This is a genomic window from Mesorhizobium sp. M7A.F.Ca.MR.245.00.0.0 (assembly GCF_003997415.1).
Lineage (GTDB): Bacteria > Pseudomonadota > Alphaproteobacteria > Rhizobiales > Rhizobiaceae > Mesorhizobium.
Genome location: NZ_RZTE01000039.1, coordinates 1 through 55294, shown reverse-complemented (window position 1 = coordinate 55294; position 55294 = coordinate 1). Strand labels below are relative to the sequence as shown.

Sequence of the window (55294 nt, the reverse complement as noted above, 5' to 3'; positions counted from 1 at the left end):
TCGCGGTGAAGACCGCCAAGGGCGACTTCATCGGCCGCGATGCCGTGCTGCGCAAAAAGGAAGCCGGCCTGTCACGCCGGCTCGTCCAGTTCCGGCTTAAGGATCCAGAGCCCCTGCTCTTCCATAACGAGGCGATCCTGCGCGACGGCAAGATCGTCGGTCCGATCACATCAGGCAATTACGGCCATCACCTCGGCGGCGCGGTAGGGCTGGGTTATGTGCCATGCCGGGGCGAGAGCGAGGCCGATGTGCTGGCTTCATCCTACGAGATCGAAATCGCCGGCGAACGCTTCGCGGCGGAAGCATCGTTGAAGCCGATGTACGATCCGAAGGCTGAAAAAGTGCGGGCCTGAGTTACAAACACCTATAGGAATGAGTGGATAGCTGCGCAACGCGTCTTCGCAAGGGATGCAGCTTCGATACGTAACGCGAGCAATTATACGTCAAGCGTCTAGGTGTCCGTATCCCCAATGCCGTCTCTTGTTGGGAGACCTTGAAAGTAGTGATGCTGGCCAAGGCCCGAGAGATATCAGCCCTAACCGCGGTGGAGCGGCTCAAGGCCTTGTAGGCAGACGTCCTCAGTACCGGTCCCTACGATCGACCACAGCCGTGGGTGGGTGGCAAGTCTTCAATAGGACCAATTTAAATGTGTCAGATCGGCGGTGGTAAAATGGGCGTGCGGATTTAAAGCCCGTTGCGTCCACCGCGCGTGGATCGCCCGGGCGGAACGTAAGTCATCGCCGCGAAAGGGCGACGGCGGGGTCCTTCACGAAAGTAGTTTCAGACTGTTCAGCATGCAGGGCGCCGGGGCACTGCGCGAGCACTTCTACTAAGCACGGGACAAGGTCGGTTCGCTCATTTCTTGCCTTCGTCGCTGTGAGCAGAGAGCGCAGCTGTGTCCATATCGATTGATCTTCCAGAGCTTGTTGGGCGGATTGAGGGGGCAGAGCTGCCCCCGTACTGGCAAATTTTTCCCGATTTCAAACCACTCACGGCCTTGGGGCTCGATATCACGCCTTGAATTCCTGAAAACAGGGCGCGCCGGGTGACGACGCCCGCCGGCTCGCTGCCGTCATAGACTGCGATCAGATCGCCGCCATCCGCAGCGGTGCTGATCACAGCGGAGAGCTTGTCAGTGGTTTGCACGCGGGGGAGCGCTTGGAATTTCTTTTCAGAAAGCGTCGCTATGCTGTCCCGCGGCTGCATGATCTTCCTGGCAGTGACGAGATTGAGCAGCGAAATGCCTGAGACGAAATCAGCGACATAGCGGTCCTTGGGCGCGGTTACGATGTCTTCCGGCGTTCCCACTTGAACGAACTTACCATCCTTCATGATCGCAATACGATCGCCCAGGCGAATGGCTTCGTCGAGGTCGTGTGTGATAAACACCGTTGTTTTCTGGACGACCTTCGCGAGGTCTAGGAACTGCTGTTGGAGTTGGCGGCGGATCAACGGGTCGAGCGCTGAGAACGGCTCGTCCAGTAACAGGATCTGCGGGTCTGCCGCCATGGCACGGGCAAGCCCCACCCGCTGCTTCATCCCGCCCGAGAGCTCGTCCGGGTAACGCTCGCCCCAACCGCTCAAGTCAACGAGCTTGAGGTTTTCTTCCGCCACGCGGCGGCACTCCTTGCGTGATTTGCCTCGGAGTTCGAGACTGAGGGAAACATTGTCGTAGACGGTGCGGTGCGGCAGCAGCGCCATGTGCTGGAAGACCATGCCGACCGTCTCTGAGCGAAGGGTCCGGAGTTCAGACGGCGAAAGTTTGTTGATGGCATTTCCGCCGATCCGAACCTCGCCTGCGGTTGGTTCGATCAGCCGATTGAGATGGCGGACAAGCGTCGATTTCCCTGAGCCGGACAGCCCCATGATGCAAAAGATCTCGCCGGGCTCGACCGAGAAGGACACATCGGCCACACCCAGAACGCAATCGAATTCTTCAAGGACTTGCCTCTTGCTGAACCCGCGATCGCGGGCCGCCGCGAGGGCTTCCCCTTTGCGCGTCCCGAAAATTTTCCACAAGCCGGAACAGACGATGGCGGGTATAGTCATGTGCGGAACTCTCGATAGTGTGTTGTGCCTATCTTCAGACCGTAATCGGCCGGCGGATGCCGCCGGCCGATTTAAACCTCAGAGCCTCACTTGGCGGCCTTGGCTTCAGCGATCCACTTTTCCCAATCAGCGTGGTGAGCGGCGATCCAGTCGGTTGCGTGTTTCATGATCTGCTCGTTGCTCTTTTCACCATTGGCAACCTTTTGATTTTCCGCGTTGACGTCCGCAATCGGGATCTGCACGAGCTCAAAGAATTTCTTGGCTTTCGGGTTGGCTTTCAGCCAAGTCGTATTGGCGATGATCTTCTGGTCGTTCACGGCGAAGCCAAGATTCCCGAGGCCTTCAACAACTGTGTTGCCGGTCTCCGCGTCAGGAAGAGAGGTGTTCTTGACGTTGAGCCAGACAACCTCCTTGCCTGGGCGGAGAATGGCAGATACCCACAGCGGCGTCCAAGTGTAGTACAGTGTCGGCTTGCCAGCCTTGATGCGTTCGATCGCGTCAGGAATGATGGCGAAATAGCCGCCTTGCTTTTCCTCGACGGTATCACGCAGGCCATAGGCGTCGAGCTGATGCTCGATCACGCGTTCGCAGCCCCACCCCGGTTCGCAACCGTAGAGGTCTGCCTTTCCATTCCCGTCGATGTCGAAAAGCTTGGCCTTCTCGGGATCCTTGAGGTCCTCAAGATACTTGATGCCAGTGGCGTCGGCCGTTTTCTTATCGATCAGATAGCCCTGCAGGCTGTTCTTGATTAGGGTGCCGACGCTCATCAGCTTTTCATCGCCGCCTGATGCTTTCCAGAAAGTGTCGTGAAGCGGAACCCAGTGCACCGCATAAAAGGTGAGATCGCCGTTAGCTACAGCGGTATGCGCCAGCTGAACTTGAACCTGGGTCAGGTCAGCTATGTTATAGCCGAGCTCCTTGAGACCCTCATCCACGACAAATGTCTGGAACAGCTCTTCTGTCGCTCCGCTCCAGGCCGGCATGACCTGATCTGCCATTGCCGGCACCGCATAGCCAGCCATCACGGCCATGGCCAGCGCCACACATTTTATCTTCATCGTTTCCTCCCTGTGTGAGCAAATTGCTCAGCTTCTGTGACTAGTTGTTAAGGTGACGGCCCTGAAAAGTCCCACCGGACCTTGATGCCAGAGCTCGCCCGGCCTTCGCTTCTGTGTCGACAGCGAATGCGTGAAGCGATCCAGCACGATGGCCAGCGCGACGATGCCCAGGCCCCCGACTGTCGCCAAACCCACATCAAGACGGCCTATGCCGCGCAGCACCGTCTGGCCCAGTCCACCAACAGCGATCATCGAACCGATGACCACCATCGATAGCGACATCATCAGCGTCTGGTTGATGCCGGCCATGACGGTGGGTAGCGCAAGCGGCAGCTGAGCCTTCCACAGAAGCTGACGCTCCGTAGCGCCGAAGGCGCGCATGGCTTCGATCACCTCTTCCGGTACCTGCCGTATGCCGAGGTTCGTAAGGCGGATCAGCGGCGCAACCGCAAAAATTACCGTAACGATCACGCCCGGCACGTTGCCGATACCGAAGAGCATCACAATGGGAACCAGGTAGACGAACGCTGGAATGGTCTGCATCCCGTCAAGGATCGGACGCATCACCACAAATACTCGCTCGCTCCGCGCCGCCCAGATACCGAGCGGAATGCCAAGCATCACCGCTACGACGAGCGAAGTCAGCACAATTGAAAGCGTCGTCATGGCGTCCTGCCAGACGCCGATGAGACCCATAAAGATGAGAGCGCCGACGATAACCCCGGCGACCTTCCGTCCGCCGAACTGCCAAGCCGCCAGGCCCGCAACGATGATCATCACGACCGGAGGAACCGAATGGAGCGCTATGCCGAACCACTGCAGTAGAAGGTCGAAGGGCGCCTTGACCGATTGAAAGAACGGCCTGTAGTGATCAACAACCCAGCGCAGCCCGATAGTCATCCAATCAGCGAGAGGGATTACCCCGCACTCAAAAGGATCTAGTATTCCGCACTTACCCATGTTGCTGTTCTCCAGAAGCTTTCTCGCTCGAAAACTTGCTACGCCACCAGGGTCCAGGGGAATATCGCGGCGTCGCGCTAAAGTTAGTTGTGTGCAATAGGTGCTCCGGATTCCGCAAGGCCCTACGGCAGGTAGAGCTACTCTTCTATTCCTGAGCAGGTCGCACCGTTACCGACAGATGCGCAGTTCTCCCTGCTTCATGGTGCCATCGTCCAGACTTCACCGTCCTGTTCACCCGACGACGTCCATCTGGACACCACGCTCCGGACCAGGCCTGCCCTCCAGTCGGCGTGCTCGACTGGAGCCTTCAGGCGGCGAGCCAGACGTTCTGCAGATCCATTTGAAACGTCGGGTGAATTACGTAGTTCTGGACCTTTTTGTTCATGTGACCGAAGAGGCTTTGCCAGAACGGCTGGATGATCACTCCGGAGTCCTGCAACACGTCCTCGATGTTCTTCATAAACTCTTTGCGCTCGGCAGCGTCACTCACGGAGAAGGCCTTCTTGAGCTTGGCGTCAAACTCGGGGTTTGAATAAGCGGTCTCATTCCAGGCTTCGCCAGTGCGATAGGCCAATGCAAGAACCTGAACGCCGAGGGGGCGCATGTACCAGACGGTCAGCGAATATGGGTACTTTGACCAGTCATTCCAGAATGTCGAACCCGGAAGCACAGTACGTTTGACCTTGAAACCGGCCTCGCGCAGCTGGGCCGCGATGGCGTCCCCGGTGTTTTTCTGCCAATCCTCGTCGATCGAGATCAACTCATGCTCGAAGTCTGTATGTCCGGATTGAGCAATGAGTTTCCTCGCGCCCTCTACGTTCCGGCTCTTTTTGGGCAGAGCATAATATTCCGGATGAATTGGGCTGACGTGATGGTTTTCGCCGACCGTTCCCCGCCCTGCATAGCCGAGTTGAAGGACAGCGTTGTTATCGACCGCCATCTGCAGCGCGTTTCGGACCTTCTTGTCGTCATATGGTTTGTGGGCGGTGTTGGTGCGGCACACGAGCGTCGTTGCCGTTGCGACTTCCGATTTTACCAGGTCCATCTTGTCCAGAATGTCGATGAAGTCAGCCGGAGTCTCCAGATTGAGATCGACCTCCCCGGACTCGAAAGCAGCCACCGTCGCCTGGAAGTCGGTCCCATAATCGACGAACTGCACGCCATCGAGCAACGCCTCGCCGCCCCACCACTTGCCATCCTGCCGGCGTTTGACTTCAGCCTTGCTGCCGACCAAGTAGGATACCAGTTCAAATGGACCCGTCCCAATCGGCTTCGTGACTGGGTCGGCGCCGCCGGCATCGAAACTGGGGTGGACGATCAGCCCGGGATAGTCGGTGAAATTCGCGATTATGGCGATGTCGGGGTCGCTTAGCTCGAGTTTGACGGTATAATCATCGACCTTGACGATCGCTCCATCTCTCGCCTTGCCGTTCTTGGCATCGATAAGCCCCCCGACACGAGCGGCCATCGAGTTGCCCGAGACGCCCTTCTCGCACCACCGGGTTATGTTGAAGATTACGTCATCGGCGTCGAATGTATCGCCGTTGTTCCAGGTGACGCTCTTCCGGACGTGGAAGACATACTCCGTCGCGTCCTCATTGATCTCCCAGCTTTCCAGCAGAACAGGTTCGAACGTGAACTCATGTGTGTAACGGACGAGCGGCTCCAGCCAGCAACGAGAGATGTTGGCAAGTTCCACCCAGTCATAGGTACGCGGGTCTTTCTGCGCCTTGACGGGCATTGAGACGCGCAGAATTCCGCCCTTCTTCTGTTCAGCGGCGCGCACCGATTGGGGAAATGCCACGCCGATCAGGCTATAGGCCATCGCACCCGAGGCGCCGAATGTACTTGCAAGCGCAAGGAACTCACGCCGGTCCATCGTGCCTGCTTTGACCTCGCTCGCCATCTTATCGATGGAAGCTGGAACGCGATCCCCATTGCTTCTGAAAAACGCCATGTTTCTTCTCCCTAATTTTATTGTTCCCGGTCCATTTATTCATGGGCGCCTGGCTGGACTTAGGCGAGGCTCGGGGAAATATCCTCCTGGCGTTTCGCCACAAACGCATCGAGTTCCTCGCGGACGGCAGGGTCCATCGGCGGCTGCTCGTAGCTCGCGATGATTGCTGTCGCCTTCTCCCTGCAGCGCTGTGCCATGTCCTTGGAACCTTTGACCTTCCACTGCTCGTAGCTTAGGTAGTCGAGGATCTCCGGCGCGATGAACGCGTCCTTGAAGCGCTTGAGCGTGAAGGAATCTCCGAGATAGTGGCCGCCGGGTCCGATGCGGCGGACGGCTTCGAGCGCATCCTCGAAATATTCGAATGATATGCCCCGCGCGTATTTCTCGATGAGCAGGTTCTGTTCAGCATCGGCGATGAACTTCGCCATGCAGCACACCAGACCGGCTTCATCCCAGCCGCCGGCATGCATCATAAGGTTGGAGCAGGCGCTGGCGCCGGACATGTAGGCGATGGCTGATTCATAACCGGACTGGGCATCGAAGGTTTTGGCGGAGGATTGAGACGCAGTGGTTCGCCACGGCACGTTATAGCGCCTTGCCAGTTGTCCGATGACGGCGTTGATCAGAGTAACTTCCGGCATGCCGGACATGGGGGCGCCGCTGCGCATCGACACCGAGACGGAATATTGACCGTAGATCATCTTGGCGCCTGGCGCGGCAAGCTGAGTATAGGCCAGCGCGGCGAGCGCCTCCGCATTCAACTGGGCGATCGTGGCGGGGATGTCGGCGGGAGTGTTGGCGGCGCCGAGCACGAATGGAGACAGCAGCACGACCTGGTTCGCGTCGGCGAAGGCGCGAAGCCCTTCCAGCATGGTCGAATCCCAGACAAGCGGCGAGTTGCCCGACACGTGACCGATCATCACCGCGTTCTGATCCATGAATGCCTTGCCATGCACGATCTGGCCCATCGCGATCGAGTCGTCGGCACGTTGCTTTCCGGTCGTCAGACCGAAGAAAGGCATGTTGGTTTCCACCAGGCTCGAATGATTGATGTGCAGATGGCGCCATGGCACGGCGATGTCGGTCGGCTCGCAGGTGAACCCGCCCGCGATATGGAAACCGGGCAGCATCTGGGTCAGCCGGTTCATGTTCCGGAGATCCTCGATCGTGGATGCGCGCCGCACGCCCTGAAGATCGCGGATGTTTGGCGCACCCTGCATGACGCCGAAAGTCATTGTATCTGGCGCGATCTCGAAACGCTGTGACGGATCGCGAGACGTCATTTCAAAACGGGAAGGGGCCTTGGAGATGAGATCCATGACCATGTCGGCCTCGAGGCGAACGCGGTGTTCACGGACATCCGCCCCCGCCTCTTTCCACTGCCTGATCGCTGTCTCATCTCTGAATTCGATCCCGATCTCGCGTAGGATCGCCAGCGAAGCCTGATGAATGCGCTCAAGCTGTTCGGCGTTGACGGCCTCCACAGGTCGAATTCCGTACTTGATAGTCGAGACACGCGGCCTTCTTTCAGCCTCCCGTGCCGCAACCACCGAAGACCGGCCTCCGCGGCGTCGGTTTGCGGGAACGTCAGTGTCCATTCAGAGCCTCGCCCGCGATAGCGGAACGACCGGCGTCCCGCATTAAAACACTCGTGGCCCCGCCGTCTAAGAAGGCGTGCCGGATTTGTATCTTGCTGATGATAGGCGCGGGCAATAGCCTTGAGAATGCGCAAAAGGTTTCGCTAGTCTTAAACCCACTTTATGTCCAAGTCCCTCGGGCGAAAGCTTTTTGCGATCCCATCACACCACTAGAGCAGTTCGCGTTTTATCTGATTCGGGATTCCCAAGGATGAGCAAATCAGATTTGATGTTCTGACCGTTGGAGGTCGGGACTGACGAAGGCTTATTCGATGGATCTTCGGGAGCGAGCACTGGCCCGACTTGAAGAGGGCGAGACGAGCCGTGAGGTAGCTGCGGCTCTGAGGGTGGCGGTGTCGAGCGTGATCAAGTGGGCGGCGCGCAAGCGTCGCCTTGGCAGTGCGGCACCTGGCAAGATGGGCGGTCACCGGCCCTATCTGATCGATGGGAGCATCGTGCTTTCGTCCTGGGCTAGGTCGAGCGAGATGCCAACGTGACGCTTCATCAGTTGACGGCGGCACTGGCTGAACGTGGTCTCATCATCCACCCTGCGAGCGTCGGTCACTTCCTGCATCGCGAGGGCAAGAGTTTTAAAAAACCCATTCTGCCGGCCGAGCAGTTCAAGCCCAAGCTGATGCGCCGGCGAGCGCAATGGATGCGCTACCAGACCCGCATTGACCCTACGCGCTTGGTCTTCCTGGATGAACCATGGGTCAAGACAAACATGGCGCCATTGCGCGGCTGGGGTGTGCGCGGCAAGCGGCTGATGGCCCACGCACCATATGGCCATTGGAAGACCATGACCTTCATCGCCGCGCTACGCCATGATCGGGTTGGAGGCGCCTTGGGTCATTGACGGCCCTATCAATGCGCAGGCCCTCCGTGCCTATGTCGCAACCGAGCTCATCAAAGCCCTGAAGCCGGGGGACATCGTCATTCTCGACAATCTCGGTTCCCACAAAGGCCAAGCCGTCCGCGATATCGTCAGAGCTGCTGGGGCGCGGCTCTTCTTCCTGCCGCCCTACAGTCCAGATCTCAATCCAATCGAGAAGCTGTTTGCTAAGCTCAAGCACTGCATCCGACCGTGCCGCCAAACGATCACAACGCCATCGCCCACACCCCAGGTCAGCCCAAACGAATGCAACAACTACATGGAAAGCGCAGGCTATAAGTCAACCTAAATGCGAACTGCTCTAGGACTGCAGAACCTGTGGACGTCGTTCCGCTATTCCTCTCGTGCCGTTCGGACTAATGCTGCCCGGGCCGGCCGCGTACGGTCGTTAGGCTCCCCCTTTCCAGGCGCGTATGGGATGGACTTTCGCGATCCCTCGCTGCGGGCATCGTGTCAGCGCAAAAATTGAATGCTCCTACGAGCGGCTTTAAGCTTGTCATGAAGATGGTCTATGTCGGGCAGCAATCTTTCGCCTGTCAAAGCACTAGCGTCTGGAATAAAGAGCGGCTGATTGCAGTAGAGTTCTTCGAACAGGCCTGAGAATTGAACCATCTGACCAGGAAGTGGCATTCAAATCGCGATTGCGGCGTGGTTGCTTGCGCATTCCGTGCCCTCATTGGCAAATAGCCGTTTGGACGGACAATTGAAGGTGCGCCCATGCATCGGCACGATCGACCTCGGAGCGTTTCTATCACGACTCGCGGCTGTTTGAAGATGTCCTTGGGTAAATTATGAACAAGGGGAAAGGTTCTCGACATGACGTTGCCCGATCAGTTCAAGCGCACTGTAGTCATTGCGGTGGATTTACATGACTGCATCGAAGCGGATGGGGCATGGTCGATCTACAATCGAGAAGAGCTGCTGCGGAGTGCCAAGACAGCTCTCCGATGCATGCCGTGCAGCGGGGCTGCCTATTGTCTATACACAGAATTGGTATGATCCAAGAGGAGTAGACGCGCTACGTCACGAGGCTTTGAACGGCGGACGCCCATCACATAGCGTCGGGCAGGCTGCCGAGATTCATCGTGGACCTGAAACCGGAAGCTAGCCTTGTACGAAAGCAGCGTCCCAGCGCGTTCTACAACACGAATTTGGAGATTTTGCTGCGCCGATTGAATGCGGACCATCTTATAATGTTCGGAGCTTAAGCGAGGTTTGTTTGGAAACGACAGTGTGAGACGCGATTTCGCGCGACTACCGCATCAGGATTTTCAAGGATGCCTGCGGCACCGCGACTGAACTGATGCATATGACGCCATGCTTGACTTGGCCAACTGGCTTTACGCAGGCTCGGTGATCACCGCGGACAACCTAAAGAGGGCTCTGGAGGGTATGCCAACAAGGATTGGCGCTTCGATAGGCCCACTGCATTTGCTTACACACTGGAAAACGTTAAATCCTCTCTACAGCTCCCTTTGAGAGAGACGGCCTCTCAATTGGAAGCCTTTTAAGCAGGCCTATCGCGAAGCCAACCGCCGGCGCGTCAGCCGATCCGGGCAGTAAAAGTTGGGTGGACAGAACTGGGCGGTCAGTTCACGCCGCTGCTGCATAGGGAGGAACCCGGTTCGCGGCACTGCTACAGTTGCCTTTCAGGTTCTGTCATGTGCGGATCTTAACGCGTCACGTTGAGTTCGCTGGCCGCGTTCTCGTACTTCATGCGCGGCCACCGGTCCACGGCGAGAAGCGATTACCTCGGGTGAAGATTGTGAGGCTTGATATCAATCAGGTCTATACCCGACGCCATCCTTTCAGTCTACGAGACGCCCGGAATATGGTTTATTCGAAAAGAGTTATTCTGGGCTTGCGTGCCGCGACAATCTTGGTCGGCGATAGGTATCGAGTAGCCACATCGACAACGGGTTTGACCGGAGTAGATCAACTTGGAACACAAAATAGAGGCGTCGACGTCTAACATTATGCCTGCTCAATTCGCGAGAAGCTTGTATTACGACATGGCGCGTATCAGGCAGTTTGAGAACCGGGTCGTCACCCTAGTCGATGACAACGAGATCGCCGGCGTATGTCACGAGTACAGCGGGCAAGAGGCGGTTGCGGTTGGTATTTGCGGCGCACTCACGACTTCAGACATCGTCACAAGTACCCATCGAGGGCATGGCCACACACTGGCGAAGGGCGGCGACGTTGGCAGAATGTTTGCTGAGCTGCTCGCGCGAACGGGCGGATACAATAAGGGTCGCGGCGGATCCATGCACATTGCTGACGTCGGGATTGGAATATTTGGGGCGAATGGTATCGTCGGCGCTGGAGCCCCTATAGCCTGTGGTGCGGCTCACAAATTCAAAGCTGCTCGCGAAAACCGCGTTGCTGTTTCATTCTTCGGCGACGGAGCAATCAACCAAGGGGTCCTCCACGAGGCGATGAACCTCGCGGCGATTTGGGATCTTCCTGTCATTTTCGTCTGCGAGAACAATCAGTACGCGATCTCGACGCCTCTCAAAGAAGTCACGATCCTAGACCCTTACGTTCGCGCCCAATCCTACGGAATGCCTGGTGTGTGCGTCGATGGCATGGACGTCGAGGCCGTTTATCACGCTGCTCTCACTGCTACGGAACGCGCTCGGACCGGCAAAGGCCCAACGTTCATTGAGTGTCAAACCTATCGCTACTTTGGGCATTATACAGGCGAGCGTCACATGAAGATGAACTATCGATCTCAAGAGGAAGTCGATCGCTGGAAGTTGCGGGACCCTATCAAGATCTGGGCGGCGCGTATGATGGAAAGTGGCTTGTGCGCTCAAGAAGACATTGAAGCTATCGATGCCGAGGTCAACATTGAGATCGATCGGGGCGTCGAGTTCGCTAGGAGCAGCCCCCCGCCGAACCCGGCCGAGGCTCTCGATTGCATGTATGCCGTGCCGTATCCGAACACTCCGGCATGGGGAGTAGAGCCGTGAGACAGCTGAGATTTCTTCAGGCCATGAACGAAGCCTACCATCAGGCCATGGGGGCAGATGAGAGTGTCATGATTATCGGGGAGGACATTCGAGGTGGAATTCGCGGTGAGACGAAAGGCCTCCATGGCGCTTTCGGCGATCTCCGCGTACTCGACACACCCATTTCCGAGGCAGCGTTCACCGGCTTCGCTACGGGGGCGGCTTTGGCCGGTTTGCGCCCAATCGTTCAGTTTCAAGTTCCCTCACTGATTTACGTCGCATTCGACCAGCTAGTCAATCAAGCGGCGAAGATGCGATTGATGTTAGGAGGTCAAGCAAATCTTCCAATCACTTACACGCTTATGGTGTCTGGATCGCGGGGTGGAAACGCGGGCCAGCACTCAGACAATCCCTATCCGTACCTCCTACACGCTGGCTTCAAGGTTGTTTGCCCTTCGAATGCCTACGACGCCAAGGGCCTCATGATCCAGGCGATCCGCGAAGACGACCCCGTCGTTTTCATAGCATCAGCCATGTCGCTTCCGCAAAAGGGTCCGGTGCCGGAGGAAATCTATGCCGTCCCTTTCGGTTGCGGTGACGTTAAGCGTGAAGGATCCGATGTCACAGTCATTGCTATCGGGCATTTAGTGCCCGAGGCTCTAGCTGTCGCTGAGCGCCTCGCCCAGGAGAAAAACATCAGCGTCGAAGTGTGGGATCCTCGGTCTCTCTTGCCGCTTGACAGGGAAGGGCTGTTGAAGTCCGTCAAGAAAACTGGCCGCGTCGTAATCTACGACGACACGAACCGTACTTGTGGGTTCGCCGCCGAATTGAGCGCAATAATAGGGGAGCTGGCGTTTTCATCTCTCAAGGCCCCGATCAAGCGTGTCACGCGAGCTGACGTTCCTATGCCGTTCAATCTTGCGCTCGAAGCTGCTGTTCTGCCGAAGCCGCAGCAACTGGAAGACGCGATCTTAGCCGTAAGGAGCTATGCTCATGTTTGAAGTTCGTATCCCGAAGATGGGTGCATCGACGGTCGAGGTTGATCTTACGAAGTGGTATGTTTCGGTCGGCACCTCGGTCGTTCCGGGTCAGATTCTAGCCGAAGTGGAGTCGGAAAAAACTAACATTGAGATAGAGGCGGAGACCGCAGGCGTGGTTGCCGAAATCCTTGTTGATGAAGGGTCAGCGACGGAAGTCGGAATCGTCATCTGTCGCATCAACACCGGGCAGTAGAAAAGAATCACGGTTCGTTACTTATCTGACTAAACTTCAGAACCTCCGGCGATTTAAGTGCCACTCCTGGCTGCTTACGTCTGCATACCCATTGGTTAGTATTCGGAGTCAACTGCTCGTTGCTGTAGGACTACCATGACGCGGGACAAACGCTTCGAAGGCAAGACGGTTTTGATTACTGGTGGAGCTCGAGGTCAAGGTGCGGCGGAAGCCGTCCAAATCGCAACGGAGGGAGGGCGGGTTGTCATCGGCGACCTCCTAGACGAGCAGGGCGAACAACTTGCAGCGACTATTGGTGAAAAAGCGTCATACGTGCATCTCGACGTCACTAGCGAGCAAGACTGGCGAAGCCTGATCCGCTGTCTGGAGGGGGAGGGGACGGGACTTCATGGTCTGGTCAACAACGCGGCGATTTATGAACCCGTGCCAATGAGGGATTCGAGCGTCGCGCTCTTCGAAAAGCACTTCCGTGTGAATCAGTTGGGTTGCTTCCTCGGTATGCGGGAAGTCTCACCTCTGATCGAGGCATCCGGCGGTGGCGCAATAGTAAACATCTCGTCTGTCGCCGGGATGCGCGGAAGTCGAACTTGTATGGCCTACTCCGCGACGAAATGGGCCCTTCGAGGCATGACAAAATGCGCGGCCCTAGAGCTTGCGCCAGCAGGAATCCGCGTCAATTCTATCCACCCCGGGTGGGTGGAAACCGACATGCTGCTCGCCGAGGATCCGTCCGACAGAGAGCGCCAGTACGCGCTCATTCCGCTCAAGCGGGCCGGGACGGTCGACGAGGTGGCCGACCTCGTTCTCTTCCTGCTCTCGAACGAGAGCCGCTACATTACCGGGGCGGAGATCGCGATCGACGGAGGACTGTTGCTGTGAGCATTTGAGCCTTCTTAGCCCCAACATCCGTTCAGCTCGAAGATTTTTCCGCTTCGTACCCCAAGCAGAGCAGCCCGAACCCGCAAACCGCTAGCCCGCTAGATACCTCAAAAGCCACAGTAGAGCCGATGCCTATCAACGTCAGAATGCCGGCCTTCGTTTCCGATATGGGAGCAGCCACCATTGTAAAATGGATGTTCAACGAGGGGGACGACATAAAGGCCGGAGATGTTTTGGCTCAAGTATCAAGCGGTAGCGATACAGGTGAGATCAAGGCCGCTGCCGGCGGTACTCTGGAAAGGATTGTCGTTCCGGAAGGCGCTAACGGTCTAAAAGTCAGGGACCTGGTCGCCGTTCTTGCCATAAAGACTGAAGCTGGTTCGGTTGCCGCAGCCCCTGGACAACGGTCCGACGCGCCTGGAGGCCCTGCTCCTGCAGCGTCGTCTGGAAGCAAAGGTGCCAAGGACGACGCTGTTCTTAAGCTGTTTGAGGGCGGATCATATGAACGCATACCTAACGACGGGATGCGAAGGACGATTGCACGTCGTCTGGTGACCTCGAAGCAAACCATTCCGCATTTCTATGTCGCAGTGGATTGCGAGATCGATCAGCTTCTAGGACTGCGCTCCCGACTCAACGGTGCGGCGCCTAGGGCCGCGGACGGACTGCCGGTCTACAAGTTGTCCGTCAATGACATGGTGATAAGGGCCTTGGCGCTTGCGCTGCGTGACGTTCCGGACGCGAATGTCTCCTGGACCGAGGGCGCTATTCTTAAACACCAGCACGTCGACATAGGGGTAGCTGTCTCGATCGCAGGCGGTCTGATCACGCCGATCATACGCAAGGCTGAACAGAAAACACTTCAAGTCATTTCCGCCGAGATGAAGGACCTCGGCAAACGCGCGAGAGATCGCAAGCTAAAGCCTGAAGAATATGAAGGCGGCACGACATCGATCTCGAACATGGGCATGATGGGGGTCAAAGAGTTCGCTGCCGTGATCAATCCCCCCCACGCTACGATTCTGGCAGTCGGTGCGGGCAGACAGCATGTAGTCGTCAAGAGCGGTTCAATGGCCATCGCAACGGTGATGAGTGTTACCCTTTCCATCGACCATCGCTGTGTGGACGGCGTGCTCGGAGCAAAGTTGCTGCAGATATTTAAGAGCTATATTGAAAATCCTATGAGCATGGTCGCCTGAGCATGAGGTCCAAGTTTGGCAACTAGACGCTTGCGTTATGGCCGGCGAAGGTAGCGTATTCGCGATCTTGCGCATGAGCGGCTGGACATAAGCTGGGTTTACGGCCAGCGAATCCTTTTGCGCATTCTCAGGACAATTGCTGGCGCCTATCATTGCAAGCCAATTGGCCAGGCTGCCTATACGGGTTGTTTCTGCGGCAGAATGTTGATCCCTGTCGGACGGTGCTGGACAATGTCATTCCGTATCCGTGTCGCGGGGCCGTTTTAGTGATGATAGCCGGCAGAGTGGCACAGACCCGCAAAAGCAACAACGGGCGCCACCCGTATCGGGATCATGATCCCGGTCAATTTATTGGGGCGAGGCCAACATACAAACTTGGATCAAAGGCAGCATGGATTATCTGAAGAAATTCGACCTGTCCGGCAAGCGTGCAATTGTAACCGGAGGGGGGCGCGGTATCGGGCTTGAAATCGCTCACGCTCTCGGCCAAGCGGGCGCGTCAATTGTCATCGCGGACTTGGACGCGAATAGCGCTGCTGCCGCTGCGGCCAAACTCGCATCATGCGGTATCGCGGCAAGTCATCGCGGCATCGATGTGGCAAAGCCGGATGCGGTTACGGCGCTCGCCGACGAACTGAATGCCGAACAGCCGATCGACGTCCTTATTAACAATGCCGGTATAGCCCGGATAACCGAGGCCCTCGACACTTCCGACGCGGACTGGCTGGCAACGATGCGGGTCAATTCGGATGCTGCATTTTGGTGTGCGAGGGCCTTTGGCCGGCACATGATCGCCCGTCGCTGGGGCAACATCGTGAACATCGGATCCATGTGCGGCATGATAGTGACGCAGCCACAGAACAACACCGCCTATATTACCAGTAAGGGCGCCATTCACATGATGACGAAGTCGCTGGCCTGTGCCTGGGCAAAGCATAATGTGCGAGTAAATGCGGTAGCTCCAGGATATGTTACAACAGAGATGACAATTTCCCCGAGGAATGAAAGCTCATTTCAGTATGATCGATGGTTAGAGCAGACTCCGCTGGGAAGAATGGGCGAGTCCCATGAAGTTGCATCCGCGGTGCTGTTTCTTGCCAGCCCTGCATCAAGCTATTGCACGGGAGCCATCCTGTCCGTTGATGGCGGCTATACATGTATGTGAGCGACGGATAATTCATTGGAAGTGACTAACTGCCGCGTCAGTAAGATGTCACTTCAGAATCAATATAAGCGTATCGATTTGGGGGAGTGGAATGTTGGTGCAGGTGCGTCGGGTGCGGAGCCACCTAAGAGCTTAAAATCGTGGCGTGAAGGATAACTTGGACGTTCGGGTTTTAGAGAGAGATCTCGTTGGGGAAAACGGGCCATGGCCTGCTATTTGGCGCATTAACCGCCGCTGATCCGCCTGCATCCGCCGGCCGGTCGCGGTTGCGGGAAGAACATCCGCTGGCTGGCCGGAGTCAAATAAAGTCGTATAGCCGGACGATGCGTGACGATCCTGCGCAACCGCGGAATACGGATCTCCATTGCGAGATTTGTCGGGCTATCACTAAAGGCTGAGAGGTGCCCCAGATAGGCTGATGGGAAGTTGATGGCAAACTAGGCTCGGTGAGGCGACCGGTCTCACGCCACCATGACATCCCGCCGCTCGGGTGTTGGGCCGAGCCTTGACGCGCTCCATGCGAGAGCCAAGTTGACCTAAGTCTGCGCGAAACCTGTCACTCGGGACTAAGGCTAGCGAGCGCAACGTTTGATATGAATCGGCTTTATGCCAGTCGCGAGCTTTTCAGTCTGCGACTCTTCAGCCTCGTCGTCTATTCGAGGTGAGGACGAGGACGGCGCTCGCAACTTGGTCGCCGGTCCCCCTTCGACGAACACGGGTATCCCTGCCACCGCTTTTGTTCCAGCAGGTTACCCGCCGCCTTCTTGCTGAACCTCAAGGGCAGTTCGGCAAGCGCGAACGCATATGAGGATTGGACCATGGATGACATCCGCGTTGTTACCGACTTCCCCCGCAAAGTGCGCGAGATCGAGAATGTCTGGATCCCGATGCCGGACGGGGTAAAGCTCGCTGCCCGCCTCTGGTTGCCGGAGGACGCCGAGGCGGACCCGGTCCCCGCCATCCTCGAATACCTGCCCTATCGAAAGAGGGATGGGACTGTGGAGCGCGACCAACTCACCCATCCATACTTCGCCGGGCATGGCTATGCAGGTGTGCGCGTGGACATGCGCGGTTCGGGTGATAGCGAAGGGGTCTGCAGGGGCGAATATCTCAAACAAGAGCAGGACGACTGTCTTGCCGTGATCGAATGGTTGGCGAAGCAATTATGGTGCTCAGGCAGTGTCGGTATGATTGGCATCTCCTGGGGCGGGTTCAACAGCCTTCAGGTTGCTGCCCGCCGTCCGCCAGCCCTCAAGGCGATAATCTCGCTGTGTTCGACCGACGATCGATACCGGGATGAATGTCACTATTTCGGCGGCGCGCTTATGTGCGAAAATTTGATGTGGGGGGCAGCGGCTTGGGCGATTGCCATGACCCCGCCCGATCCAGCTCTTGTGGGAGAACGCTGGCGTGAGATTTGGGAAGAGCGGCTCAACGGCAACGGGATCTGGCTGCAAGACTGGTTCGCGCACCAGCGTCGGGACGATTTCTACAAGCATGGTTCTATCTGCGAGGACTATTCCAACATCGAGATTCCTGTCTACGCGGTGGGTGGCTGGGCGGACGCCTATCCCAACGCCATCTTGCGCATGCTCGAGAACCTGCCGGGACCTCGCAAAGGCCTGATCGGCCCTTGGGCTCATAAGTATCCTCACATCGCCATGCCCGGGCCTCGCATCGGCTTTCTCCAGGAATGCTTGCGCTGGTGGGACCAGCATCTTAAAGGCATCCACACCGGCGTTGAGGACGAGCCGATGTTGCGCGCGTGGATTCAGGATCCTTTGCCCCCCGCCGCCATCTACGACGAGCGGCCAGGCCGTTGGATCGCTGAGCCTTCCTGGCCGACGGCGAGCATTGTCGAAAGACGGCTGTCGCTCTCACCGGGACTTCTTGCCGAAGGAGATGGCAGTGATGCTGTTCTTACGATCTGTTCACCGTCCACTTCGGGGCTATCATCCGGTGTTTGGTGCGCGTATGGCGCAGTGCCGGACCAGCCCATCGACCAGCGCATGGAAGCCGGAAACGCCTTGGTATTCGAAACCGAGCCTCTTCTGGAGGAGGTAGACCTTCTCGGCTTCCCCGAGCTTGAGGTAACCCTCTCTTCCGACAAAGCAGTGGCAATCCTATCGGCCACGCTTTCGCTCGTGTTTAAGGACGGCTCGGCCACCCGTGTGAGCTATGGCATTCTGAATTTGACCCATCGCCACGACGACCTCGATTTGAAGCCAATGACGCCCGGTAAGGCTGAAGCAATACGCCTGAAGCTGCGGTCTTGCGGGCAACGCTTTGAAAAAGGGCAACGCATAAGGCTCGCCATCGCCACCAGCCATTGGCCTATTGTCTTTCCTAGTCCAGAGAGGGCAAGTCTATCAATACATTGTGCGGCCAGCAGGCTTATCTTGCCGGTGCGCAAAGCGAATGCCGTAGACTCCAAACTTGTACCGTTTCTGAAGCCAGAGAGTGCTCGGCCGATGGCAACAGAGACTATTAAGCCTGGTAAACCTTTCTGTCGCGAGGTAATCACCAACCAAGCCACGGGCGAGACAACTTTCCGGATGGCGAGCGACGCGGGGACCGTGGTGCATCCGCACACCGGAATGGTCATTTCGGCTAAGCACAGTGACACACTTACCATGCATCCCGACGATCCGAGCTCGGCGCGCGGAACCTCCAACTGGGAAAAGTCGTACGCCCGCGGTAACTGGAACGTGCATATTGCGCTCTCGGCCACTGTCCGCGCGCTGCGCGACGTATGGCGCATCGAGACACATATCGTGGCGAAGGAAGGCGACAAGCTTTTACTTGAACGAGACGACGTCAAGGAGTTCGCTCGGGACTTAAACTGACCGGTACTGGTCCCGCTCGGCCGGGGTTCAAATGTCGCTTTTTACAACGAGATAGTAGGTATTGACGCGTTCCAACCAGCAGTGAGGTTCACGCCATCTCCGCAACTTCTGAAGGAAAGAGTGCTGCGTCGGCAACTAGGCCGAGAGCTCATGACATAAACAGAATTTATGCCTGACGGTATCTTTTCCGCCTGCGGCTTGGCTGCCCCATAGTATATTCCAAAGAGAAACACACCCGAGCAAGGAACGCGGGCGCCGCGGCCACGGCAAGACGCCTCGGCAAGTCGCTCGGCAAGGGGAACAGCCATGGAGGACATGATGCAAAGTGTAAGCCGCCGCACCTTTCTTAGGGCAGGAGCCGCGCTAAGCGGTGGCATAATCTCTGCTGGCATGCCCTTGTCTCAAGTCATCTGGGCGGCCGAAGGCAAGGTGCTCGAGGTGCGTTCCAGTGGAGACCTGGTCACGCTGGATCCCGCTTTCCTCGGGCAGGCGGCGGAAGTAGACCTAACAAACTGTATCTATTCAAAGCTCACGCGATATAAGCCCGGCACCGAATGGGGCTGGGAGTTAGAGGCTGCAGACAAGATCGAGCAGGTTGATCCCACGCATATCCGATTTCGCCTCAAGAAAGGCATAAAATTTAGTGGCGATTACGGCGAGCTGACGGCCAAGGATGTTAAGTTCTCTTTCGAGCGCGTCATCAAGCTCAATTCACCCATCAAGCCCCAATGGGGCTCGTTAAATCACGTCGAGGTGGAGGACGACTACAGTGGTGTTATCGTGTTCAACGCGCCATTTGCGGCTGTTTGGCTTGTTCCGCTGCCTTATGCCGTCGGCCAAATCGTTTCTGAGGCTGCGGTAAGGAAAGCCACCAAGGACGGCGGTAATTTCGGTGTGAAGCCGCCAGCATTCTCAGGTCCCTACGTGCTGGCTGACTGGAAGCCCAACCAGTACGCACTTCTCACGAGAAATCCGGACTGGTCAGGCCCCAAGCCGGGCTTCGACGAAATCCGTATCCTGCCTATTCCGGACGCTAAGGCAGCGGAACGTGCTTATCAGGCGGGCGACGTCGATTTCACCGTAGTCGGTTTGGACTCTCTCGCGGCGTTCAAGAGCAATCCGCCCGCCAACACGGAGATCGCGGAAAGGGCATCGACCCGTTATACATGGATCGGCATGAACATGGATCATCCCAAACTGAAGGACATAAATGTCCGCAGGGCGATCCAATGGGCGATCAATGTACCACAGGTTTTAGATACCGCGTATGACGGTCAGTCAATTGCGGCCACGGGTATTATTCCTCCAGGTATCGTTGGGCATCGCGCAAAGACTCTGGTTCCGCCGGAAGGTGATCTCTCAAAAGCCAAAGAGCTTCTCGAGAAGGCTGGGGTAAATGGTTTGACATTGAGCCTCGACTGTACAAACGACAGCCAGACTTCAGCCATAGCTCAGACGGTGCAGGCACAATTGTCCCAAGTCGGAATTTCTCTGGTGGTTAATGCCCGAGATCCCGGGACATTCTGGTCACTCGGCGTGGAGTCTGAGGGAGACAGCTGGAAGGACGTGCAGCTCTTTATTATGACCTTCTCCGGACTGCCGGATCCGTACGACTACGTGACTTGGTTCGTGCAAGATCAAGTGGGTATATGGAACTGGCAACGCTTCCGCAGCCAACGCTTTGACGAGCTAAACGCTAAGGGACTGTCCATTAACGATCCCAACGAGCGGGCAAAGGTTTACGAGGACATGCAGGACTTGATGGAAGATTCTGGCGCATTTCGGTTCCTGACCAATGAGACCAATCCAATCCTATATCGGAAGACGCGAATGAAAGCGGCGATGCGCCCAGATGGAACCCCATTATATATCGATTTCCAGCCGGCTTAAGCTTGAGCGTGAACTGTGTGGATCTATCTACTGAAACGCGTTTTCCTCGCGGTCGCCATTACGGTGATCGCGGTGACCCTTGTGTTCATGATGATCCATGCGGTGCCTGGCGACCCAGCCGTTGCTCTGCTAGGTCCCCGCGCCACGCCTGAAATGATAGCGCACCTTCATCGGGAGATGGGGCTGGATAAGCCGCTTGCCGTGCAGATCGTCATTTTCTTCGAAGGGCTGCTGCAAGGCAATCTTGGTTTTGATGTGTTGAGCCAACGTCCGGTTGCGGACATAATATTCGAGCAACTTCCTTATACTATCGAACTAATCTTCGTCTCGATTTTGTGGGCGGTGGCGATTGCGGTGCCGCTCGGTTGTTATTCGGCCATGAGGCGTAATTCTGTCATCGACCAGATCGTCGCGATCATGGCAGTCGCCACGATCGCGATTCCTTCGTTCGTCATGGCTGTCTACGCACTCCTGATCTTCGCTGTCACGCTCCATTGGTTACCAGCAGTCGGAGCCGGACAGGGTTTTTTGGACGGCCTTGTTCATCTCATTCTGCCAGCCTTCGCCGTCGGGATCGGCTGGGTTGGATACATCTCCCGGCTGGTACGGGCATCCATGATGGAGATCCTGGGTGAAAACCATGTGCGAATGGCCCGTTCCTTCGGCATTTCCGAATGGCGCATTGTTTTGCATTACGCGCTGCCGCTTGCGATCCTGCCGACAGTGACGATCCTCGGCGTGGGCATAGCGTGGTTGCTTTCGTCAGCTGTCTTTATCGAGGTCGTTTTCGCAAGACCAGGTATCGGTGCCTTGATTGTACAGGCGGTCAACACGCGCAACTATGCAGTCGTAATAGGGGCCGTGCTAGTCACCACTGTTGTTACTGTCTTGGCGACGACGGCGTCCGATCTGATCGCTGCCTCTCTTGATCCTCGAACCCGCGAGAAACTTTAGCATGGCGAGCCTTGAAGCGCTCCGCGGCGAAACTGGCCCAGAGCTAGCACCCGGCAGCTTCCGTAAGACGGTGCGGCAACTGCGCAAGAACCGTCTTGGCGTCCTTGGAGCCGCGCTGGTCGCGATCGTTTTCGCAAGCGCGATCTTCGCCCCGATCATCATTACACATGATCCGACCCGCATCATGGTGGGGCCGCGCTTGGCGGACCCGTCACTACTTTTTCTTCTGGGCACCGATCAACTGGGCCGCGACACATTCTCGCGCGTCATGATGGGCGGCCGCGTCCCGCTGCTTGTCGCCTTCGCCTCGCTAGGCAGTTCGCTGGCAGCCGGCCTCGTGCTTGGTCTGATCGCAGGCTTCGGACCGAGGTGGCTGGACAATTTGCTCCTTCTTTTATTCGATACGATCCGCTCCTTTCCGGGCATCATCTTCGCGTTGGCGATTATCGGCTTACTTGGACCCAGCCTGGCCAGCATGATTTTTGTTATCGCAATCACCTCTATGCCCATTTATGCACGGGTCGTGAGGACCCAGACAGAGGCGCTACGCAACAGTGAATACATCGCCGCAGAACGCACTCTGGGCGCTGGCACGATGCGCATCCTGGCAGTGCACGTACTGCCTAATGTTATCGGCCCGCTTCTCATCCTCGTGAGCATGGACGTGCCCGCGGTAATCGCGGTGGAGGCCGGTCTCAGCTTCCTTGGTTTGGGCGTACGTCCACCCACGCCCGATTGGGGAGCAATCCTCAACGACGGCTATAATTACATCCAGCAGACGCCGTGGCTTGTGGTTGGCGGTGGTATTCCAATCGTCCTCGCAACGCTGGGCTTCACATTCCTGGGTGAGGCGCTACGCGACATGTTCGATCCAAAGCTGCGGAAAGATCTATGATACCACACGATCGGTCATCGCAATCGACCACACCCCTCCTGGAGATACGTCACCTCCATCTTGATTTCGGGACACCAGAGGGGCGCATTCATGCACTGCGAAACGTGTCGCTTAATGTCGCAGCCGCAGAGGTGGTCGGCGTTGTCGGCGAAAGCGGATCTGGAAAGTCGACGCTTGCGTATACGGTGATGGGTCTGCTTTCGGAAAATGCCGATGTCACAGGTGGCGAGATCCTGTTTGAAGGGCGAGACCTGCTGAAGATGCCGGCTCAGTCGCAGCGTAGCCTGCTTGGCGATCGACTTTCCATGGTTTTTCAAGATCCAATGACTGCGCTTAATCCTGTGCGCACCGTTGAGAACCAGATGATCGACATCCAGCACCACCAGCAAAAAAGCCGGAGTGAAAAGCGTGCTCGTGCCATCGACATGCTACACCGGGTCGGAATTCCGGATCCGCAAAACCGGATCGGGGCCTATCCGCACCACTTTTCCGGCGGCATGCGTCAGCGGATATGTATAGCCATGGCGCTGCTTGTAAAACCCGTGCTCCTCATCGCCGACGAGCCGACGACTGCGCTCGATGCGACACTTGAAGTCCAGATCATCCATCTGCTCAAAAATCTCCAAAGGGAGATCGGTTGCTCCGTCCTCTTCGTATCCCATCATCTTGGAGCTGTGGCTGAGTTGTGCGACCGGGTCGTCGTCATGTATGCCGGCGAAGTGGTCGAACAAGGCGATGTGCGCAGCATATTCCGCAATCCCGCTCATCCCTACACCCGCGCCCTGCTTGAGTGCGACCCGGGGCGGCTTAAACGAACCACACGCACATTGCCGACCATTTCCGGCGAGGTGCCCAGCCTCCTGGGCTTGAAGAAGGGGTGCATCTTCAGCGCGCGATGCCCGCAGGCATATGATCGCTGTCTCGAGGAACAGCCAGTCGATCGCCCGATCAGCCCAGGGCAGACGGCACGATGCCATCTGCTCGAAGAAAATCGACTAGTTTCGGCATGAGTGCCCTTGTCAGTGTTCGGGACCTCTGCGTCCGCTTCCGCACGATGGGGCCGCTTAAAGCGCTCGCGACCGGGACAAATGCGCCTTTCATCGACGCGGTATGCAGTGTTTCTTTTGAAATTCACAAGGGTGAGACGCTGGCCCTTGTCGGCGAGAGCGGCTCCGGAAAATCCACCGTCGCTCGCACGATGATTGGCCTGCAGCGGGCGGTGAGCGGCAGCATCAGCTTCGATGGGCAGGAACTCACGGACCTCAGTGCGGTAGAACGCAAGCCCTACTTGCGACGCATGGCGATGACGTTTCAGGATCCGATCGGTTCACTTTCGCCCAGGCTGACGGTGCGATCGATCTTGACCGAGCCTTTCCGCATCCATGGGCTGAAGGATCGCGATTTAGGAGCTGAAGCGACGCGCCTCCTGCGGATGGTGGGCTTGCCGGCCGATTTTGTTGGCCGCTATCCTCATCAACTCTCCGGTGGTCAAGCCAGGCGCGTCAGCGTGGCGCGCGCCCTAGCGCTCAATCCGGACTTGATCATCGCCGATGAGCCGACCGCGGGCTTGGATGTCTCGGTGCAAGGCGAGGTGCTAAATCTTCTCACTCGCCTGCAGGACGAACTAGGCATCGCGATCCTGATAATCACGCACAACCTCAATGTAGTGCGCCACATAACTGACCGCATGGCAATCATGTATCTCGGCCGCTTCATTGAAGTCGGCACGACGCAGAGTATTTTCCATCAGCCAAGCCATCCCTATACCGAAGCGCTGCTTGCGGCCAATCCCGAACCGGACCCAGACGCAGTGCTCAACAGGATTGAGCTCAAGGGCGAAGTGCCAAGCGTGATGTACCGGCCATCCGGCTGCGAGTTCCACACCCGGTGTCGTTACGCTCAAGATCGCATCTGTGGCCGCGTCGCTCCCCCATCCTCAGTGAGCCTGCAGGACCCGGAGCACAGCTTTAGATGCCATTTCCCGTTAAGCTCCAAATCGTTGACCTGCTGAACGTTCATCCCTCGCGGAAACTGGGGGCCGATTTGTTTAAAATCTTGGCTGGGCTTAGGCAATTTGTCAGGCGCGAAGCCTTTCATCAGCGCAACAGACCGCGGGTCTGGCGTAATGCATTGGCATTCCATGGCGAGCAATTGGGGTGTTCCGGCCGAACAGCCGAACCCGGCGATTGCGACGGCGTAACATAAAAACGGGGTGGCCTCGAGGGCTTCGCAACTGGGGAACTGCGGTTGGTGGGCACCCTCGGCAGGCGTCCATGGTTCAGCTGTGCCGCACAAGCAGTGCCCGGTTCGCGCGCCCTATGAGGGTACGGCTTATGGGGGTAAGGCGGAGGCGCCCACTGTTCCCGCCGGCGCGCTAATAACGAATGGGGCATCAACATCATGCTGCGCATCAAATTCAATGATTGAATCTGGCATCCAGGGACCGATAACCTCGGGCAACCGGTGTCCGTGTCCGCTATGTAGTAAGCGCCTATGAAGTGGCGGCGCTCCTCTACACGTATTTCGCGAGCGCCGAATCGTTCTGGCTTAGAATAGCGGTCCTGGAACGCTTCTTGTTGGGACGAAAGCCACAGATGTCGCTCAGCCCGAAACTGGCTTGCAATCGAGATATAGTGGGGTTCCATCTGGGCGCATTGCCGCCTGCACCTTCGTTGTGCGATACACGACGGGAGTGGCCCCGTGGGTCAGGAATCGGAAATTCCCCGGATTCTTCCATGAGGTCCAGCATCTCCTCGTAGAGCTTTCCACGCTCATTAGGTCAGCGATGGAGAGTCCCTTGACGTTCAGTTCGTCATAACGTTTCGCTCCGGAAGCGTTGCCAATTCCAAACGCCAACTTGAGCCTGCGTGGTACGCATCCGGTGAAGACCGCAGACGTGCGTATCTGGTGGCCAGAGAACCTGAGCACCGGAGTGCTGGGGTCAAGCTTTCGATGGGGAGACGCGATGATGTTCTTCGAGGAGGAGTTTGACCTCCTCGAAGCCTTCATCGGTGAAGATCCCGTCGTCATCATTGGCGCCGTAGACCCAGATGACGCCGTCCTAATCCGGGACACAAAGGGGGTGAACTCCCGTCTCGACGGCGCGGGCGTCGCCGCCGTTGCAAAGGCGGTCGTCGCCATCCGCTCGTACCATGCCGCAGCGAGTCAAAGCGGCCCGCATCTGACCCTGCCTCTGTCAACCAAGGACAGCCGTGCGGTGCTCGTGACGCTTAAGGTGGAAGCGGAAGGTGAGGCGCTGATGGCGGCCGAGCAGGCACGCGCCTTGGGGTGCTTGTGAGCGGCGTAGTTGTCAAGAACGACGTGGATGGCCCTGCTGGCCGCCACCTCGGCATCGACAGCGTTGAGTGAGGCGGATGAATTCCTGGTGACGATGGCGCTGCATGTTCCTGCCGATAACGGTGCCATCGAGCACGGTAAGGGCGGCAAACAGGGTGGTCGTGCCGTTGCACTTGTAGTCGTGGTCGTGGTGCCGAGCCTACCCTTCATGGGCAGGCCGGGCTGGGTGCGGTCGAGCGCCTGGATCTGGGCTCTTCTCGTCGACCGACAACAGGATAGCGTGAGCCGGTGGATCAACTAGTGGCATGGCCGACGACGTTGCGCAGTTTGTCGACGAACTGCGGATCGTTGCAGAGCTTGCACTGGCGCGCCACACGCAAGTCTTGAACTTACCAGATTGCCGCATGATCTCGAGGGTGCCCACGCCGTCGCTGCTCAACAGAATGATCTCTGCGCGCCAAACGTGCTTCTGCAGCGCACTGCGATGGGCGCGCTGATCAGAGAGAGGCTGACGATCAATCGAAGAAACGGTGAGGTATATTCCTGTGCGCATGTACCAGACTCGCATGCGCACTCACAAAAGGGAATCCTCAGCCGAACTCTTATGTCAGGCGTAAACCACTAGCACGACAGGGCTCCCGGCAAAGCTCTGGGATCGACAGATTGCCCATTGCGGCGCGCTGGAAGGCTACCTGGTTCCAGTTGTGGTCGCAGGCACCCCAGAGCACGAATGCAGATGAATTGACTTTATATCGAGCAATATTTTTTCCGCCTTTAGCATCCAAGAAATCCGGTCTTAGATCCACGTAAGAGTGAGCCACTAGGGCGGCCTTAACATGTCCTCGTTTTCGATTGTGAACCACAAAATTGATCCCACGCGAGTGGCAAAAGCACTTAAGCCGGATGGGAGCATGGATGACAACGATCGGGTTGAAATTGGGCCGACGGACGTCGCCTTTGCGGAGTGGGCAGCCTTGGGCCTGACCACGCCCAACCTAGATCGTATGCGCAAGACCCGTCTTGATCGGATTGTTCTGCAACTCCGCCAAAGAGACTATGCGGGCGTGCTCTGCTTCGACCCGCTGAACATACGATACGCTTCAGATTCCTCGAACATGCACATATGGATCATGCACAATCCGTCACGAGCTGTGTTCGTATCGGCCGACGGCTATGTCGTTCTCTGGGATTTCCATCGTTGCAGCCACCTGTCAACCTATCTGCCGCTCATCAACGAAACCCGGGATGGCGGGGCCGGCTTTTACTATTTCGTTGCCGGCGACCAAGAAGAAGCAGTCGCCAAGGACTTTGCCGGACAAATTGACGAACTGTTGCGCCGCTCTGGTGGCAAAAACCGTCGTCTTGCCGTCGACAAGATCGAAATCCCCGGCCTTCGTGCGCTAGATGCAGTTGGCATCGAGGTTTGCAACGGCATGCAGCTCATGGAGCACGCCAGGGCCATTAAGGGAATCGACGAGATCAACGCCATGCGCTGCTCTCTCGCGACCTGCGAGATTGCCGTTGCCAAAATGCGAGAACGTTTGCAGCCCGGCATAGCCGAAACGGAACTTTGGTCGGTTCTTCATGCCGAAAACATCGCACGTGGTGGCGAGTGGATCGAAACGCGCATTTTAACTTCCGGCCCGCGCACGAACCCCTGGATGCAGGAGGCCGGCCCCCGTCGCATTGTCTCAGGAGACCTCGTCGCCTTCGACACCGATATGGTGGGCCCGTACGGCATGTGTGCCGACTTCTCCCGCACTTGGCACTGCGGTGACGGCCGACCCACCGAAGCACAGCGAAGGCTGCACGACATAGCCTACGAGCACGTAGCTGCAAACATGGCTATGCTAAAGCCGGGCGTCTCTTTCACCGAACTCACTCAGCGCAGCCACAAGCTTCCCGCGGATTTCGTCAAGCAGCGATATGGCGTCATGATGCATGGCATTGGTCTTTGCGACGAATATCCCGCGATTCTCTATCCTGAAGACTTCATCCCGGGAGCATTCGACTATGTTCTCGAGCCCGGAATGACCCTGTGCGTCGAGGCTTATATCGGTGCCGTCGGTGGGCGGGAAGGCGTAAAACTGGAAGAGCAGGTGCTCGTGACCGAGAGCGGAGTTGAAAATCTCACGAGATGCCCGTTTGATGAGGCTTTGGTGGCCTAGGGATTTCGGCCGAGTCTCTTCAAATTGTCCAATTCTTGAGAGATCCGCGGAAAAGCTGTTTGTTGCGCATCTGGCTCAGCACTTTTGCGGAAGTTGGCTTTTCGTTGGTCCAACTCGCCCGCCTACATTCGTAGAAAGGGGGGTGGAGGCATCCAAGTCCATGGTCGACGCCCTGACCCGCGAGTGCTGTCGATACTCTGACCAGCAGTCGGGCAGTGGCAGCTGTGGCGTCAGATTTGCAGCAAGTCCGCTGTTAGCCTCCGAACACACGGTCTCTGTTGGGGGTGGCGCATGTGGCCATTCCGCCAAGGATATTGGTCGAATTGCAGGCAATAGCCGGTCAGTGTCAGGTCACACTGGGTTGGCGCTTCGTGACGACGATTTTCGTGTAGCAGACATTTCGCTGAGTGGTTTGCATGCTCTCGATCTTGGCTGGGGACACAACAATGTGGAGCTTCGGTGTATGGAGCGCGGATCGGTCGTCATCGTTCGGCGTGTTCGGTGCTCCATGGGGCGGTCAATTCATCTGCTTACGTCACAGCCGGGACCTGCTTGACAAGAAACCTGAGGCAGCGCGATACTATGAGAAGTCCCTCCTGTCGTGACGGAACGCTATCTCGCAGGATAAATATGCACTATTCCCTAGATATACATGCCGAGGCTGGGCGTTTGTTGGAAGAGAAATGCTGTGCGATTTCCGCCCTACTGATCACGACTCCCCTGGTCGGCTTGCTTTTCGCATTTGCGTCACAGGGGACAAATCTTTTTGACTCTACTAACCCGGAGAGGGCCTTCCTCCAGAGTTCTTCGATCGTGCTGCCGCCGCGCTGAGCAAGTCCAATAAGTCTGCCACGGATGTAGCTAAGCTGAGCGTCCGACGGAAACGCCCCAGTGTTGATTTTTCGAGCTTTCTCTGACTTGCCTGTCGGAGTCCACCAGAGGCGATCCGTCGCGACGCAGCCTAGTGCTACTTTGGCAGATTTTTGGCGATGTGGGCATTTTGAGGATTGAACGAAGCCGCTAACGCGGCATTTGGCGGATCGGTTTGCAGGAACGCTTCTGTTTTGAAGGATCGCGGCTGTTGAAGCGCAATCTGAGAACAGGAGCTACAGAAATGGCCAAGTTGACCCCAGTTCCCCGGCGCATGATCGAGGATATGACGATCCGTAATCTGCCGCCGGCCACGCAGCGATCCCCACGTGCATGCCGCGGCGAAGTTTTCGCGCTACTTGGCCGTTCGCCGGACCGGCTCGGTCTGGAGGACGTGCGCGCCTTCCAAGTTCATTTGATGTCGACCGGAATCTCGTGGCTGCGCTGAACCAGACGGTGTGCGCGCTGCGGTTCCTCTACGGCGTGACGCTGGGCCATGCCGAGAGTCCGGAGCGGATCGTCTATGCTCGCTCGCTACGCACGCTGCCGGTGGTATTGAGCGCCGACGAAGTCGTGGCCTTCCTAGAGGCGGTGCCGAGCCTGAAGTGCCGTACGGCCCTGACGACGGCCTAAGAGCAGGTCTCAGTGCTTGGAGACTGTCGGGCTGAAGGTCGGCGACATCGACAGCGGTCGCGGGGTGATCCGTGTTGAGCACGGCAAGGGCGACAAGGACCGCACCGTGATGCTGTCGGCGCAGCTTCTGCGCATCTGCGAGTCTACTGGCGGCTTGGCGAAGCCGCGGGACTGGCTGTTTCCCGCGCGCGGGTGTTATTTGGGCTTGTCGTTCGGCGCGTGCGGCCGCCTAAGCGGGTGACGGTCCACACGCTCAGGCACAGCTTCGCCACGCATCTTCAGAACGCACCGACATCCGCACCATCCAGGTTCTACTCGGCCACAACAATCTGTCCGGCGGCGCGCTACGCTAAGGTCTCGAACAGCCTCATCCGACGCACGACAAGCCCGGCTGAACATCGAGGTGCCGCCAGGGTGAGTGGTACCGCCATGTCGGCGAGACTGAAGGTGGCGGATATCTTCCGCCGCCATGGCGAAGTATATAGACAGGTTCATGACGGCTATCTAGGCTCGCATCGAGCGGCGTGTGATGAGCGCGATCGAGCTCTGCCGGACCGCCGAACTGGGCGGCCAGTCTACGGCTGCCGCTCCTGCGGTCGATCCGCGTGGCCTACAATTCCTGTCGCAGCCGGCACAGTCCCAAATGCCAGGGTCAGGCCTGCCGGGACTGGCTTGCCGCACGCCAGAATGAACTGCTGCCGGTGCTCTATCACGCAGTGTTCATGCTGCCGGCTGAGGTTGCTGCGATCCCTTTCACAAGGCGGCACCTTATACGCGGCCGAAACGCCTGCGCGCGAAGCCAATCTCAGGCATTTGGGAGCTGAGATCGGCCTCATCGCGGCGCTGCATAGCTCTCATCTACCATCCCGCCTGATTGTATCGTACCGGGTGGTGGTGTCTCGCCCGACGGCACACGCTGGATCTCGTGCAGGCCGGGCTCTTTTTACTCGTGCGCGTGCTGTCGCGCCTGTTTCGCTGGCGCATGACACGGAAGACGCGCTTGTGATTGACGGCCGGTTCGCCGTCTTTCGCGTTCCCTGTTCGTCAGGGCTGTGATGCGACGATCGCCATAGGTCGGGCGTTCGTCGATCAGGCGGCGACCAGCTCCAAGAGCCCATCGTCATCGGGGTTGCGATAAGGCCCGCGCGGCTTCACCAGGCGATGCAACTCATGGAGATGGGAACGCGCCGCCCCGAGGGTCTCGGCAACGGCCTTCATCGGGAACCGTCCCTCGGCTGCGACAAGAGCCGCAAGTTCGGTTTTTTGACTCCGACCTGGCCAGCGCGTCTTTGAGGATCTCCACTTCCATGGTCTTGCGGCCGAGAAGCCGCTCGAGGTCGCGAAGGCGCTCTTCAAGCCGCCGCACTTCCGAACTCCCGACCACAGATTCGTCCGATCCCACCGCAGCCGTTCCGCCTTCCTTCAATAAACGGCGCCAACGATACAAGAGATTTGGCGCCACGCCTCATCGTGCGGCGACAGAGGACACGGTCTCACCCGGAAGGAAACTCTCCTCGATAATCTGCAGCTTCTGTTCGGTCGTCGTCCAGTGTCGGCGCCGTACCTCCCCGGTGATCAGTTCAATCCGTCGACAGTCGTCAGCCATAAGCCTGTGCTTGAGGATATCCCCAAGCCTCCCGCGTTAGGCCGACTGTCCGGCCGAAATGGGGGCCAGTTCAGGATCCGACATTGTTGGCGAACTTCGAACAAAGGAGGTCTGTGCAGTTCTTTCACGACGCCTTTCTTCGATGAAGAACAGTGTAATGCGAGCCTTCAGGTCAAATGGCATGACGCATGCACAGGGTTGTGCGAGCCGGAAGGAACAAGGCCATGCTGACAGAGAACCAGATGAAAGTGCCTGCCGAGATCGTGCCTCGCCAGGAGAATGCCGAAGAGACCCGCCACGTACCTTCGGAGCTCGAGCACGAGGATTTAGCCGATGCGCGCTGTTGGAATGCAGGCGATCGCCCCTTGCTGACGGGCAGGGTTGGGTCATGCAGTTGAAGGGCGATCGTAGGCTAGAGGCTTTTCGACGGATGCTTCGCATCCGCCGATTCGAAGAAGAAGGTAGGCGCCTGTTCAACGGTGGTCAGATCCCTGGTTGGTTTCACACGACCGTGGGTCAGGAAGGCGCTATCGTCGGAGCAAGCCTCGCCCTCCGGGACGATGACGCCATGACCGGAACACACCGTTCGCATGGCCATCCGATTGCGAAGGGCGCGCATTTGCAGGCGCTTATGGCAGAACTGATGGGTAAGGAGGGCGGCGTTTGTAAGGGGCGTGGCGGTTCGATGCATTTTGCGGACAGTTCAGTGGGGATTATCAGTGAATCGGGAATCGTCGGAGGGGGCATTCCTCTTGCCACAGGATGCGCATTTAGCGCCAAGGTGCGCGGCGTCGATCAGGTTACCCTTTGCTTTTTCGGCGACGGAGCAGTGAACCAGGGCACTTTTCACGAGAGCCTCAACATGGCCTCGTTGTGGAGGCTTCCCGTCATTTATCTTTGCGAGAACAATGGCTATGCAATGACCACCTCCGTAGCAACAAGCCACGGACAGCCGGACATTGCCCTACGAGCGGCAGGTTACGGAATTCCAGGAGAAATAGTAGACGGACAGGACGTCAGTGCCGTCTATCAATCTGCGGCATATGCGGTCACGCGAGCACGCGCGGGGCAGGGACCCACTCTCATAGTGGCCAACACTTATCGGTTCGATGAACACAATATAGGCTTGGCCGTTTCTGGGGAGCCTTATCGACAGGTCGCAGAAGTCGAGGCACACAAACGCGACCGGGACCCAATTTTGCTATATCGCACTGTGCTGCTCGAAGAGGGTGTAAATGAAGAGACTCTAGCAACCATCGAGCATGAAGTGGCCCAAGCCGTCACACAGGCCGTACAGTTTGCTTTGGCTAGCCCCATGCCCCGGCCCGAAACGTTGCCCGACTATATGTTCGTGTCGACCATTGCCCGCTAAGGGTGGGCTGGAGGGATTAATGGATGTGAAAGACGATACCCACAGAGACGCAGCCACGCCCGGTCCCCATATTCAGATGACCTATTTTGAGGCAATCGTGCAGGCCCAGCTAGAGGAAATGCATCGGGATGAGCGCGTTGTATTGTTGGGAGAGGACGTCTCAGTTCATGGCGGCGGCAAGCTTATCGAATGCTTCGGCAAGAACCGGGTTTGGAACATGCCAATTTCAGAAGGCAGTTTTACGGGACTTGGCATCGGGGCTGCCATCAATGGTTTGCGACCGATTGTAGACATTTCAACTGCCAGTTTCATCTATCTCGCTTGTGACCAGATTGTAAACCAGGCCTCAAAATTGCGGTATATGACTGGGGGCCAGATAGACATCCCAATCGTCTTTCGCTGCTGTATGTTCTCGACGGGCTCCGAAGCGGCACAGCATGCCGACCGGCCTTACCCGCTTTTTATGAACGTGCCGGGCCTTAAGATTATCAGCCCGACCAGCGCTGCCGATATCAAAGGCCTCATGAAATCCGCCATTCGCGACGGCGATCCTGTGCTCGTCTTCGAGGACACCCGCCTCTGGCCTCTCAAAGGCGACGTCCCCACGGATCCGGACCATTTAATCCCAATTGGCAAAGCGGACGTGAAGCGCGAGGGGGAGCACGTTACCGTCGTTGCCATCGCCGGTGCTATCAGGCCGACCATGGAAGCTGCCAACTACCTCATCGAGGAAGGCATTTCGGTCGAAGTGATCGATCCACGTACATTGAAGCCGCTCGATTATGAGGCAATCAAGATGTCAATCGAGAAGACCGGACGGCTGATTATTGTCGAGAACGGACACCGTATCTGCAACGTCGGAAGTGAAATCGCAGCGGTGATGGCGGAAGAGTCCTTCGATCTTTTGAAGCGACCTATCTTGCGGCTGAGTGCTCCAGATATTCATGTCCCATTCAGTCCGGCTCTTGAGAAGGACTTTTTTCCAACACGGGACAGCATTGTTGGCGCCATACGACAGTTACTCTGAGTTCCCAAAAAACGCATGAATGGAAGTAACACAGCAACTGCCGTTATCGTCGCAGTAGGAGGTGATAAGACGCGCTTAGAAAAAGAAGGCAGGCCATCAGACGATAGGCGGGAAACATTCCAGAAGGGATAGGGCTTATACATGAGTAAATCATTCATCGATGGCAGATTCGGTCTGAGTGGGAAGACCGCTTTGGTGACCGGCGGAGCACGCGGCATCGGATTGCAAGTCGCGCTTACATTACAAGAAGCTGGCGCCGATATAATTCTCACTGGAAGGGATCGGGTTCGCGTGGCCGCGGCGGCAGATCAGTTTCCAGTCAAGCCTAAAGTCTATCAGCTCGATGTTAGGGACTCGCAGGCGGTACGCGATCTCGCCGATGGCATCGCCGTTTGCCCTGACATCCTTATTAACAATGCCGGGGTGTCCCGCGCGGCGCCGACGAAATATACCACCGACGAGGATTGGCGAGCTGTCCTTTCAGTCAACTTGGACGGCCTGTTCTACTGCAGTCGCACCTTCGGCTCTCTCATGGCGGAGCGCGGTTCCGGCGTGATTGTAAATATCAGTTCGATATGTGGAGATGTTGTCACCCGACAGGAATCCGTAGTCACGGCTTACAATGCGAGCAAGGCGGGGGTAACTATGGTAACCAAAACCCTTGCTTGCGAATGGGCAAGATCTGGGGTTCGGGTGAACGCAGTGGCGCCTGGATTCGTACAGTCAGAGATGACCGACCAGTATCCTGTAGAAGTGGTCAGGGCATGGTCTGATCGGACGCCAATGGGCCGCTTCGGCCAACCTCATGAGATTGCATCTGCCGTCCAATTTCTTGCTAGCGACGCGTCAACCTATATCACGGGAACGGTATTGTTGGTGGATGGTGGCTACACTTGCTGGTGAGATTTTCTATTGGTTAATTCTGGTGGGCCATCCTGCTGCCTGGGGTGACAAAGCAAGATGATCTACCCATCGAAGTTTCTGTGCGTCGCACTACTTGATCCATAGTTTCGTAGTCAAAAGCACGGTGAACGTCAACCGAATCGATGAAGCTATCCAGCAGTTTGGCGGTGCGTTCTTGAGGCCGCTGTAGGTTAGGTGTAAGGCCGTTCACCAAGCTCGTTTGAATGACAGTTCGCGCGACGAGCAGAAGCTCGTGCATCGTACCTTCTCCCAGACGCTCCCCAGCCAGCTGAGTGATGTAGACACCGGTCATCACCCGTTGCCATGGGATCTCTGGTCCTTCACCAGGATCGGTGCGGCGGTAACGGATCCCATCATCGCGCCTCTCATTCCCCAGCCGACTTGCGCGAGAAGAATAGGCCTATATTGCGGCAACCAAGACACTCTTTTTGGTGGTCATGACGTCACATCCTGCAACAGATAAATACAACTACTTCACAAGAATTTACCAATCGCAAACCACGAGCAGTGGTATGTTGGACGAACTCACGCGCGGAAAAAAACCAGACAAGCTATTCGGAGTCGACAAACATGAAAAGAAGAGCGCTTATCCTGATCGAGGGTACAAGGAACAATGGTCCTCTATATGTCCAAGCGGCCCGAAGTCTTGGCCTGCACTCGATTACCCTGGCGGCTGATCCACTTAGGCACTACTATCATGCCGCAGAAGACAGTGAGGTAATCTGTGTGGACACATCCAATCTCGATGCGCTGATTTGCGAGTGTGTTCGGCTGCATGCGACCTATGATATTGCTGGGATTACGAGCTCGGAGGAAGCTGCATATGCGACAGTCGGCATGCTCTGTCGACATTTCAATCTGCCAGGTCCGAACGCCGAATCGGTTGAACGATGCTGCGATAAATTCACTCAACGTCAGCTGCTTGGGCAAGCCGACATTCCAATTCCTGCCTACGCGTTGGCAACGAATGCGAGCGAGGTTGTAAGCTCTGCCGCTAAAATCGGCTTTCCTGTAATTGTAAAACCAGCCACGGACACCGGCGGCAGCGAGGGGGTCCGATTGTGCGGCAGTAGCGAGGAGCTAATCCAGCATACTGCTTATCTATCAAGCAGGTGGAGTACATGGCAGTCCCCAGCAAGAATATTAGTGGAACAATTTGTGAAAGGCTTTCATTATTGGGTGGAGATGATGGGAGATGACGTCATTGGAATCGCCTCTCTCGAATTCGGTCCCTCGCCGCATTTCGTATATAATAGATGCGCCTATCCGGCCTTGCTTACCAATGAAGAGGATGAGCGCATCGCCGATGTTTCACTGAGGTGTTTACAGGCTCTCGACCTTCACTGGGGTCCGACCAACGTTGAACTCAGGTGGACGGCACATGGGCCGGTCGTCATTGAAGTAAATCCGCGTATGTCGGGCTCGCCCGGTGTTGAGCTAGTTGAGCTAGCTTGCGGTATCAATCTTATCCGAGAGCACATTAAACTCGTGATCGGCGATGAGGGCGATTTGCGCGGAACCCGTTCAGAAACTGCTGCTGCGCAATTCCTAGTTCCTGAACGGGACGGCGTTCTCGATTGGATCGATGGCGTCAGCCGGGCGGCTGCTGTACCTGGCGTCGCCAAAGTGAAGCTTTACCTTGAACCAAACACCACGATCAAAAGGAGAGGCGATCACCGAGACTTAATCGGATATGTGACCGCCAGCTCGCCTGACATCGCTCGGACGGAGGCGATACTTCAGCGGGCCGTCGGCTTAATTGAGTGGTCGGTTACATAGGTTCGATTTCCCTTGCTACCTGGCGGAGCGGCGCTTGTGTCCACCGTGTGGTGTTGCCGGGTTCAAGCGCCAGCCGCTGAAGATGATGAAGCCGACGTGCATCATTGTTGAAGCTGCTGAAGCGCTAGCGCAGCGAAGAAGAACCGCCAGGGAGCCATACGATCAGCGGATGGCGCACAGGATCGCTGGTCCTCGACGCACCCGTTTCCGGTTAACCTCCGAGCCAGCGACTGTCGGCCCTCCAACAGGGAAACCGGCAGTCCCGCGCGCGTCCGCAACAGCGGACGGTTGTCGTGCGTAGGACGGAGGAAATTCGCCCCTGCCTCGGGCGGTGAACGGGACAGCCGTAGGAGCGTCAGCAAAGCGCAGGCCGCAGGACGGGACGCGGGACGACTTTCCCCGTCCGCGGCGATCCGCATGTGTTTGCGTCAGGAGAAAGGCTGACCGGACGAAAGGCGCACTGCCGCTTCTCGAAAGTCCGGTCGCTGATCAGCGACGTGCGGTAGGATCGGCCATAGCAGGGCCGAGTTCCCCCTGGAAGAAAAAACAGGTGTTGCACCCGTCGGGTCCCCCTCAATTGCTGGGCAGCCTGTTAACTTCCAGCCTGGCATACTCGCTCTCCAGGTCGTCTTGCGCGGGTTCGGCAATTCCTCGAGCGTCAGCTCCACGGCCAAGATCGCCCGCTCAACGATCTCACCCGCGTCGAGCTCGGCCAGGCCCGAATCAATACCGGCCCAGCTGGTTGGCTGCCAGTCGCAGGAGACTGAGATTCTGCATGGCAGAGTTTACTCGGCAAGCGCCAGCCAGCGCTCTCGGTGGGCCGCATTCATACCCCAACAGAGCGCGTTCAAAGCTGAGGTTGCCGCCAAGGCGCTGTCAAGCAGAGGCTTATCGCGAAATAGAGACGTACGGGCTGCGATCGTTCGAAGGTCGTCGAACGATCGACCTGATTGCAGACCGCGCATACGCCTACGAGGCCCGGGGGTACGTCCTGGGATGTTTTAGAACAGCCATGCCCGCATTACTCCAGGAGCTTGGCGCAAGGCAACGGAGGCCTACGAGTTCTGCTGCACCCGGACAAGGAGCCCGTGTGCCGGTACTCACCAAACCGCCAGCTGGTTCCGAAATAAGGCGATGTCGCAGGTCCGAACAGCTTGCGCACGACTGCGCGAGGCATAAACTGGTTTTAACCCTAGCGAAACCTTTTGTGCATTCTCAGGGCAGTTGCTGGTGCTTACGATTAGAATGACACAAGCAAGGCTCGGCTTGCCGGATCCTGAGTATGTAATACTCCGCTTCCGCCGCTGCAGAAGCCAGTCGTCGGGGGGAACTTCGGCGGGGGGAAGGAAGCCGCGGGTCTCGATCAGCGGGATGGCATCTGGGTTTGAGGTAGCAGAACCGGGGAAGCGTCTTCACCGCTTCCCCGTCGATCCTGCGGATAGGGGCAGAGCTTGGCAAGCTAGTCCGCTCGGCAGATCGCAGAGGCGGTGGCATCGCCCAGACCATCGTGCCTCACGCGATGTCCCGCTGCCTATGCATGTCGCTCGTCGAAGTGAAGGGTGGAAAGGCAGTTGGATAAAAGGTTTGCAGGTAAGGTGGCTCTCGTGACGGGCGGGCGTAGCGGCATCGGTCTTGCGACTGCGCGACGTCTAAGGGACGAGGGCGCTCGCGTGTTCACCGCTCAACGTGGTGAGGACCGGGAATTCGAGGCCATTTCGGTCGACTTCACAGCTCCGACCAAGGCGGCTCATGCTATCAAAGCGGTTGTCGAACGGGCGGGACGGCTCGATGTCCTGGTAAACAACGCCGGGGTCATGCAGGAGGCGCTCGTCGAAGATATGAGCCTAGCAGATTGGGAGAGGACGATCGCCATAAATCTGACCACCCCATTCGTGCTGATAAAGGCGGCGATGCCTCACCTGCGGTCCACTGGCGGCGCGATCGTGAATGTCGGATCGATCGAGGGGCTGGGATCCAACCCGAAACACGCGGCCTATTGCGCCTCCAAGGCTGGTCTCCACGGTCTCACCCGCGCGGTTGCGATCGACCACGGCGCCGAAGGTGTGCGCTGCAACGCTGTCGCGCCTGGCTGGATCGACACCGACCTGAACTTGGATTTCATCGAGAGCATGCCGGACCCCAAGCGCTTTCGCCAGCAGATCGGTAATATCCATCCAATTGGGCGAACGGGGAAGCCGGAGGAGGTCGCGAACCTCGTAGTCTGGCTGGCTTCGCCAGAATCCTCGTTTATCACCGGTCAGGTGTGGACGATCGATGGAGGCCGAATGGCGAAGCTCAGTCTGCCACAGTAGAACCTGCGCAGGTTTGCCAAGCCGGACTTCATTGGACACCGCTCTCTTAAAAGGTGTTTGACAGCTTAGGTTGCAACCTGAGCGAAACGTTTGCGTTGTGCCCGGTATGAAAGAGGTCTAGGATTTCGGAGGATCTCTTGCAGTATAGTTCTAGAATTTTCTAAGCGAAAATTAACGAGCTTAAGTTCTGCGCAATGCAAGCGAAACAGGAGTATGATGGACGGTACCTTATGTTTTTTTGGATGGGAGTCGGTTTCAGCGGACACCTCCATGTGCTTCCCAATATACGTCGACCGGGCTAGATTTGGGATGTCGTGAGACGGCGATACATTTTGTACCGGGAATGGGCGCTCTCGCGGTCGGGCACTCGATCCTGATACTTGGCGCTCAGGCCAGGCCCATCGCTAGTTCCAACGCCTGCCGTTCGAAGAGGCGGCGGTAAATGCCACCATCGAGATCGATCAGCGCGGCATGATCGCCGTCCTCCATGATGCGGCCACGGTCGAAGACGAGCAGCCGATCGAGCGAGCGGACCGTCGACAGCCGGTGTGCGATGACGAGTGTGGTTCGACCCACCATCAACCGATCCACCGCTTGTTGAATGAGCACCTCGGATTCCGAATCGAGGCTCGATGTGGCCTCGTCAAGAATAAGGATCGGCGCGTTCGCCAGGAAGGCGCGCGCGATCGCCACGCGCTGGCGCTCGCCGCCGGAGAGCTTCAAACCTCTTTCGCCGACCAATGTCCCATAGCCCTTCGGCAGGGGCGCGATGAAGTCATGCGCACTGGCCAGCCGTGCCGCTTGCTCGATTTCGGCCTGGCTCGCGCCAGGCCGGCCATAGGCGATGTTCTCGGCAAGCGACCTGTGAAACAGGATAGGCTCCTGCTGCACGATCGCGATCTGCGAACGGAGCGACTCTTGGGTCACCTCGGAGACGTCCTGGCCGTCTATCAGGATCCGGCCGCCGCTCAGGTCGTAGAGTCTCTGGATGAGCTTCACGAATGTTGACTTGCCGGAACCGGAAGGTCCAACCAACCCAACCCTTTCGCCAGCCTCAATCGACAGCGAACATTGGCTATAGATCGGCAGGGGATGGTTGGCGTAACGGAAGTGGACGTTCTCGAAATCGATGCGGCCCGTCGTGATCCGGATCGGCTTGGCCTCTGGACGATCCGCAACATCCAGCTGCTGATTGTGGATGGCCACCAGTTCTTCCATATCATTAACCGAGCGTTGCACGGTGCGGACATGCATGCCGGCATCACGCAGATAGCCCTTCAGGACGATGAAGGACGTGAGAACATAGGCTATCTCGCCCGGCGTTGCCTGTCCATGCGACCACAGAAGCAGGGCATATCCGACCACCGCCACCCTGAGCGCAACCAAAGTGACGCCTTGGGTTGAGTCGACGATCGTTCCGCGCACCCAACTCCGGCGCGCGCGGTGCCGCCATTTGGTCATGATATTTTCAAGCCGCTGGTCTTCGCGAACCTCGGCGCCGAAGCCTTTGACCACAGCGTTGCAACTGACCGCGTCCGCAAGCGCGCCGCCGAGCTTTGTGTCCCATTGGTTGGCAAGGCTCGCCGCCGGCGCGACATAGCTGAGCGACAGCGAAATCGAAAACGCTAGATAGATCAGAGAGCCGCAAGCAAAGATCACGCCCATGACCGGCCAGTGCCAGCCGAGCAGCGCCGTCGAACCTACCAAGATGATAAAGGACGGGAACAGCGCGACCAATATTGTGCTGTTTAGAGGGTCGAGCGCCCACATGCCGCGCGTTATCTTGCGCACTGTCGAGCCGGCGAAGCTGTTCGCATGCCAGTCTGTCGAAAAGCGCTGGACATGATAGAACGCTTCGTTCGCGACATCGGACATCATCTTCAGCAAAAGATCGTTCAGGCCAATGACGGCGATGTGGCGCATGGCGATGGCAACGAGCGCAAGCGCAATCGGTACAGAGAAGGCTGCAAGGGCCGAATGCCAGGCTGGTGCTGCCACAGCAGCGCCGCCTGCAACAGCATCGATGAGACGACCTGAATAGACCGGCATCAGCACGTCAGCCAGCGTGGAGGCAAGCATCGCAGCCGTGATGATCGCGAGCCGCACCGGCTGCCGGCTCCAGTGGCGGACAGTGAAGGCGAGTACGTGGCGACCAGTGGCGCCGCGTCCATGGACGGGGAAACGTTTCATAGTTTCCAAGCGGGCGCATCAACACGCTCGGTCCCAAAGACGTTAAAAGACAAAACTAGAATTTTCGACCTCCCCCATAACAGCATCAATTTTGGCGGGCAGCTCCTGCCGCCTCACGACGGTGATGTTCAAAAGTCGTGCCAACTGAGCGGGAACATCCGAAGGACAAATTCAGCAGGTTACCGAGCCTGGAGAAAGTCAGCCGCGATCCAGTCGAATACTTTTGCTACGGCTGCCCAGCTCGGGAGATTGGAAAAGAAGGTCGACGTATCGATTGAATTGTGAACTTGTTCTTTCTCCATCCGATAAGCGGAGTGAGTGCATCACGTTGCCTCGATCAAATAAGTACAGTTGCCATGCAGCTTTCTCAGGCCCGGGACTTAGGTGCTGATTTCAAAAGCGCGCCGCGAATACGTTCCTGCCCATATTCCGTCAATCGAATGCTCGACTGTCGGATTGTGCGCTCCCCGACACAGTGCTGTTCGGTTCGCCTCCTGGGTACCTCCCCCAGTCGATTGACGACCTGAAGAAGAAGCTTCGCTCGCAAGCTGGCACGACTCTTGAGGGTACTCCAGGTGGCGAAAGGAACTCCGGCTCGAGTCCCGTTGACTTCGGATGTTGCGAGGCTGGGCTGGAGCAAACTTTGCACCGATGAGAACGCAATGAAGGAGGCATCATGGAACTCCCGCAGGTGGAGTTAGACCTATTCCTCGAGATGACTGATGATATCGCTCAATCCGAACAGTTGTTCGAACGGATGTCTGCGTTTGCGCTGAAGTTCGATTGCCCGTGGATTGCCTATGGCCCGCTCGCATCAAAACAGGGGGTTTTCAAGCCGAACCGAGAGGGTTCTGTGGTGATGTGGAATTATCCTGCTGAATGGCAGGAGCGCTACTCGAGAATGGGCTATGCCAAAATAGACCCACTCATCAAGAAAGGTCGAAAGGAGGCGGGGCCCTTTCGATGGAGCGAGGTGTATACCGATGAAAGCATAACTGAAGATGGACGCCGCGTCTTGGACGAAGCAGCAACATTCGGCTTGAGGTCAGGCGTTACCGTCCCATTACATGGCCCTGGTGACAGCTTTAGGTTTGTGAGTTTTGCTCAATCCTCGGACTGCGAATTGCAGAATAGAACGATCACCTACCTGCAAATGGCCGCGCTGCGGTTTCATCGGATGGTTACGAAGTTCGACACTACGACTGCGTCGGAACGAGTACATAACCTGTCTCCGAGAGAAATACAGTGCATTGATTGGGTGTCGAAAGGAAAATCGTCATGGGAAATAGGAACTATTTTAGGCAGATCACGAAATACGATAGATTTCCATTTAAAAAATGTAATGCGGAAGTTGGATGCGACCAGCAGAACGGTAGCTGTTGTAAAAGCTTTGAAAGTTGGGATTATCGAACCGCCGTAGGTGCGCAGCTAGTTCTCCGCCCGTAGTAGCGCGCGTGATAGCCGAGAGCTCCGGCGTGCGCTCGCTCTTCGAAGCCCCAGCGCCTCGTCCATCTCGGCCTCGAGCACCTCCTGCATCACCCACCTCGTTCGATCTATCCGGGTTTCAAAGCAGAATGTCTTTGACGGCAGCGCTGGCGGTCTTACTTTCCGTCTTGATCATGGCGGCGTTCCTTCCAGGGAATCGGTGACGTTGAGCACCACCCTGTCATGACCGCCCGCTCTCAGCGAATTTGCAGAACTCAGCACGCCATTCTGTCTTAAGCGACTGACGCATGAGTGATGTGTGTCCAAAATCTGACAGCCGTCAGAAAACATGTCGGGTTCAAAACAGCGGAGCGTCTTGGGCCTGTCGGGCTTTTCGAAGCCTATCACGCAGTAACTGCGCGCCAAGGGCACTGGCACGGCCTTTGCTGGTCGAGGTGCGGCAATATAGTGTGAGGGTTAAGCCGCATGAGAACACGGAACTCGCTCGACGTAAGGGATGATCGACCTCATCCAGAAAGCTTCTCTCCGGCGGGTTCGAGGGTGCTGCGCGCGCATCTCGGCGACGGGCCAGCGATCGACGATTGAGGCTACATCTCCGGAGCGAGTGATGCCTCGAAAATTGCAATGCTGTCTCTGGTCCGACGCGCTGGAAGTTTGTGAAGAGTCGGCCCGGCAAATCGGCGAACCGGTCGGCTTAGGCTGCGAAAAAGGGTAGATGGCCGCGTTGCCGCGGTGGATCAACAGGCGGTGTCAGAAAGCCAAAGGCACACGTACACTATCGTGGCGCTTCGCAGGAGGTAGATGGGAGTAATCACCAGTGATTTTACCGGAACTTCGCTCAGCAAACACAGCCGGCAGGGTTTTGGAGATAACGACGACCACGGGATGTGTCGTAGGATGTTCATATTGTCCCCAGGACAAGTTCGCGGTCCGGCAAAGAAAAGTGTCTCATGCGAGTCATCTGGGTCTTGAAGATTTCAAGCGGTGTCTGGCCCGCGTACCGACTTCCGTCGACATTGGTTTTGCGGGATACTCCGAACCTTGGCTCAATCCGGACTGCACCGAAATGGTGGAGCACGCCTTCGCCAAAGGCCATGGCATCAGGATTTTTACGACGCTGGTGGGAATGAACGGGCAGGACCTGCAGCGATTGCAAGCCTTGCGCTTGGGCGTATTCGTGGTCCATGTTTTCGATGACGGCACCTACATGAACAGCCGCCTGGTCGGAGACAAGTATCGCGATCTGGTTCGTCAACTCGTCGACGCGGACATCCCCTTGATCCGATTCGTGGCCTTGGGCGAGCCCCACCCAGATATAGCCGACATTATTCCTACCGAAGCACTGATAAAAGCGCGGCCGGTGAGCAGTAGGGGTGGAAGCGTCGACCCTAAGATCGTTGCACCACGTCAGCCAGTGCTCGGAGCCCTAACCTGCGTGGACGAACGACAGTATCGGAATGTTCTTCTTCCAAACGGCGACGTCACCCTGTGCTCCATGGATTTTGAACGGAGTCACGTATTGGGCAACCTTCTATATGAGGGTTACTCCGATCTGTTTGAAAAGCCAGTTTTTCGCGAAATCGTCGACCGCATGAATGGAGCGGATGGTTTTCTGCTTTGCAGAATGTGTGAATTCGCCGATCCAAACGACCGGACCTGGGCGGATGCCGGCCGAGAGGGCGTGCCTGGCAATGCGGATGGCCCCACGACAAATGCACCTGCTCGCGACGCCATCGTGTTTTCGCGTGAGGCGCGGCAGTGGGCCTCGACCACATCGAAAGGGGTCTTCGGCTTCCAACCGAGCTTGTCGGCCTGCCTGCCTTGAGGTAACGCCGATCACAGGTCAACCTCGGTCGGACGGAAACAGCGTTCGTCGATCCCGATCAGCGCTTGATTACTTACTCACGGCCCACCTCGTCAACGCCTTCAGCCTCCCAGACGATCTCCTGTTCGACTCGCCTGAAGGCAGCAGCCCCAGCTGCGGCCGGGGATGGTTGCCGTCGCGGTAGTTGACGCTCTCGAAACCGATGCGGCCCTTCGCCAGCGCGTCTCCCGGTTGCTTCCGCCTGGCCTACGAACGGGCTTTCCGTCAAGGGGGTCCACGGCGGCCCCGCCCTTTTGATCCGGCGGCTCGGGCCAGTTATCGCGCAAGAGATCGGAATCCGCATTCTTCTCAAAGAGAGCGTGGCTTTCGCTGTGTCATCGGTCATCAAATAGTTTCTTGAATCAGGTTGGTGTCCGCAGCCCGAGGTTGAACGGCGAATATTGATGACCGCCGCGAAGCCGCTCGCTCGCTACGGCGCCATCGAGGAGCGCGCTCGCGAGCGGCTTCGCTACCGCCGAGCGACACAACCTCTGGCGACGCGACCCTGCTGATCTCCTTGGACCCATTCATTTGTGCGGAGGCGCTATGGGCAGCGATGGGTGGGTACGTCAACTACCTGATGCCATAGTATCGGTGCTTTCGCGGAAGGTTTAGAAGCCATCTTGTTGCAGCACATTCCCCGAAGACATCCGAATGGAGGGCAACGCAACCAACAATATTCAATGAGGATCCCGGCACCACCAGACCAAACCCAGACCAAACAAAGCTGCCTCCGGCATTCTGCTTCAATGTTAAACGACGAACATATGCCGCAAACCACTAGCCATTAAACAGCTCTCTTCTTTGACGACTATGTGCAGAGGACTTAATATGGACACCGACGCTTTCACGGCTCATGAATCTAGCGTTCGTCGTTATTGCCGGGCGTTCCCCACCGTCTTTACGAAGGCCCTTGGGGCGACGATCTGGGACGAGACGGGTAAGCCCTTTATCGATTTCCTGGTGGGTTCCGGCGCACTCAACTACGGGCACAACAATCCGGATATTATGGCGCCGGCGATTGAATATCTCGTCGGTGAGAACATTCTTCTGTCGCTTGATATGCATACGGCGGCAAAGCGTGACTTCATTGAAGGGTTCGTCGATTGGATCCTGAAACCCAGAGGCCTTTCATACAAGATTCAGTTTCCTGGGCCGACCGGCACGAACGCCAACGAAGCGGCTCTGGCGCTGGCGCGAAAATACACCGGCCGCTCGAGCGTCATGGCCTTTACGAATGCGTTCCACGGCATGTCGCTCGGCTCTCTAGCGGTGTCGGGCTCGGCCTCAACCAGGGAACTGGGAGGCGTCGCTCGCCACGATGTGATCCGTGTTCCCTATGACGGCTATCCGAGCCAAGCTTTCGATTCCGCCAGTTACATCGACAGCGTTTTGAGCGACCCGGGGAGCGGCATAGAAAAGCCTGCCGCAATCATTCTGGAGACCATCCAGGCAGAGGGCGGCATGAACGCCGCATCCGCAGCGTGGCTCACGGAAATTCAGCGCATTTGCCGCACGCATGGCATTGTTTTTATCGTCGACGACATCCAGGCAGGTGCGGGCCGAACTGGCGACTTCTTCTCATTCGAGTCTGCAAAAATCGAACCGGATATTGTTTGTCTTTCTAAGTCCCTTAGCGGTTCAGGTAGTCCGTTGTCCATCGTTCTGATTCGACCCTACTTGGATATATGGAAGCCCGGAGAACATAGCGGGACCTTCAGAGGAAACAATTTCGCCTTCGTGACGGCAGGAGCCATGTGCAAGATGTGGTCGGATAGGAAATTTACTGCAGGTGTCGAGCGGACAGCCGTCAGGCTGCAAACGCACCTCGATCGCCTGGTTGCGAAATTTCCAAGATACATCGAACAGAAGCGCGGCCGCGGTCTGATGGCCGGCCTGAAATGCCGTTCACCGGCAGTTGTCGGCCGCGTGCACGATGTCGCATTCGAAAATGGCCTTCTTATCGAATCCTCGGGGCCAAATCGCGACGTTATCAAAGTCCTCCCGCCGATAACCATCACCGATGCCGAACTCGATCGTGGCATCACCATCCTTGAACACGCACTACAGGAGCAAGACAATGCCTAGTCAGATATCTCAAGTGCCAGCCATCTCGCCGGTTTCGATCAAAGAACGGACCGGGTCGATCAACACGGCGGAGATCATCTCGGTCCTGAAAGGTGAGCTCACCGCTCTGCACATCAAGCAAGCTTTCAGCACCGAAGTAGCAGAGGAGATCACTACGAACTTTATTGGAAGCTCCGGTCTCAGAGAGCGTAAAGATGGTGTGCCCGGACAATATGTCGGTGCATCTCACTACAGAAAGGATGCAGCCACCTATTTCGCAGACGCCGAAAACGCGCGGCCGTACGTCGATGCCCTTTTTAAGAATTTGGTTGACCCGGTTCGAGCAGTATTCGGGGCGTTGAAGCGAGAGCTTCACAACCAGGGAATCGAATTGCGGCTAGCGCGTTCCGAACACGGCCAGGCCAATGTTTGTCGCGGCCTCAGTTGGTCGGGCACAGGCACGTTTTCCTTGGATCCCCACGACGACGTCGCTCAAGTCTTACGTGCTGGCGATGATTACGAGCTTTCTGCGGTGGCGCACAATACGGTCGCAGCGCTCAACCTCTATCCCAGCATGCCTGAGGAAGGCGGCAATCTGAAGCTCTGGAGCCACAAGCCGACGGTTGCGGACCGGATATCGCAAGGTGTGGAGACCACTGGATACCCCTATTCGGCAGCCTATCTGGAGGCCGTCCCTTGCCGCGAGTTCGAGCTCAAAACTGGGGATATCGCCCTAATCGATGGCGGCTTCGTTCACGGGGTTACCGGTCAATCAGGCAACGGAAAGCGTCGCGTGCTGCTGAATTGCTTTTTCGGATTTGCGCGGCCAGATCTTGTTCTCTGGTGGACCTGAGTGGATGTCCCCGACCGCGGGTCATATCGGCCTGAGTGGGAGCGCCGCGGCGAACAGAAGCCACAAAAGCTCCTGAACCGTCTAGCAGGAGCGGGAAGTAGTCGGCGGTGGCCAGGGAGGCGCCGCCGACGTCGTCCTGATTGTGGGCGATACAGGTGCCGCCCCTCCGGTGTTCAGCTTTGATTGTGCCGATGACGGGCTCGACCGCGTGGCGGTTCCCTTGTCTCGCGATTCATTTCCGGTGTCATGTTCCACCTAGTGCTGAAAACTCCAACCTGGGCTTTGCGGCACGTTGTGCCAGGATGCGCCGGCTACTCAGGGCAGAAGAACTCTTCACCCCAGAACTGGGTATTCGGGTCTCTCCACCCAGGGCGCGCCAGCTCCTCATCCGACAGACTGAAGGTGTCTTCGGGATCATATCAGACGGCCATCAGCCGCATCGGAATTCGGCGGTTCGCAATTTGGATCACGTGAGACTGGGGAGCCAATTTACCGCAAATATGCACTTTTGAAAGGACGTCCAAATGTCTCCGGTGGAATTCACAGCGGGCGCTGCAAACGCCAGTCATTTCCGCAACACCGCTTCGGTCATTGATCGGACGCGAATGCATTTCGAACGGGCTCACCAACGTGGTCTCATGGGTGTTTACGGGCGGTCTTTAGAGGGGAGGGCGGTCATGATCACGGAGGGCGAGCGTCGAGGCGATACCATGGCCGACTACGTACGTTGTTGCTACCTCGGCTTGGACAATCATCCAGCTATCGTTGCAGGCGCGGTTGCCGCGATAAAGGAATACGGATCACTCCACTGGTCTTGTGCACGCACGCGCCTGAATTTCGGACTCGTTGGTGAACTTGAGGGATTGCTTTCCCAACTCTTTGGGGCGCGGATTATTACTTACTCGACGGTTATGATTGCCAACATGGGCGCACTGCCAATCATCGCCTCCGGACATTTAACGGGAGGTCAAAGACCTGTCATGGTGTTCGACCGTCTGGCACATGCCTCGCTTGCCTTTCATAAGCCAGTTGTGGCCGAGGAGACCCAAGTCGAGACAATTCCTCACAATGACCTCGATGCTTTGGAGCAGCTTTGCCGCAAGCATCCAATCGTCGCTTACGTCTGCGATGGCGTCTATTCGATGGGCGGCTTCGCGCCGATCGAAGGGCTTCTTGAGTTGCAGGAAAAGTATGGCCTTTTTCTTTACATCGACGACGCACACGGAATTTCACTATTTGGCGAAAGTGGCGAAGGTTTTGCGCGCTCGCAATTACCCAACGAGCTAGGTGAGCGCACGATCGTCGCGGCGTCCCTCGCCAAGGGCTTCGGCGCGTCGGGCGGCATGCTCATGCTGGGAACGGCATATCAAGAAGAGCTATTTCGTTGCTACTCCATTCCGCATGCCTTCTCGGCTTCGCCCAACGTTGCAGCTGTCGGTGCCGCTATGGCCTCGGCGAAAATCCACCGCACGAGCGAGCTCAGGGTTCGCCGAGATCAATTGATCGACCGCATCGCCCTGTTCGACGATCTCATCAACACAGATCAGCGAGGCGCTCCTCTGCCAATTCGCATGATTAATGTGGGCGATGAATTTGCGGCTATTGATTTCGCAGCACGCCTATTCGATGATGGCTTTTACACTTCCGTCACGTTCTTTCCGACGGTCGCTCGGGGCCATGCGGGCATACGCATCTGTCTTACAGCGAGTCACGATCTGTCAGACTTGGCGCGGCTCTGTAATAAGATTCAGATCCACGGACAATCCGTGTTTACCGCAACAGAGGAGCCTCACTGAACACCAAGAATTGTCAGTCGTCCGTGAACAACGAGATTAGTCAGGCTTCGAGTCCTCTCGGCTGACTGGGCTGCGATGAGAAGCCACAAAACCTGTGAACCAGTTGAGCAGGAGGGAGAAGTTGTAGCCGGCGGCGGCGTTGAGGGCGTCGCCCTGCTGGCCGGCGAGGAGTTGCGGCTCATCCGGTGCTCAGCCTTGATGTGGCCGATGCTCTATGGGCTTGCGAGCGTGTGGCCGCCATAGGGATTGCCGGGCAGCGCTTTTTGCATGCAGGGCGAACTGGCCGCCCGGACGCTTCAGCGTGGTGGCCACCGACACCTTCCCCCCGAACTCGTAGGGCATATGCGCCTTCCCTTGCCAATGCATTCCACCTCGTGCGCGTGCAGGCAGTAGATCTTGCGGACGCGCTGGCGCTGACGTTGCTGGAGAACGGTGGCGGCCTGGTAGAGCGGCCATTTGAAGAGCGCGTCCAGCCCCGCATTGCCGGCGATCTGGCGACCAATGTCGCGAATGGTCCGGCCGACATAGTCTTGAGCCTGCGCAGCGCCTTGTTGGCCCGCTTGAACTGCTTGGCGTGGGCATAGCGCTGGTGGCTGATCAGCGCCAGCTTGCCGACCCGCACATAGCTCTGGCGCAAATGGAGGCCCGTCCTCTTGGCCAGCCGCACCAGCCGCTCGCGCGCCCGGTGGATGAGCTTGGCGTCGGTCGGGAACATGACGTTCTTCGGCTGCACGGTGGTGTCGGTCCTCGGACTGATCCGGGGATCACCTGGCGCGTGTCGGCCGGCTTCATCGCCCCGGTCTTGACCGCAAGGCTGAGTCTCGCCTGCAACAGCGCCACGATCCGCTCCTCGCCCATGCGGCTGCGCCAACGCGTCATCAACGAGCGGTCGAACGGCAGCGTATGGCAAAAGAACGTCTCCCGGTGAGATACTGGAAATAGGGGTTCTCCACCCAGCGCTCGCACAGCACCTCGTCGGACAGGTTGAAGGTGTGCTTGAGGATCGCCAGCCCCGCCATCAGCCGGGTCGGCAGCGGCGGCATGCGGGGGCCGTCCGAATAGACCGCGCCAAAACGCTCCTCCAGCATCGGGCAGTCGATCGCATCCGCCAGCCGCACCAGCTCGTGCTTCATGCTGATGATCTGGTCGAGCCTGGAGCGGAACAGGTCCTGCTCTCCCGTCTCGCGCTTCTCGCGTGGCCCCGACATTCGCCGTCCCTCGATTCGCCCGCCGCCGGCCGAGCGAATCACGTTTCGGTTACAGCGTCTATGAAGCGCCCCGCCCACTTGTCTGATTCTAGGAAGGCAGACTATGTACAAAGGGCCGATTCAATTTGAATTCTAGAACAATCGTCATGCCACTCCATATGTAGCAAACCATTTAGTATGCGAAGGATGCGACACTTCCCGCTCTCGGGACTGGTCAACATGAGCTGAAAAAGGAAGGCTGCGACTTCGCAAAGCCCGGCGTGAGACTGGGCTGCTTGCGGAGCCGTCATGCCTTTGATCATCTTGTCGCAAAAAGAGCTGCCGCTCACGACCGCATCGCTCTCGGCGAATCAAAGAGCACGGAAAACGTGTATCGGATCGGGCACACTCACCATCGTAAGCTGCCATGACAGGTCGAATGTTCGCAAGTGCGACCTCGGCAAGCTGCGAGGTGGCGACCTTTACGTACAATGGCGTTGTGTTGATGCTTCGGTGCCCTAGAAGATCGATGACCTCGTTGACCGGCCTTCACTGCTTGACGAGCTGGGTAGCAAGACTGTGGCGCAGGAGATGCGCACCTGCGACTCGCCCGAGTTCAACCCCGCCATGTCGCAAACGCGCATTTGAATGCTGCCACGGGCGGCGTGAAGGACAGGAACAGATACGGACTATCCACCTTCGGTCGAGCGCGCAGGACGTAGTCGGCGAGCGCGGCGCCGGTCTCCTCGAGCGGCGGCGCCACCCGATCCCGCTTGCCCTTGGTGCGCCGGACCGATACCTCGCCAGCACGCCAGTCGATATCCTGCAGCTGAATGGCGCGTAGCTCACCGTTGCGAATGCCCGTCGTGGCGAGTAGCAGCAGGGCTCGATCGCGGATGTCGACGGGCGTCGTTGCGCCGATCGCATCGATTGTCGCCGAAGGTCATCCCATGAAGACGCGGCGGCAAATGCGCCAAACCGCTTTGATGGGTCCGCGGCTTCGGTGCCGGCGAAGCCCTCCGCCTCTACCTGCTGGCCGTCCAGGCCCAGAAGCAACTGGTCCTCGGGCAGGCCCTCCGCCCTTGGCCCGAAGCGATAGCGCTGCAACTCCTTGATGATTTGGCGGAGCCTCTCATTCTCCGCACGCGCGGCCAGAAGCATCGCCTGAAGCCAAAACCTCGAGGCGTTGACGGCTGAGCACGTCCTCGCTGCTGTCGAGCATCCGCTGTCGCTATCGGCCACCACCTCCCGCCAATGAGGCGTCCTTGGAACGACGCGGCCGAGATCCTGTCATGGTGGCCTTCGGATGTGAGAAGTCGCCGCCGTGCGCGTGATGCCAGGGCTCGCTTGGCTTGACCACGGCCCTGTCCGAAGGCAGCCTGTTCCAGGCGTTCGCCATGGCCCCTAGTGCAGCAGGTCCGTAAGTTCGCGCATGCGCAGAATGTGCGGGAGTGGCCGGCGCCGCGTCCTTCGTCACTGAATGGTTTGTGCCGCCGGCCGACAGATTAAGAGGGGGCGAACTCACCGCCGTTGACATCGATGATGGCGCCGTTAATGAAGTCGGAATCCGAGCGAACAAGAAACTTAATGACGCGGCTGATGTCTTCGGGCCTGCCGAGCCGGCCGATCGGGATCCGCGCGAGTGCAGCGCGGTTTCCGGGCCTCTCGGGCGGTCCCGTCATATTGCTTAAGACACGGCCAGGGCAGATCGTGTTCACCGTGATACCAAGCCCGGCGTATTCGCTCATGATCGACCGGGCGAGCCCTGCAAGCGCGCTCTTCGAGGCAACGTAGCTCGCTCCGGCGATCTTCGGCTGCGTACGCGCCGCGAGTGAACTGATCAGGACGATACGGCCTTGCCGGGCTTCCGCCATACCGGGCAACACCTCGCGGCAACAGAGGAAGGCGCCCGTGAGGTTCACCCGGATAACATCATCCCATTTGGCAAGCGGCATATGGCCGAGAGCGACACGCTGATCGTTTGGACCTTTCGGCGAGTAGCCAGCATTGCAGACAAGCGCGGATACCGTTCCCCACCGCTCGCGGACATTGGCGAAGAACCGGCAGACGCCGCGTTCGTCACGGAGGTCGACCGTGTCGGCGTGGATATTCCAAGCTGGAAAACGGGCGCGTAGATCGACAGCGGCAGCCTCCACCCGCTCTCTCGTCTGGCTGAAGAAAGCGACGCGCCAGCCAGCGTCGATTAGATGCGCGACGGTCGCAAACCCGATCCCGGTTGCCCCGCCGGTGACGACCGCAACGCCCATTGATTTGGTGTTTTCTGTCGTCATCAAACGGAACCCACGTCGCGCACGACGTTCTGGTCAACCGCGCCGCCGAAAAGGGAAAGAGCAGGATGGGCGTTGGGGGCGGCGACGACCTTGACTAGCCACGGCCTTTCAGAGGCGAGCGCCTCGAGAGCAGGCCCTATGTCGTCCGGTACCCTGACGACGGTCGCGCCGCAACCGCACGCCCGGGCGATTGCTGCGTGGTCGACTGGAGCGAAATGGCAGGCGCTCGTACAGGGTCCTAACGGCATTGCTTCGGCATGCCTTTGGAAGCCGAGCACGCCATTCTTTAGCACGATTACGACGACGGACACGCAGTTGCGTACCATCGGCGCGGCGGCGCCACAGGTCGATGTGTTGGAGGATTTGACAAAGAGCGTTGATCGTGACCGCAGCATGGACCACGAGGCACAGCGCCTCGTAGGTGCAACCGACCTCGGTTGGATCGACGCCGATATGGATGTTGCACGCGCCAGGCGTGATCTGGCGCCAACTGTCTGTTCCATTCTGGTTGGTGCGCGTTCCGACAGGCTCGCCTTGAAAGCCTCCGGAAGTGATGGCACGAGGATGGCCGCGGGCGGCCCGTTTTGGGTGGTAACCACTGCAATCCTGCTTAAGACGCGTTCAAAGTCGTCTGCCATGGCGCCCCCCATCTTCTCCTGCCGGTAGGCGAGCTGGCGGGATGCCAATCGTACCGCAGGCGAGGAGGACGGCAGACGGCAGGCTCTGGCCAAACAAGGGCTTCAACGCACGCGCGATCGCCTGTGCGACGGTTTCTTCCATGATCTAACCCGTGATAGTGTCGAGGAGCGCCGCGCGCTGAATTAGGAAGCGGTCGAAAGCATTTGCGACGAAGGCGATCTCATCCTCCCCCATCGGTGTTGAGAGGCAAGCGGCGGCCGCTTTGGGCAGAATGATGCCTTCCGTGGCGAAGAAGCGAGTTAATTCCGTCATCACGGCCACCTCCTGTAGGGTAAGGAAACTTTCTCGGAACTCTCGCGGCGGCTTGCGCCGCGGGTGAAGGCGAAAGAGGGAAGTGGCTCCAGTGACGCTGAAAGGGGCGCCGTGCCGCGCGATGATGCGTTCGAGCCCGTTTCGCAGTTTGTCCCCCAGCCGCTCGAGGTAATCGAAGGCAGCGCGGTCGAGGGCTTCCATCGCGGCGAGTCCTGCTGCCATCGAGAGCGGATTGGCTGAAAAGGTGCCGCCCTGCGGCAGAGCAGGACCGCCTGATGCGGCCTCGAAGACTGCCATCACCTCGCTGCGGCCTCCGATCGCGCCGATGGGGAGCCCGCCGCCAATGATCTTGCCGAGCGCGAAGAGATCGGGGGCGAGCCCATAGAGCGCAGAGGCGCCTTCGTAACCCTGTCGGAGGTTGAGAACCTCGTCGCTGATAACAAGGATACCGTGACGACGGGCCGTCTCTTGGATGGCGGATACGAAATCCGGCGTGGGCGAAATGAGCCCACTGCGGCTCGGCATGGGATCAACGAGGACGGCTGCGAGACGCCCTGCATGTTCCGTGATCAGCCGGCGCGCGCCCTCGGCGTTGTTGAAGCGCAAAATCACAACGTCATCGAGCACAGCTGGCGGCATGCCGCGATAAGAAAGAGTGGGCGCGGGATGTTCGGGATCGCCCCACGTTTGAGGCGTTGCAGCCTGGCTGACCTCGACCCAGTCGTAGGCGCCGTGATAGGCTCCCTCGATCTTGGCAATGGCGGGACGTCCCGTGAACGCCCGCGCCGCCTTAATCGCAAACATGACCGCCTCGGTACCGGTATTGACGAAGCGGATGCGGTCAAGATGCGGAATTCGGGCGCAGAGAAGCTCAGCAAGATCGATTTCAATCTCGGTCGGGTTGGCGAAGCAGCATCCGCTTCTGAGCTGCTGCGTCACGGCCTCGATCACGGGCGGGAAGGCGTGGCCATGGATGAGGGTCGTGAAGTTGCCGTTGAGGTCTAGGAGACGACGGCCATCAACGTCGACAAGAAACGCACTCTCTCCGTGATGCATGTAGCGGGGAATGGGATCGCGCTCGATAGTGATCCGCGTGGTGCCGTCCGGGAAAACCCTGCGCGCCCGGCCGAAAGTCTCGGCAGAACGGGGTCCGACGAGCGGAGGGGGGGGCAGGGCTGGTTGCTCTAACACCGCGGCTATCCTCTTGCTGTGGCCTGGGAATTACTCGCGCGACATAGCCGCCGCAAAAAATCAGAAGACAATTGTCCACCGCAGATAAGTTCAATTGCCTAGAGGTTCCCAGAAACAAAATTAGGTATCATTCACTTTGCGACGACCGCACTTGATTTTGCACTACAAGTTTCCTCTTCAATAGCTTCCCCTGGTGCGGCGACTTGAGGGGCTGATGATTGTCTTTGTTCACGGAAATGGAGAGATCGACCAACTGATTAAGTTCACCGCACGCTGAATTATCGCCTCGGTCCGGACACGGTCGGGTGAAGCGGCTATGACATGTCCCATGCGATCTCGATAGTCGCCTTTCCTCACGATAGGGGTATTGGGCTCGACACAAAATTGCACCTCTGCGACACCCGGTACAGCAGCAGCCTGACTGCCGCCATGGATCCAATCGACGATGCCATCACGGTCAGGAATTAGGACCCGGACGGCCACAATGTGTGAATGCCTTCTGCGCAAATCCCATTCGTGGCCGACGGCAAGCTTGATGTGTTCGGTGATAAGATCGACTCCATAAGCCAGCCGAACCAATTGAGAACCCGTCCCGCCCAAAAGTCGCGGATTCACTTCAATGACGACAGGGCCAAGCTTCGTCCACCGGAGTTCAACATTCGTGGGACCCCAGCCAAGGCCGAGAATTCGCAAGCAGCTCAGCGAAACGTCGGCGATTCGCTCGTGCTCGTCATCTGTCAGCGAGGCTGGCTGGGTGCCGCTATGAAAGACGAAATGCGGTGGGGGGCCGTAGTCAGCGGCGGCAATCGCAACGACCTCATTTCCCATTATCTGAGCGATATAATGCGGACCATTCGCGTATTCTTCAACAAGTATCCTCGGCGAAGATCGCCAAATATGCT

General features: G+C 57.7%; 37 protein-coding genes and 6 pseudogenes. 28 read left to right on the top strand and 15 right to left on the bottom strand.

What is annotated here, in order from left to right; translation table 11 throughout:
• Positions 1 to 353: glycine cleavage T C-terminal barrel domain-containing protein (locus tag EOB80_RS27700; RefSeq protein WP_164762744.1), on the top strand; the 353-nt coding region annotated here is incomplete at its 5' end.
• A gap of 502 nt (positions 354 to 855) precedes the next feature.
• Here the strand turns inward: EOB80_RS27700 and EOB80_RS27695 are convergent.
• From EOB80_RS27695 to EOB80_RS27675, 5 genes are all read right to left on the bottom strand, one after another.
• Positions 856 to 2049: a betaine/proline/choline family ABC transporter ATP-binding protein gene (locus EOB80_RS27695; protein ID WP_127330956.1), complete on the bottom strand. Its 1194-nt coding sequence runs from the start codon at positions 2047 to 2049 to the stop codon at positions 856 to 858.
• A gap of 86 nt (positions 2050 to 2135) precedes the next feature.
• The gene (proX, locus tag EOB80_RS27690) at positions 2136 to 3107 is read right to left on the bottom strand and encodes a glycine betaine/L-proline ABC transporter substrate-binding protein ProX (protein ID WP_126080623.1); all 972 of its coding nucleotides are present in this window, start codon (positions 3105 to 3107) and stop codon (positions 2136 to 2138) included.
• A gap of 27 nt (positions 3108 to 3134) precedes the next feature.
• Positions 3135 to 4007: an ABC transporter permease subunit gene (locus tag EOB80_RS27685; RefSeq protein WP_245466464.1), complete on the bottom strand. Its 873-nt coding sequence runs from the start codon at positions 4005 to 4007 to the stop codon at positions 3135 to 3137.
• A gap of 367 nt (positions 4008 to 4374) precedes the next feature.
• Positions 4375 to 6024, bottom strand: a complete 1650-nt coding sequence (locus EOB80_RS27680) for an ABC transporter substrate-binding protein (RefSeq protein WP_126080625.1) — start codon at positions 6022 to 6024, stop codon at positions 4375 to 4377.
• Positions 6025 to 6083: 59 nt separating this feature from the next.
• Positions 6084 to 7622 carry a trimethylamine methyltransferase family protein gene (locus EOB80_RS27675; protein ID WP_126080626.1) on the bottom strand — a complete coding sequence of 513 codons (1539 nt, stop codon included), beginning with the start codon at positions 7620 to 7622 and terminating at the stop codon, positions 6084 to 6086.
• 293 nt (positions 7623 to 7915) lie between these two features.
• Here EOB80_RS27675 and EOB80_RS27670 point away from each other — a divergent pair.
• The 13 genes and pseudogenes from EOB80_RS27670 to EOB80_RS27605 all read left to right on the top strand — a co-directional run bounded on the left by EOB80_RS27670 (position 7916) and on the right by EOB80_RS27605 (position 24579).
• Positions 7916 to 8842, top strand: a pseudogene (locus tag EOB80_RS27670) (IS630 family transposase).
• 1651 nt (positions 8843 to 10493) lie between these two features.
• Entirely contained in the window at positions 10494 to 11528 is a 1035-nt protein-coding gene (locus EOB80_RS27660) for a thiamine pyrophosphate-dependent dehydrogenase E1 component subunit alpha (protein ID WP_206516851.1), read from the top strand.
• 23 nt (positions 11529 to 11551) lie between these two features.
• A complete protein-coding gene (locus tag EOB80_RS27655) occupies positions 11552 to 12508 on the top strand; it encodes a transketolase C-terminal domain-containing protein (RefSeq protein ID WP_206516850.1) in 957 nt (318 codons plus the stop codon).
• Positions 12501 to 12740, top strand: a complete 240-nt coding sequence (locus EOB80_RS27650; protein WP_164762741.1) for a biotin/lipoyl-containing protein — start codon at positions 12501 to 12503, stop codon at positions 12738 to 12740. The genes EOB80_RS27655 and EOB80_RS27650 overlap by 8 nt, the downstream gene beginning before the upstream one ends.
• A 135-nt stretch (positions 12741 to 12875) precedes the next feature.
• A complete protein-coding gene (locus tag EOB80_RS27645; RefSeq protein WP_126080629.1) occupies positions 12876 to 13619 on the top strand; it encodes an SDR family oxidoreductase in 744 nt (247 codons plus the stop codon).
• 128 nt (positions 13620 to 13747) lie between these two features.
• Entirely contained in the window at positions 13748 to 14818 is a 1071-nt protein-coding gene (locus EOB80_RS27640) for a 2-oxo acid dehydrogenase subunit E2 (protein ID WP_127330954.1), read from the top strand.
• A 391-nt stretch (positions 14819 to 15209) separates the two neighbouring features.
• Positions 15210 to 15983, top strand: a complete 774-nt coding sequence (locus tag EOB80_RS27635) for an SDR family oxidoreductase (RefSeq protein ID WP_126080631.1) — start codon at positions 15210 to 15212, stop codon at positions 15981 to 15983.
• Positions 15984 to 16801: 818 nt separating this feature from the next.
• Positions 16802 to 18829 carry a CocE/NonD family hydrolase gene (locus EOB80_RS27630; RefSeq protein WP_127330952.1) on the top strand — a complete coding sequence of 676 codons (2028 nt, stop codon included), beginning with the start codon at positions 16802 to 16804 and terminating at the stop codon, positions 18827 to 18829.
• 306 nt (positions 18830 to 19135) lie between these two features.
• Positions 19136 to 20719, top strand: coding sequence for an ABC transporter substrate-binding protein (locus tag EOB80_RS27625; protein ID WP_126080633.1), 1584 nt, complete (start codon positions 19136 to 19138; stop codon positions 20717 to 20719).
• A gap of 15 nt (positions 20720 to 20734) precedes the next feature.
• Positions 20735 to 21673 (top strand): ABC transporter permease, encoded by a 939-nt coding sequence (locus EOB80_RS27620; RefSeq protein ID WP_126080634.1) that lies wholly within the window; start codon positions 20735 to 20737, stop codon positions 21671 to 21673.
• A 1-nt stretch (position 21674) separates the two neighbouring features.
• Entirely contained in the window at positions 21675 to 22568 is an 894-nt protein-coding gene (locus EOB80_RS27615; protein WP_126080635.1) for an ABC transporter permease, read from the top strand.
• A complete protein-coding gene (locus EOB80_RS27610; protein ID WP_126080636.1) occupies positions 22565 to 23578 on the top strand; it encodes an ABC transporter ATP-binding protein in 1014 nt (337 codons plus the stop codon). The genes EOB80_RS27615 and EOB80_RS27610 overlap by 4 nt, the downstream gene beginning before the upstream one ends.
• Complete coding sequence (locus EOB80_RS27605) at positions 23575 to 24579, top strand: ABC transporter ATP-binding protein (protein WP_126080637.1); 1005 nt, start codon at positions 23575 to 23577, stop codon at positions 24577 to 24579. Before EOB80_RS27610 ends, EOB80_RS27605 begins: the two co-directional genes overlap by 4 nt.
• Before the next feature lie 1227 nt (positions 24580 to 25806).
• Here EOB80_RS27605 and EOB80_RS27600 read toward each other — a convergent pair.
• Positions 25807 to 26418, bottom strand: a pseudogene (locus tag EOB80_RS27600) (hypothetical protein); the annotation flags it as partial.
• A 283-nt stretch (positions 26419 to 26701) separates the two neighbouring features.
• Here EOB80_RS27600 and dddP point away from each other — a divergent pair.
• From dddP to EOB80_RS35590, 4 genes are all read left to right on the top strand, one after another.
• Positions 26702 to 28033, top strand: coding sequence for a dimethylsulfonioproprionate lyase DddP (gene dddP, locus EOB80_RS27595; protein ID WP_126080638.1), 1332 nt, complete (start codon positions 26702 to 26704; stop codon positions 28031 to 28033).
• A 1114-nt stretch (positions 28034 to 29147) separates the two neighbouring features.
• Entirely contained in the window at positions 29148 to 29351 is a 204-nt protein-coding gene (locus tag EOB80_RS35600; protein ID WP_245466463.1) for a hypothetical protein, read from the top strand.
• Complete coding sequence (locus EOB80_RS35595) at positions 29339 to 29536, top strand: hypothetical protein (protein ID WP_245466462.1); 198 nt, start codon at positions 29339 to 29341, stop codon at positions 29534 to 29536. The genes EOB80_RS35600 and EOB80_RS35595 overlap by 13 nt, the downstream gene beginning before the upstream one ends.
• A gap of 16 nt (positions 29537 to 29552) precedes the next feature.
• Positions 29553 to 29777 carry a tyrosine-type recombinase/integrase gene (locus EOB80_RS35590; RefSeq protein ID WP_245466461.1) on the top strand — a complete coding sequence of 75 codons (225 nt, stop codon included), beginning with the start codon at positions 29553 to 29555 and terminating at the stop codon, positions 29775 to 29777.
• Between the two features lie 737 nt (positions 29778 to 30514).
• Here the strand turns inward: EOB80_RS35590 and EOB80_RS35585 are convergent.
• Positions 30515 to 31142: pseudogene (locus EOB80_RS35585) on the bottom strand (transposase); the annotation flags it as partial.
• A 388-nt stretch (positions 31143 to 31530) separates the two neighbouring features.
• Between EOB80_RS35585 and EOB80_RS27575 the strand changes: the two are divergent.
• The 5 genes from EOB80_RS27575 to EOB80_RS27555 all read left to right on the top strand — a co-directional run bounded on the left by EOB80_RS27575 (position 31531) and on the right by EOB80_RS27555 (position 38556).
• Positions 31531 to 32514: a thiamine pyrophosphate-dependent dehydrogenase E1 component subunit alpha gene (locus EOB80_RS27575; RefSeq protein WP_126080640.1), complete on the top strand. Its 984-nt coding sequence runs from the start codon at positions 31531 to 31533 to the stop codon at positions 32512 to 32514.
• A 19-nt stretch (positions 32515 to 32533) separates the two neighbouring features.
• Positions 32534 to 33541, top strand: coding sequence for a pyruvate dehydrogenase complex E1 component subunit beta (locus tag EOB80_RS27570; RefSeq protein WP_126080641.1), 1008 nt, complete (start codon positions 32534 to 32536; stop codon positions 33539 to 33541).
• A gap of 141 nt (positions 33542 to 33682) precedes the next feature.
• The gene (locus tag EOB80_RS27565) at positions 33683 to 34444 is read left to right on the top strand and encodes an SDR family oxidoreductase (protein WP_245466459.1); all 762 of its coding nucleotides are present in this window, start codon (positions 33683 to 33685) and stop codon (positions 34442 to 34444) included.
• Between the two features lie 591 nt (positions 34445 to 35035).
• On the top strand, positions 35036 to 36244 hold the full coding sequence (locus tag EOB80_RS27560) for an acetyl-CoA carboxylase biotin carboxylase subunit family protein (protein ID WP_126080642.1): 1209 nt from the start codon (positions 35036 to 35038) through the stop codon (positions 36242 to 36244).
• 1559 nt (positions 36245 to 37803) lie between these two features.
• Positions 37804 to 38556 (top strand): SDR family oxidoreductase, encoded by a 753-nt coding sequence (locus tag EOB80_RS27555; RefSeq protein WP_245466458.1) that lies wholly within the window; start codon positions 37804 to 37806, stop codon positions 38554 to 38556.
• A 387-nt stretch (positions 38557 to 38943) separates the two neighbouring features.
• Here the strand turns inward: EOB80_RS27555 and EOB80_RS27550 are convergent, their stop codons facing one another.
• On the bottom strand, positions 38944 to 40746 hold the full coding sequence (locus EOB80_RS27550) for an ABC transporter ATP-binding protein (protein WP_126080644.1): 1803 nt from the start codon (positions 40744 to 40746) through the stop codon (positions 38944 to 38946).
• A gap of 676 nt (positions 40747 to 41422) precedes the next feature.
• On the opposite strand from EOB80_RS27550, the gene EOB80_RS27545 reads away from it, so the two are divergent.
• The 5 genes from EOB80_RS27545 (at position 41423) to EOB80_RS27525 (ending at position 48772) form a co-directional block, all read left to right on the top strand.
• Positions 41423 to 42166 carry a LuxR family transcriptional regulator gene (locus EOB80_RS27545; RefSeq protein ID WP_127330950.1) on the top strand — a complete coding sequence of 248 codons (744 nt, stop codon included), beginning with the start codon at positions 41423 to 41425 and terminating at the stop codon, positions 42164 to 42166.
• Positions 42167 to 43135: 969 nt separating this feature from the next.
• Positions 43136 to 44017, top strand: coding sequence for an SPASM domain-containing protein (locus EOB80_RS27540; protein ID WP_245466457.1), 882 nt, complete (start codon positions 43136 to 43138; stop codon positions 44015 to 44017).
• Positions 44018 to 44887: 870 nt separating this feature from the next.
• Complete coding sequence (gene ectB, locus EOB80_RS27535) at positions 44888 to 46144, top strand: diaminobutyrate--2-oxoglutarate transaminase (RefSeq protein WP_127330948.1); 1257 nt, start codon at positions 44888 to 44890, stop codon at positions 46142 to 46144.
• A complete protein-coding gene (locus EOB80_RS27530; RefSeq protein WP_126080647.1) occupies positions 46137 to 46976 on the top strand; it encodes a hypothetical protein in 840 nt (279 codons plus the stop codon). Before ectB ends, EOB80_RS27530 begins: the two co-directional genes overlap by 8 nt.
• Positions 46977 to 47500: 524 nt before the next feature.
• Positions 47501 to 48772 (top strand): aminotransferase class I/II-fold pyridoxal phosphate-dependent enzyme, encoded by a 1272-nt coding sequence (locus EOB80_RS27525; protein ID WP_126080648.1) that lies wholly within the window; start codon positions 47501 to 47503, stop codon positions 48770 to 48772.
• Positions 48773 to 48808: 36 nt separating this feature from the next.
• Here EOB80_RS27525 and EOB80_RS27520 read toward each other — a convergent pair.
• The 7 genes and pseudogenes from EOB80_RS27520 to EOB80_RS27490 all read right to left on the bottom strand — a co-directional run.
• A pseudogene (locus EOB80_RS27520) lies at positions 48809 to 49980 on the bottom strand (IS5 family transposase).
• Positions 49981 to 50575: 595 nt separating this feature from the next.
• Positions 50576 to 50818 (bottom strand): tyrosine-type recombinase/integrase, encoded by a 243-nt coding sequence (locus EOB80_RS35580; RefSeq protein WP_245466465.1) that lies wholly within the window; start codon positions 50816 to 50818, stop codon positions 50576 to 50578.
• Between the two features lie 119 nt (positions 50819 to 50937).
• Positions 50938 to 51120, bottom strand: a pseudogene (locus EOB80_RS35995) (transposase); the annotation flags it as partial.
• Positions 51121 to 51464: 344 nt separating this feature from the next.
• The gene (gene fabG / locus EOB80_RS27505; protein WP_126080649.1) at positions 51465 to 52250 is read right to left on the bottom strand and encodes a 3-oxoacyl-ACP reductase FabG; all 786 of its coding nucleotides are present in this window, start codon (positions 52248 to 52250) and stop codon (positions 51465 to 51467) included.
• Positions 52250 to 52576 carry a thiamine pyrophosphate-dependent enzyme gene (locus EOB80_RS35990; protein ID WP_348526695.1) on the bottom strand — a complete coding sequence of 109 codons (327 nt, stop codon included), beginning with the start codon at positions 52574 to 52576 and terminating at the stop codon, positions 52250 to 52252. Before EOB80_RS35990 ends, fabG begins: the two co-directional genes overlap by 1 nt.
• Before the next feature lie 457 nt (positions 52577 to 53033).
• Positions 53034 to 54392, bottom strand: a complete 1359-nt coding sequence (locus EOB80_RS27495) for an aspartate aminotransferase family protein (RefSeq protein ID WP_245466456.1) — start codon at positions 54390 to 54392, stop codon at positions 53034 to 53036.
• A gap of 228 nt (positions 54393 to 54620) precedes the next feature.
• Positions 54621 to 55294: pseudogene (locus tag EOB80_RS27490) on the bottom strand (hypothetical protein); the annotation flags it as partial.

Bases quoted from the DNA above. Each gene is read 5' to 3' on its own strand.
- EOB80_RS27695 (WP_127330956.1), bottom strand. From the start codon at position 2,049: ATGACTATACCCGCCATCGTCTGTTCCGGCTTGTGGAAAATTTTCGGG.
- proX (WP_126080623.1), bottom strand. From the start codon at position 3,107: ATGAAGATAAAATGTGTGGCGCTGGCCATGGCCGTGATGGCTGGCTAT.
- EOB80_RS27685 (WP_245466464.1), bottom strand. From the start codon at position 4,007: ATGACTATCGGGCTGCGCTGGGTTGTTGATCACTACAGGCCGTTCTTT.
- EOB80_RS27680 (WP_126080625.1), bottom strand. From the start codon at position 6,024: ATGGCGTTTTTCAGAAGCAATGGGGATCGCGTTCCAGCTTCCATCGAT.
- EOB80_RS27675 (WP_126080626.1), bottom strand. From the start codon at position 7,622: ATGGACACTGACGTTCCCGCAAACCGACGCCGCGGAGGCCGGTCTTCG.
- EOB80_RS27655 (WP_206516850.1), top strand. From the start codon at position 11,552: ATGAACGAAGCCTACCATCAGGCCATGGGGGCAGATGAGAGTGTCATG.
- EOB80_RS27650 (WP_164762741.1), top strand. From the start codon at position 12,501: ATGTTTGAAGTTCGTATCCCGAAGATGGGTGCATCGACGGTCGAGGTT.
- EOB80_RS27645 (WP_126080629.1), top strand. From the start codon at position 12,876: ATGACGCGGGACAAACGCTTCGAAGGCAAGACGGTTTTGATTACTGGT.
- EOB80_RS27640 (WP_127330954.1), top strand. From the start codon at position 13,748: ATGCCTATCAACGTCAGAATGCCGGCCTTCGTTTCCGATATGGGAGCA.
- EOB80_RS27635 (WP_126080631.1), top strand. From the start codon at position 15,210: ATGGATTATCTGAAGAAATTCGACCTGTCCGGCAAGCGTGCAATTGTA.
- EOB80_RS27630 (WP_127330952.1), top strand. From the start codon at position 16,802: ATGGATGACATCCGCGTTGTTACCGACTTCCCCCGCAAAGTGCGCGAG.
- EOB80_RS27625 (WP_126080633.1), top strand. From the start codon at position 19,136: ATGGAGGACATGATGCAAAGTGTAAGCCGCCGCACCTTTCTTAGGGCA.
- EOB80_RS27615 (WP_126080635.1), top strand. From the start codon at position 21,675: ATGGCGAGCCTTGAAGCGCTCCGCGGCGAAACTGGCCCAGAGCTAGCA.
- EOB80_RS27610 (WP_126080636.1), top strand. From the start codon at position 22,565: ATGATACCACACGATCGGTCATCGCAATCGACCACACCCCTCCTGGAG.
- EOB80_RS27605 (WP_126080637.1), top strand. From the start codon at position 23,575: ATGAGTGCCCTTGTCAGTGTTCGGGACCTCTGCGTCCGCTTCCGCACG.
- dddP (WP_126080638.1), top strand. From the start codon at position 26,702: ATGTCCTCGTTTTCGATTGTGAACCACAAAATTGATCCCACGCGAGTG.
- EOB80_RS35600 (WP_245466463.1), top strand. From the start codon at position 29,148: ATGGCCAAGTTGACCCCAGTTCCCCGGCGCATGATCGAGGATATGACG.
- EOB80_RS27575 (WP_126080640.1), top strand. From the start codon at position 31,531: ATGCAGTTGAAGGGCGATCGTAGGCTAGAGGCTTTTCGACGGATGCTT.
- EOB80_RS27570 (WP_126080641.1), top strand. From the start codon at position 32,534: ATGGATGTGAAAGACGATACCCACAGAGACGCAGCCACGCCCGGTCCC.
- EOB80_RS27565 (WP_245466459.1), top strand. From the start codon at position 33,683: ATGAGTAAATCATTCATCGATGGCAGATTCGGTCTGAGTGGGAAGACC.
- EOB80_RS27560 (WP_126080642.1), top strand. From the start codon at position 35,036: ATGAAAAGAAGAGCGCTTATCCTGATCGAGGGTACAAGGAACAATGGT.
- EOB80_RS27550 (WP_126080644.1), bottom strand. From the start codon at position 40,746: ATGAAACGTTTCCCCGTCCATGGACGCGGCGCCACTGGTCGCCACGTA.
- EOB80_RS27545 (WP_127330950.1), top strand. From the start codon at position 41,423: ATGGAACTCCCGCAGGTGGAGTTAGACCTATTCCTCGAGATGACTGAT.
- ectB (WP_127330948.1), top strand. From the start codon at position 44,888: ATGGACACCGACGCTTTCACGGCTCATGAATCTAGCGTTCGTCGTTAT.
- EOB80_RS27530 (WP_126080647.1), top strand. From the start codon at position 46,137: ATGCCTAGTCAGATATCTCAAGTGCCAGCCATCTCGCCGGTTTCGATC.
- EOB80_RS27525 (WP_126080648.1), top strand. From the start codon at position 47,501: ATGTCTCCGGTGGAATTCACAGCGGGCGCTGCAAACGCCAGTCATTTC.
- fabG (WP_126080649.1), bottom strand. From the start codon at position 52,250: ATGACGACAGAAAACACCAAATCAATGGGCGTTGCGGTCGTCACCGGC.
- EOB80_RS35990 (WP_348526695.1), bottom strand. From the start codon at position 52,576: ATGGTACGCAACTGCGTGTCCGTCGTCGTAATCGTGCTAAAGAATGGC.